The sequence below is a fragment of the Brevundimonas variabilis genome, from assembly GCF_014199945.1.
GTDB classification, from domain to species: domain Bacteria; phylum Pseudomonadota; class Alphaproteobacteria; order Caulobacterales; family Caulobacteraceae; genus Brevundimonas; species Brevundimonas variabilis.
Genome location: NZ_JACHOR010000002.1, coordinates 561689 through 616167, shown reverse-complemented (window position 1 = coordinate 616167; position 54479 = coordinate 561689). Strand labels below are relative to the sequence as shown.

Here is a 54479-nt window from a genome sequence, read left to right as displayed (position 1 = left end):
ACAGGTCGGTCAGATAGAGGTCGGCGGGCTTGTAGGTGACGGTGTCATCCGTGTCGGTGAAGGCCGCTAGCGGGAACGGATATCGACCAAAGGAGAACTGGTTTAGGACGCCATTGGAGGAGAACTCCTGACCCGATCCGTTGACCAGCGTCAGGAACGGTTCCCCGTCGACGCGCTCGAACCGGGCCTCAGCCGCATCCCAGGTCGTGACCTTCTCGCCGTCATCCAGATAGACGAAGATGTTCTTGAGCAGGCCGCTCTGTTCGATCTGCTGGACATAGACGGTCAGGCCGTCGGGGCCCTGGACGAACCGGCCTTCCTCGACCAGCAGGGCCGCGAGGTCCGTGCGGATCTCGAAGGCCTGGTCCCGCGCCGCCTGCTGGGCCCAGGGCTGGACAAGCGCGGTCGTGAACAGCGCCACGACCGCCACGATGGTCGCCAGCCAGGCCATGGGGGAGATCACCGACCAGCGGGCCATGCCGCTGGCAAAGGTCGCGGTCAGCTCCTGTTCCCGCTGCAGCCGGGTCAGGGCGATCAGGGCCCCCACGAACAGGCCGATCGGCAGGATGACAGCGAGTAACTGCGGCACGGCCAGCAGGGTCAGCCGGACCATGACCCAGACGCTCTGGCCGCGTTCCACGATCACCTCGAGCTGGTCGAGGCTCTGGCTCAGCAGACCGATTCCCGCCAGCGCGGCGCATGCCGCGAGGATGGGGAGGCCGACCTGCCGAAAAAGATAGCCTTGGATCAGGGTCATGGACGGAATGAAGGTGGCCCGGTTGCGGGCAGCGCCCTAGAAGCGCATCTAATACACATCCGGGCGCGCCGGGGACAACCGCGTGCCTTCTGCCCTCACCACCAACGACCGGGGACCACCCGGCGGAGCTCCTAGTCCATGAAAATCGAATTCGTCGCCCAGTCGGGTCCTGCCGAGATCCTGGCGGTCCTGGTCCATGAAGACCGCGTTCTGGCCGGAACGGGCAGCGACCACGATGCAGCGACTTCGGGCGCCCTGACCCGCGCCATGGGCAAGAGCCGCTTCAAGGGCGCGGCCATGTCGAGCCACCTGGTGGCGGCACCGGTGGGGGTCGAGGCAGATTCGATCCTGCTGGTCGGCGCAGGTGATGCGGCCAAGCTGGATGACCTGGCCATCGAGGCCGCCGCGGGCACGGCCTTCCAGGCGGTCCGTCTGTCGGGTGCCGAAACCCTGACGCTGGAGCTGGGCCACCTGACGCCCGAGCAGGCGGCGCGGGCCGGCTTTGCCGTCCGGCTGGCGGCCTACCGGTTCGACAAATATCTGACCAAGCAGAAGCCGGACAAGATCGCGTCGGTCACCACGACCCGGATCGTGACCTCCGACATTCGCGCAGCCCAGGCGGCATTCGAGCCGATGTCGGCCGTCGCCGACGCCGTCTATTTCTCGCGTGATCTGGTCGCCGAGCCCGCCAACGTCCTGTATCCCGCTGAGTTTGCCCGTCGGGTGAAAGAGCTGGAGCGGCTCGGCCTCAAGGTCGAGATCCTCGGCGAGGCCGAGATGGCCAAGCTTGGCATGAACATGCTGCTGGGCGTCGGTCAGGGCTCCGTGCGCGAAAGCCAGCTGGCGGTGATACAGTGGAATGGCGGAAACCCCGGCGACCAGCCGATCGCCTTCGTCGGCAAGGGCGTCTGCTTCGACACGGGCGGCATCTCGATCAAGCCGGCCCAGGGCATGGAAGACATGATCTGGGACATGGGCGGTGCTGCCGCCGTCGCCGGCCTGATGCATGCGCTCGCGGGTCGCAAGGCCAAAGTCAATGCCGTCGGCGTGCTGGGTCTGGTCGAGAACATGCCGGACGGCAATGCCCAGCGTCCCGGCGACATCGTCACGTCGATGTCGGGCCAGACCTGCGAGATCATCAACACCGACGCCGAGGGTCGCCTCGTTCTGGGTGACGCCCTCTGGTACACCCAGGACCGGTTCAAGCCGAAGTTCATGATCGATCTGGCCACCCTGACCGGTGCCATGATCGTGGCCCTCGGGCTGGACTACGCGGGCGTGTTCTCGAACAGCGACGAGGTCGCCGGCAATATCCTGGCCGCCGCTCCCAAGGTCGGCGACAACGTCTGGCGGATGCCGATGCCGGCCCAGTACGACCGGATCATGGATTCCAAACAGGCGGACATGCGCAACTCGGCCGGTCGCGACGCCGGTTCGATCACGGCGGCCCTGTTCCTGCAGCGCTTCGTCAACGACGTGCCATGGGCCCATATCGACATCGCGCCGACCGCCTGGGTGAATGACTCCAAGCGTCCGACGGTCCCCAATGGCCCCGTCGGCTATGGCGTGCGGATGCTGGACCGGATGGTGGCGGACTCGTACGAGGGCTGATGTCCGGGGGCGGCACCGAAATCTGGTTCTACCATCTCGAGCGGTCGACGCTGGACCAGGTGCTGCCCGAACTTCTGGACAAGACCCTGCAGCGGGGGTGGCGGGCGCTGGTGCGCATCGCAGATCCTGCCCGTTTGGACGAGATCGACGAGCATCTCTGGACCTGGCGCGATGACAGCTTTCTGGCCCATGGCCGGGCGGGGCAGGATCACGCGGAGCGCCAGCCGATCCTGTTGAGCCAGACGGGTGAGAACCCGAACGGCGCTCAGGCGCTGTTCATGGTGGATCAGTCTGACATGGGGCCTGTGGAAGGATACGAGCGATGTTTCATCATTTTCGACGGTCGGGACGACACGGCGCTGAATCACGCACGCGAACGCTGGAAGGCGCTGAAGGGGCAGGGGGCCCATCTCGCCTACTGGAAACAGTCGGACGCGGGGCGCTGGGAAAAGGCAGCCTGATCGCCAGCCTTCTGCTCGCGGCCTGTTCAACCCCTGCGGCCGAGGCCCCGGCCCCGGTCGCGGTGGCAGAAGCGGAGGCCAACCAGCCGGTCGGTACCCGGATGCCGGACACTGAAGCCGATCTGTGCAAGGCCGGTGAGCACCAGTATCTGGTCGGCAAGCCAAAATCCGAGATCCCCGTGCCGGTCGAGGTGGTGAACCGGCGCGTTGTCTGCACGACCTGCCCGGTCACAATGGACTTTTCGCCCTATCGCCTGAACATCTTCTTCAATGCCGAGACGAACCTAGTGGAACAGGTGCGCTGTGGCTGATCGACCGGGAGCCATCCGAATGAAACGACATTCTGCAAGTCTTGCCGTGGCCGGGACGATTGTTGCCGTCCTCTCGGGATGCGCTGCGCCGCAGGAAAGCCTGCCCCTGCCTTCGCCGGGTCCGCAGGCCTGCAACGCGGCGGCGTCGCAAAGCCTGATCGGTAGCCAGGTTGGCGCTGTCAGCTTTGCGGCGGATGCCAATGTCCGGGTGGTCTGCACGACCTGTCCGACGACCCGGGACTATCGCCCGGACCGCCTGAACGTCCGCTTTGATCAGGCGACGGGACGGATCGAGAAGGTCGATTGCGGCTGAGCTTCAGGGTGCCGGATTGACGGCCAGAAGCTCCACCTGGAATTTCAGGACGGAGTTGGGCGGGATGTCCTGCCCGACCCAGCGCGCGCCATAGGCCAGATCGGCCGGGATCACGAACTGATAGGTCTCGCCTTCGCGCATCAGGGCGACGCCTTCGGTCCAGCCCTTGATGACCCGGTTCAACGGAAAGCTGGCGGGTTCGCCCCGGCTGTAGGAGCTGTCGAACTCGCGGTTGTCGATGAAGGTCCCCGCATAGTGGACGCGGACCGTGTCGGTGGCGACCGGCTGGGCTCCGTTCGGCGCGGCCTTGCCGACCCGCCGGTATTGCAGGCCCGACGCCGTAGTGGTCCAGCCCTTGCGTGCTCCGTTCCACGCCAGATAGGCGGCCTGGCCGGCTTCCCAGTTTTCCTGCGTCGCGGGTCCCACCGAGGGGATGATGACCGGGGCGACTGGTACGCTGGCGCAGGCAGACAGGGCCGTCGTGGCGACGAGGGCAACGAGAAGGCGTTTCATGGGCAACCGTCAGCTTCTATGTTCAATCCGTTGAGCGGCGGCCCCGAAAGAGCCACCGCCCGGGTCTTGGCCTAGCGTCCGAACTTCTGGAACTTGATCCGGTGCGGGATCAGGGCATCGGTGCCCAGACGACGCTTCTTGTCTTCTTCATAGGCCTCGAAATTCCCTTCGAACCATTCGACATGGCTGTCGCCCTCGAAGGCCAGGATGTGGGTCGCGAGCCGGTCGAGGAACCAGCGGTCGTGGGAGATGACCACGGCGCAGCCCGCGAACTCCTCGAGGGCCTCCTCGAGATTCTGCAGCGTCTCGATGTCCAGATCGTTCGTGGGCTCATCGAGCAGGATCAGATTGCCGCCGGTGGCCAGGGTCTTGGCCAAGTGGACGCGGTTGCGCTCACCGCCGGACAGCTGGCCGACCTTCTTCTGCTGGTCGCCACCCTTGAAGTTGAAGCTGCCGACATAGGCGCGGGTGTTGATCTCGCGCTTGCCGACCATCATCACATCGGTGCCGCCGCTGATCGCCTGCCAGATGGTCTCGTCGGGCTTCAGGTCGTCGCGCGACTGGTCGACATAGGCCAGTTTGACGGTCTCGCCGACGCGGATCGTGCCGCCGTCCGGTGTTTCCTGTCCGGTGATCATGCGGAACAGGGTCGACTTGCCGGCACCGTTCGGACCGATGACGCCGACAATGCCGTTGGGCGGCAGCTTGAAGGTCAGACCGTCGAACAGCAGCTTTTCGCCATAGGACTTGTTGAGGTTCTCGACCTCCAGCACGACATTGCCGAGGCGCGGGCCGGGCGGGATCTGGATCACCGCGTGGGTCTGGGCCCCACGCATGCCTTCCTGCTCGGCGACCATCCGCTCATAGGCAGCCAGACGAGCCTTGGACTTGGCCTGACGAGCCTTGGCTCCGCTGCGAACCCATTCCAGCTCGCGGGTAAGGGCGCGCTGTCGGGCCTCGGACTCCGAGTTTTCCTGAACGACGCGCTTCTGCTTGGCTTCCAGCCAGGACGAATAATTGCCCTCGTGCGGGTGGCCCTTGCCGCGGTCCAGTTCCAGCGTCCATTTGGTCACGAGGTCGAGGAAGTAGCGGTCGTGGGTCACCAGAATCACGCAGCCCGGGAAGGCCTCGAGGTGATGCTGCAGCCAGGCGACGCTTTCGGCGTCCAGGTGGTTGGTGGGCTCGTCGAGCAGCAGCATGTCGGGCTTGGACAGCAGCAGACGGGCCAAGGCGACACGGCGCTTTTCACCCCCCGACAGGTTCTCGGTCGACCAGTCGTCCGGCGGGCAGCGCAGGGCGTCCATGGCCATCTCGATCCGGCTGTCGATGTCCCAGACGTCGCCGGCGTCGATCTTTTCCTGCAGGGCCGTCATCTCGGCCATCAGCTCGTCTGTGTATTCCTCGGCCATTTCCATCGCGATGGCGTTGAAGCGGGTGACCCACTGCTTTTCCTCGCACCAGGCCTCGACGTTCTCGCGGACGTTCAGGCTGTCATCGAGGTGCGGTTCCTGCTCGAGGTAGCCACGCTTGACGCCGTCAGCAGCCTTGGCCTCTCCGGTGAACTCCTTGTCCAGACCGGCCATGATCTTGAGCAGGGTGGACTTGCCAGAGCCGTTGACCCCGACCACGCCGATCTTTGCGTCGTTGTAGAAGCTCAGCCAGATGTTCTCGAAGATCTTCTTGCCGCCAGGAAAGGCCTTGGTCAGGCCCTGCATCTGGAAAATATACTGCTGCGCCATGAGATGCGTCGCCCTGTCGTGATGTCGTGGGGAGGTTGGCGCGGGATGTAGCGGGCCGCACGCCGGGTGGCAAACGTCTAGCGGGCGGGCAGGGCAGTTTGAAGGCGGGCAGCTACCAGCGGAAGACGAGCCGCCCGATCGCCGCACCCGCGGCGACGGCCAGACTGATGCCGATCATGTACCATACCGCCACGAAGCTGGCCGTGTATTCTGGACAATGCAGGCCGTACAGGGTGGTGGCGACGCCCGCCGTCAGAAGCCCGGCGGCAGCGCCTGCCAGAGTCGGGCGGGTGGGCGCGAAAGCCTTGGCTGACCAGAAGACAAAGGGTGCGGCCAGGGCACTGAGCAACAGGATGTTGGGTGCACACGCACGCGCGCTGTCGCCCATCAGAGCCGGCATCCGTTCGGGCATCGGCATCGAGGTGAGCTCGTGAATGGCGAGGCCGGCAACCCCCAGCAACAGGGCGGCGAGGACGAGCAACGGTGCAAGGGCGCTGGCTCCGGGTCGACCGAGCCGTGCCAGCAGCCAGAAACCCGACGCCGCCAGCCCTGTGGTGAAAGCCGCCTTGGCCCAGAAGGTCGGTCCCAGCATCGCGTCCGACAGATCGCTGCGGAACCCCAGCCAAAGGCCGACCCCCGCCAGAACGAGCAGGCCCGCGGGGATCAGGGTCAGCAGCAATCGGCGCTCAATCCGCCCCTTTCCACGGGCAGGCAGGTCGACGGCAAGCGCCTGGATCAGGTCATCAGTCTTCATCGGACGCATTTCCAGCCATGTCGGCGTTGGCGGTATGTGAGGCAAAGCGGGCATTGAGGGATTTCATTGAGCGGTGGATGCTGACCTTGGCTGCGGTCACGGTGTAACCGTGGTTTGCGGCGGCCTCGGCGACGGTAAGGCCCCGCAGGCGCACATCCTCGATCAGTCGACGCTGGCGGGCGGGCAGGAGGGCCAGACAGCGGCTCAGGTCGGCCTGGGTCGCGCCGTCCTCGACGGTGTGTTCCGCGAACAGGTCAGAGGCTTCGTCGATCGGATGGGTTGGACGACGACCCTGGCGGCGCAGATGGTCGATAAGCTTGTGCCGGGCGATGGCGAAAGCCCAGGCCGTGAAGGCCTGGTTGCGGTCCCACGTGGCACGCTTGGCATGAATCGCGATGAGGGTTTCCTGCACCAGATCCTCGGCATCGGCACCGCCGTTGAACAGCCTTCGGGCGAAGAAGGGCCGAAGATGCGCGCCCATGTCTGTCAGCAGCACGCGCCAGGAACCCGCGTCACCATCGAGGCCGCGCAGCATCAGGGCTTTCAGTTGAGTTTCACGATCTGTCACAGCGTCCCGCCTACGATACTGCGTGGAGAAGGTTACGCCCGGATGGGGTGAGGCGGACAAAATAATCCGGTGTCGACAGCTGTAACCGGCTGGCAGGGCGTCGCGAAGTTCGAGGCACGGGGCCGATGGCGGCTCCCGACACCTCCGACAAGGATCATCCTCATGAACCGCACCCAAGTCTCCATCGCTGGCCTGACCGCCGTCGCTCTTTTTGCAGGGGCCGGCATCGCCAGCGCTCAGTCCCGGACCCAGGGCGACGCGCCCCGGGTTGAGAAATGCTATGGCATCTCGCTGGCCGGCAAGAACGATTGCGCGGCGGGTCCGGGCACGACCTGCGCCGGAACCTCGGTCCGCGACTATCAGGGCAACGCCTGGAAGAACGTCGCCGCCGGCACGTGCACCACGATCCGTACGCCCAAGGGCAACGGATCGCTGACCCCCGTCACGCGCTGATCGTCCCCCCGATCACGCGATGACCCATGGATCGACCGCCGGGCCTGGTTTGCGAGGGCCCACCGCCGGCCTGGGCCTCAAGGCCCAGCATTACGAGCAGGCCCTCGCCTGTCCGGCGGTCGGTCTGTGGTTTGAAGTGCATCCTGAAAACTACATGGTCGACGGTGGGCCGCGGCTGGCCTGGCTGGAGGCCATCCGGGCCGAAAAGCCCCTGTCTTTGCATGGCATTGGCCTTTCCTTGGCTGGCGACGCGCTCCCCGACCCTGAACATCTTGCGCGGTTCAAGGCGCTGGCTGATCGTTATGAGCCGTTCGCGATCTCCGAACATCTGGCCTGGTCGCGACGGGGCCAGGTGTATCATCCGGATCTGCTGCCCTTTCCTCGCACTCGCCGGATGCTGTCGCGCGTCTGCGACAACGTCTCGCGGGCGCAGGATGTCCTCGGACGTCCGCTCCTGATCGAAAACCCGTCGCTCTATCTGGCCTTGAACGGCCATGAGATGAGCGAGCCGGAATTTTTGAGCGAAATTGTTCTGGCGACCGGGTGCGGACTGCTTCTCGACATCAACAATGTCTACGTCAGCGCCAACAATCTGGGCGAAAGCGCCACCGCTTATCTGGACGCTCTGCCTGCGCATGCGATCGGAGAGATCCATCTGGCCGGCCATGATCCGGACCCGGAACTGGGCCCTGGACTGCTGATCGACAGCCATGCGGCACCCGTCTCGGACACGGTCTGGAGCCTTTACCAGCGCACCATCCGTCGGATCGGGCCGCGCCCCACCCTGATCGAGCGTGATGACGCCATTCCAGCCTTCGAAATACTGATGGGCGAACGCAACCGGGCAGATGCCATTCTGTCGGCCGGTGACGAGGCACTCCGTGCCTGAGCCCTTTCACGACGCGATGGACGCCGTGCTGGCGGGGGATGCGGCGGCGCTGGACCCCTGGCTTCGCGACGGCGCAGCGGGGCGGGCGGGGTTGGCGGTTTATCAGAACACGGTGGCCAAGGCCCGCGCCGACGCCCTGACCGGCCTCTTTCCCACAGTGATGAGGCTGGTCGGCCCCGACTGGTTCCGCGAGGCGGCGCTGCTGTTCGGTCGTCATTCGCCGCCATCATCCCCTGTGCTGGACGACTATGGCGTCGGCTTTGCTGACTGGCTGGAAATGTTCCCGCCGGCCCGTGAACTCCCGTTCCTTGCGCCTGTCGCGCGGGTCGACCGGGCATGGAGCGAGGCGCATCGCGCGGTCGAGGCGCCGGTACTGTCTGCGTCAGACCTTGTGCAACTGGGGCCCGACGTCCTGTTCGCGGCGCGGGCTGTCATCCATCCCGCCGCGCGGATTTTCTGGTTCGACTGGACCGTACCGACAGTCTGGTTGGCCAACCGAGCCGAGTCTGATCCGAGCAAGCCCGTGTACTGGGACGAGAAGGCCGAGGGCCTGTTGCTGGTCAGACCGCAGGGTGCCGTCGAGACCCATGCGATCGATAGAAACCAATGGCTTTTCCTCGATTCCTGTCGTCGGGGCCTGCCACTGGGCCGCGCCGCCGCCAGCGTCATGGTCACGCAACCGCTTGCCGATCTGTCGCGCCTGTTTGCCGGACTGCTGAGGTTCGGCGTGTTTACCCGCCTGAATCTGGAGCCGTCCCCCCAATGACCGAGACCCTGAGCCGTCCTCTGCCTCCGACGTCGCGCAACGCCGTGGTTCAACCGGCCGTGACGTTGATTGAAAGGCTGTTGCCGGCCGATGCCATAAGCCTGACCGTCCGGGTGGCGGTAGCCGCTGTCTTTTTCCTGTCGGGCCGGACAAAGGTCGAGGGTGTCCTGACCATCACCGACGGGACCTATTTCCTCTTCGCGGAGGAGTACAAGGTGCCACTGATCACAAGCGAACTGGCGGCGCATCTGGCCACCTATGCCGAACACCTTTTCCCGGCGCTGATCGTTCTGGGGCTGCTTACCCGGGTGTCTGCGCTGGCGCTTCTCGCGATGACACTGGTGATCCAGATTTTCGTCTATCCCACCGGCTGGCCGACCCATCTTCTCTGGGCGGCATGCCTGTTGTTTCTCGTGCGGTTCGGGGCCGGGCGATTGAGCCTGGATCGCCTGTTCCGATGGCCCTGATTGCGCCGACGGTGCCGTATTCTCAGGCGTAGTTGAAGCTGATCGAGATCCGCTCGGACTTTGCCGCATTGGGCGGCACTTCGTGCCGCAGCCAGCTTTCCCACATCAAAACCGTGCCCGGCTGAGGGGCCAGATAGACGAAGGGGCGTTCGGCGACAGGCGCTTCGGGCAGTATGCCAGGCCGGGCCATCATCATGGGCAGGCGCGGGTCTTCCAGCTTCAGGGCCGAGGCCCCGTCGGGGACCTCGACATAGACGGTGCCGCTGAGGAAGGCGTGGGGATGGATGTGGCCCGAATGCGCCCCGCCCGGCTTGAGGATGTTGACCCACAGATTGTCGAGCCGGGGCTTGCGCGCGAGGTCGAACTTCAGGGCTCGGGCATAGGCAAGAGCGTGGCGGTCCAGATGACGTTTCAGCTCGCCGAACTCGGGCATGCGCTGGGGCAGGTCGTTCAGCGATCCGTAGGAGGTGTAGCCGCGATAGCCATGGGCCCGGCACCAGGCGCGCCCGGCACTGTCCTCGACCGACAGGGACCGCACGGCCTCGGCGAGCGAGGCGTTGAAATCCTCGAACCCAGGGGTGGCCGCCAGGCTGGCCTCATAGACCTGGGTCACGAACAGGGGGCGCAGGGTGGGGGTGGTCACGGACATGCGGGCCTTCTAGCGACATTCGGCCCGCGAGGCGACGGTTGCGCCGCTGATCCTCCATGCCCACAACAGTGCCCATGAACGCGCCCTTCAAAGCCCCGACCCCATCCGCTGCTCCGACCGAGCCCCCGCTGTGGGACCTGACCGACCTTTACCGGTCCCGCGAGGACCGACAGATCGCGACCGATCTGGAGGCCGGGCGCAGGGCTGTGGCGGAGCTGAATGCGCTGCAGGGCCGGATGCTGACCCAGCGGACAGACCCGGTGGCCCTCGGCGCAACGCTGGCCCTGGCAATCGATCTGTATGAGCGGGCCAGCAACACCCTGGGTGGACTGGGAGCCTACGCGTTTCTGGCGGCGTCTACCGCACGCGATGATGCAGCGGCCCAGGGTTTCGAGGCTGACATCCGCGAGAAGACCACCGCCATCGTGACCCCGACCGTCTGGCTGACGCTGGAGATCAACCAGCTTGAGGACGCCGAGATCGAGGCTGCGCTGGCGGCAGATACCGGAGCGGCGCGTTTCCGGCCTTGGCTGCGGCGGGTCCGGGCCGGCAAGCCGCACGAACTGTCCGAACAGATGGAAACCTTCATCGCCGAGCGGATGCCGATCTCGGCCCAGTGGCCACGGCTGTTCGACGAGACGCTCACCAGCCTGCGTGTCGAGGCGGGAAAGTCCAGCCTGACGCTGGCAGAGGCCCTGAACCAGCTCAGTGATCCGAAGCCGGACGCGCGCAAGGCCGCCGCCGAAGGGTTGAACGCGGCTCTGGCGGCCCGGGTGCCGACGCTGGCGCTCGTGCTGAACACGGTGGTCGCCGAAAAGCAGCTCGAGGACAAATGGCGCGGCTTTGCCCGTCCGGCCGATGCCCGCCACCTGATGAACGAGGTCGATGGTGAGTCCGTCGATGCGATGGCCGAGGCCGTCGCTGCCGCCTATCCGAAGCTGTCGCACCGCTATTATGCGCTGAAGGCCCGGGCGCTGGGCAAGCCGAAGCTGGACCAGTGGGACCGCAATGCACCGCTGGAGACCACGCGCCCCCGCACCTACGACTGGCAGCAGGGCCGGACCCTGGTGCTGGACAGTTTCCGGGACCTCGGCGGTGAGTTCGCCGACCTTGCCGGGCAGTTCTTCGACAATCCCTGGATCGACGGACGGGCTGGACCGGGCAAGCAATCCGGTGCCTATGCCCATCCGGTGACGGCCAACCGGCACCCCTATGTCTTCCTGAACTGGATGGGCGAGCGGCGTGACGTCCTGACCCTGGCTCACGAACTGGGGCACGGCGTTCACCAGACGCTGGCGGCCGGGCAGGGGACGCTGCTGGCCGACACGCCGCTGACCCTTGCCGAGACCGCCTCGATCTTTGCGGAGGGGCTGACCTTCGACCGGCTGCTGGCCAACGCGCCGCAGGCCGAGCAACGCGGGCTGCTGGCCGGACGGATCGAGGACGGCTTGAACACGGTCGTCCGTCAGATCGCCTTCCACCGCTTCGAGGTCCGGTTCCACGACGAACGCGCCGCCGGCGAGGTCCCGGCCGAGCGGATCGGGCAGCTGTTCCTTGAGGAGATGGGCGCGTCCCTGGGCCCGGCGGTCACGCTTAACTCCGGCTATGAGGCCTGGTGGAGCTATGTAGGCCATTTCGTCCACTCGCCCTTCTACGTCTATGCCTATGCCTTCGGGGACCTGCTGGTCGCCGCCCTGATGGAACATCGGGCAAAGGACCCCGAGGCCTTTACCCCCCTGTATCGCCAGTTACTGGCCGGTGGCGGGACCAAAACCTACGTCGAGGCGCTGGCGCCGTTCGGGCTGAACCCGCGCGACCCGGCCTTCTGGACCATCGGCACACGGCGTCTCGAGCGCCTGATCGACCAGTTCGAGGCCATCGTCTGACGTGATGACATCGCCGGGGGCATTGACCCCCGTCGTGACCTGCCCCAGCGTCGGGGCATGCGTATTGCCCTGTCTCTGTTCCTGCTGCTGGGTGCGGCCCAGCCCGTCCTGGCCCAGACGGTACCGGCCGTGCCCAGGCCGCCCTCGGCCGAGGTCCGGGCCATGGCCGCGGGTTACAAGGCGCTGACAGTCTGCAGTGCGGTCCACAATGCGCGCGAAGCCGGCGTGACCCGCAGCCTCGAAAGCATCGAGGCCCATGAGCTCACCGGAATCTATCCGGAACTGGAGCCGCTGGTGCGAACCCTGCCGGTCGAGGTGACGGCGGGCGGTGCGCAGGTGTCGTGGGACGAGGTCATGCCGCCGCGCTTCGCCGTCCATTCGGCGGGGGCCGGCTGTGCGATCCTGCCGGTCGGGACGCCGGAGCCCCGAGCGGGTCGACCCGTCCTGCGCCGTCCGGATACCACCGCCATGCCGACGAGCGAGCTTCGGGGAGACCGGCCCGCGATCGACCGGCTTCTGGGCGAGGCAATCGGGGAAACCTACGGGCCCGGCAGCAACACGACGGCGGTCGTCATCGTGCAAGGGGGCCGGATCGTCGCCGAGACCTATGCGGACGGATTCGGGCCCGACGTGCCGCAACGCACCTGGTCGGTGGCCAAGAGCCTTGCCGCAACTGTGGTCGGGGCCGCCGTGCTTCGCGGCGATGCTGATGTGAACGCCCCCGCCGACATCACCAACTGGCAGGTCGCCGGTGATCCCCGGGCGGCGATCACTCTGGATCATCTGCTCCGGATGGCCTCGGGCCTGACCAGTGATACGGCCGGCAACCGCACCGACGCCCTCTATTTCGGCGGGGTCACGGTTGCCGAACAGGCTCCGGCCTGGCCCCTGATCGCGCGTCCGGGGTCGCGCTTCCGCTATGCCAACAACGACACGTTGCTGGCGACCCTGAGCCTCGCCCCGACCTATGACCGGCATTCTCCCCATGCCCTGTTCGACCAGCTGGGCATGGGTCACACGACGGCCGAGACGGACTGGCGCGGCCACTACATCCTGTCGAGCCAGGTCTGGACGACGGCCCGGGATCTCGCCCGGTTCGGGCAGCTTTATGTGAACGACGGCGTGTGGAACGGCCGACGCATCCTGCCCGAGGGATGGCTGGCCTACGTATCGCGAGCTTCAGGGCCTCAACCGCTGAACGGTGCCTTTGGTTACGGGGCCGGATTCTGGCTGCTGAACCGGTCGGAGGGCGTTCCGGGAGATACCATCGGTGCCTTCGGCAATCGGGGCCAGTATGTGATCATCGTGCCCTCGCGCCGGATCGTGATCGTGCGCCGCGCTGAAGATCCGGCGGGCAGCCCTTTCGACATCGCGGCCTTCACGCGCGACGTTCTGGCGGCGCTGGACCGCGACGCATAATGTCGCCCGGAGCTTGAGCCCAGCGCCATGGGCTCTATAAGGCAGGGCAGAATCCTCCCTGTATTTTCCGGACACCGCTCCCATGGTCGACCCGCACCACCCTCATCACGCTTCTGACAATGCCGATGCGGACGCCAACGCCTATCTGCGCGGCAGCATGGAAATCAACGAACAGGCCGCGACCTGGGCTCTGGTGATGAACCTCATGAAATGGGGTGCACTGGTGATCTCCTCCGTTCTCCTGATGCTGGTCCTGTGGTTCCAGCCCGGCGGCAGCTTCATCACCGGGGCAATCGCGGCCGGCGTTCTCCTTGTGGGCGGAGTCCTCTTCCTGCGGAGCGGCGCCAAGGCGCACTGAGCGACCCGGTCGCAGCGCGCGGCAAGCCTTTACGACGACTTCCGGTTTGGCCTAACGTCGCTCCATCCGTTCTGGATGGGGAGAATCGATTGGCCTTTGCCATTGCCGTGACCCGCGAACGCCGCGAAGGCGAGACGCGCTGTGCCGTAACCCCGGAAACCGTCAAGAAGCTCGTCGCCATGGGGGCGACCGTATCGGTCGAGGCCGGGACCGGTCACGGTTCGTCGTTTCCCGATGCCGACTATATCGCCGCCGGAGCGGTGGTTCAGCCCGATACCCATGCTGTCCTGACAGGGGCCGACCTCGTGCTGAAGGTCCGGGGCCCGACGGCGCAGGAAATCAGCGCCCTGAAACCCGGCGCGGTCGTTGTTGCCCTGCTGGATGCCTGGCGCGAGAAGGACACGGTCACGGCGATGGCCGCGGCCAGTGTCACAGCCTTTGCCATGGAGTTCGTCCCCCGCATCACCCGGGCCCAGGTGATGGACGCCCTGTCGTCCCAGGCCAACCTCGCCGGATACCGCGCCGTGATCGAGGCCGCAGCGGCCTATGGGCGGGGTTTCCCGATGATGATGACGGCTGCAGGCACGGTCGCCCCAGCCAAGGTCTTTGTCATGGGCGTGGGCGTGGCCGGACTTCAGGCTATTGCCACGGCCCGGCGTCTCGGTGCTGTGGTCACGGCCACGGACGTGCGTCCGGCGACCAAGGAACAGGTCGAGAGCCTCGGGGCCAAATTTCTCGCCGTCGAGGACGAGGAGTTCAAGAACGCGCAGACGGCCGGCGGCTATGCCAAGCCAATGAGCCCGGAGTATCAGGCCAAACAGGCGATCCTGACCGGCGAGCATATCAAGAAACAAGACATCGTCATCACGACGGCCCTGATCCCCGGCCGGGCCGCGCCCGTGCTGGTGACGGCCGACCAGGTTGCGACGATGAAGCCCGGCTCCGTTCTGATCGACCTCGCGGTCGAGGCCGGCGGCAATGTCGAGGGGGCCCGCTCCGGCGAGGTCGTGGTGACCCCGAACGGCGCCTCGATCGTCGGGATCGCCAACCTTCCGGGCCGGATCGCCTCGGATGCGTCGAGCCTTTACGCCAAGAACCTGGTCGCCTTTGCGGGCCTGCTGGTGAAGGACGGGGTCGTCAACATTGATCTGGAAGATGAGATCCTGAAGGCGGCCGTGGTCACCCATGGCGGGGCGGTGGTGCACGAGGGGCTGAAAGGATGAGCAAGGCCCTGAAGTCGTTGTTGCGGGCCACTGCAGCAATCTGCATCTGGGGCGGACCTCTTCTGGGGGTGATCGCCCTTCTGGGATCGATAACGACGGGTTTTGATCCTGTGCGTTCCGGCGTGATGGCGATTGCCGCTGGCTATGTCGCGATCGGAGGCCTGATGATCGGTGCTGTCTTGCGAATGCTGCTGAGTATCGAAGTCCGGCTCGAAAGATTGAAAGGAACACGCTGATGGAACACGTTGACCCAACCATCTTTCGTCTGGCCATCTTCGTGCTGGCGATCTTCGTCGGCTATTATGTTGTCTGGTCGGTGACGCCGGCGCTGCACACGCCCCTGATGGCGGTGACCAATGCCATCTCCAGCGTGATCATCGTCGGGGGCCTGATCGCGGCTGCGGCGGTGTCGGGGGAGGCAACCGGACCCAACGCCTGGATCGCCAAGGGAGCCGGCGTGCTGGCCGTGACCCTGGCCAGCGTCAACATCTTCGGGGGCTTCATGGTCACCCGGCGCATGCTGGCCATGTACAAGAAGAAGGAACGACCCGCGAAATGATGCCGGTGATCATTTTCATGATCGGCACGCCGGTCGCGATTGCCGCCGTCCTGGCCGTCGTGGCTTTGAGTGGCCGGATGCCGCCAGCCCAACGTGAAGCCATCGTGCGGGGTGCAGCGCTTGTGTTCTACCCCGTCTGCGTGTTCGCCGCCGCCTATGGCGTGTGGACTGCCTTTGTCGCAGGGGACGGGCTCAGTCTTGTCCTGTCTGCCGTCACGGCCGTCGCAATGGCCGTTGCCGGCATACAGATTTGGCGGAATCCGTCGCTCCGGCGCGATGGCGGCAAGGACGCCGGATGATCGTCGACCAGATTCTCGGGTGGGCCTGTCTGGCGGCGGCGCTGTCGGCTGTGGGCGTCTATGTCTTCCTGATCGCAAGCCGGGTGCGGATGATCCGGCTGATGACCTGTCTCGGACTGTTCCTGACGGGTCTGGCCCTGTTTCAAGGGCCCAGCATCCTGGCGCAGACCGAGGGCGATCTGAACGTGCGGCTGGCGCTCGGGGTGCTGATCCTCGCCGTTGGCGTCCAGATCGTCGCGGCGCTGAGGACCCGGCCGGCCTGGACCGGCGTGGACCGGCGTGCCGGCAGGATCGCCTCGGCATGACCGTGGATCCGGTAAGCCTGTCCTGGGCGGCCTCATGGATCGCGACCGGTCTGGGCGTCGCCCTCTGGCTCTGGAGCTGGCTGGGAGAAAAGAACGCAATCCAGAAGCTTCGTTATCGCGATTGCGGCGTCGTGCTCGTGTTTTCGGGAGTCATCCTGCGGGTACTGGTGCCGGCGCGCGAGATGACGCCCTTCGACTGGGCCATGCTGATCCTGGGGCCGCTGTTCATCGCCGCTGCGCTCTGGCGGCTGGCGCGGACTGGCGCGCAGGTGATGCCATGAGACGGATCGCACGGCTGTCCCCGATCGTCCTCGTCCTGACGGCGTCCAGTGCCGTTGCGCAGGGCTCCAACACCGACGCCTACGACGGACTGCATTTCCACGTCGCCGCGCCACAGGGCGCGAACTGGTCGCTGGAGTGCCGTTTCCGGCCCATGCAGATTACCATCAACCAGTACGAACGCCGTTTCACCAACCAGCTTCGCTATTCAGGGTCCGGTCCGCGTGCGGGTCGGTTGCCGGGGGACAACGGACGCTGTGTCCTGACGAAGACGGGAGGTGCCGGTCCGGTCGGACTGGCGCTGGTGAAGAACGGGGTGCCCAGGGCAGCGGGTACCCTGGATCCGGCCCGACCGGCTGCCATCGACGTATTCTGAGACGGGGAGCGAAACGACGCCATGAACGCATCCATCGCGGCGCTGGCCTATCTGGTCTCGGGCGTCCTTTTCATCCTGTCGCTGCGCGGGCTTTCCAGCCCCGAGACCAGCCGTCAGGGCAATACCTTCGGCATGGTCGGCATGGCGCTTGCGGTCGGCGTGACCCTGCTGACGCTGGGCAGCACCAATGCCCTCGACTGGACGACGCTGGCGCTGATCGCGGGCGGCGTGGTGGTCGGCGGAGGTGCGGGGGCCCTGATTGCCAAGCGGGTGGCCATGACGGACATGCCGCAACTGGTCGCGGCCTTCCACAGCCTTGTGGGCATGGCCGCCTGTCTGGTGGCGATCGGTGCGGTCTATGCGCCAGAGGCCTTCGGCATCCTGAATTCCGCCGGAACCGGCATCAAGACGCTGTCGATCGTCGAGCTGAGCCTCGGTGTCGCCATCGGCGCGATCACCTTCACCGGCTCGGTCATCGCCTTCGCCAAGCTGAACGGCAATATGAGCGGCGCGCCGATCATCCTGCCCGCCCGGCACCTGATCAACATCGGCCTGGCGCTGGCGCTGATCTTCCTGATCGGGATCATGATCGGCTCGGGCGGTACAGCCATCTGGGCCTTCTGGGGGGTGTTCCTGATCGCCTTGGTCCTCGGGGCCACCCTGATCATCCCGATCGGCGGGGCCGACATGCCCGTCGTTGTATCGATGCTGAACTCCTATTCGGGCTGGGCTGCAGCCGCGCTGGGCTTCACGCTCGAGAACATCGCCCTGATCATAACCGGGGCCCTCGTCGGGTCCTCGGGCGCGATCCTGAGTTACATCATGTGCAAGGGCATGAACCGGTCGTTCGTTTCGGTGATCCTGGGCGGCTTCGGTGGCGACTCCGGCCCGGCCGGCGAGGCCCGGGTCGAGACCCGTCCGGTCAAGCAGGGCAGTGCCGAGGATGCGGCCTTCATCATGAAGAACGCGTCCAAGGTCATCATCGTCCCCGGCTACGGCATGGCCGTCGCCCAGGCCCAGCATGCCCTTCGGGAAATGGCCGACAAGCTGAAGGAGGAGGGGGTCGAGGTGAAATACGCCATCCACCCCGTCGCCGGTCGCATGCCCGGCCACATGAACGTGCTGCTGGCCGAGGCCAACGTCCCCTATGACGAGGTCTTCGAGCTGGAAGACATCAATGCCGAGTTCGCCTCGGCCGATGTGGCCTTCGTCATCGGGGCCAATGACGTGACCAACCCGGCCGCCAAGACTGACCCGACCTCGGCGATCTACGGCATGCCAATCCTCGACGTCGAAAAGGCCGGCACGGTCCTGTTCATCAAGCGCGGCATGGCGGCGGGCTACGCCGGGGTCGAGAACGAGCTGTTCTTCCGCGACAACACGATGATGCTGTTCAGTGACGCCAAGAAGATGGTCGAGGGAATCGTGAAGGGGCTCTGATTCTCCAACACGCGCTCATCCCGGCGAAGCCCGGACCCAGTCCTGTGGCGAAGTTGGTGCCCTGGATGGGTGGCCGGTTTTCTGTCCAGGTAACCGTATCCCAAAGCTCTGGGTCCCGGCTTTCGCCGGGATGAGCGGATGCGTTAGGATCAGGAGGGAGGAAGCCATGGCAGAACCGAAGACCCAGCCCACGCCTGCGTCCGTCGACGCCTTCATCGAGGCCGTCGACCACCCCGGGCGTCGCGACGACGCCCGCGCGGCCCTGGCCCTGTTGACCGAGGTCACGGGCGAGCCGCCGGTCATGTGGGGGTCATCGATCATCGGCTTCGGCCGCTATCACTACCGTTATGCCTCCGGGCACGAGGGAGACGCGCCCCTGATCGGCTTCTCCCCGCGCAAGGCGAAGCTGGTCTTCTACATGGCCGCCTATGACGACGAACGTGGCGATTTCCTGAACCGGTTGGGCAAGCACAAATCCGGTCAGAGCTGTGTCTATGTGAATCGTCTTGCGGACATCGATCAGGCCGTTCTGGCCGAGATGGCGCGCTGGAGCGTCGAGGCCCTGAAGGCGCGCTATCCCGCCGACCGATGAGCCAGCAGGGCCGCCCGCTCGTCGGGCGTCAGGTGCCGCCACTTTCCTTCGGGAAGATCAGCCATCTGCAGCGGGCCGATCCGCACCCGCTTCAGGTCCGTGACCCGCAGGCCGACCATCTCGCACATCCGCCGGATCTGACGGTTCCGGCCCTCGCGCAGCACGACCTTCAGCCGGTCCTTGTCCAGCTGCACGATCTCGGCCCGCTTCAGGACCCGCCCGTCCAGCATCAGGCCATGCCGGAGCATCTTCAGCGCCCGGTCGGTCAGCTCGCCCGCGACCCGGATGCGGTATTCCTTGTCCAGCTCCGACGTCGGCCCGATCACGGCCTTGGCCACCACGCCGTCCGATGACAGCAGCAACAGGCCCCGCGAATCCTCGTCCAGACGCCCGATCGGGGGCAGGGAGGCGTCCGCTGCCGGGACCGGCCCGTCACCGATGCGATTTTCGGCGGTCAGCAGCCGCACCGCCGGGATCTTGCCCGGCTCCGGCTGGCCGGACACCAGTCCGACCGGCTTGTGGATCATGATCGTGACGCCCTCCGACAGGGCCTCGGAAGCCGCCTCGGACAGGGTCAGGGTCTGGCCCGGCTCGATCTTCCGCCCCGCGTCGGTGACCGTCTCGCCCTCGATCGAGACCAGCCCGGCCGCGATCAGGGCATCGGCCTCGCGCCGTGAGCACAGCCCGGCCTGGCCCATGACCTTGTTCAGGCGAGCGGCTTCGGGACCGGGGTGGGTATGGCTGACAGGCATGGTCCCGGCCGAACCTCAGACCTAGCCGTTCGACCGGGGCTTGCCCTTGAATGGGGGCTTTGCGCCAGCCGGCTTGCCACGCGAATCCTTGGCGGCCCAGGGACGGTCGCCGCCCTTGGGCTTGCCCTTCCAGGGCTTGTCACCCGGCGTGGCCGGCGCTGCATCCGACGATGGAGCCCAAGGCTTCTTCTCGGGAGCCGAGGTCTCCTTCTTCACCCAAGGCTTCTTGCCCGGAGCGCCGGTCTCGACCTTGCCGGCCCCGTCCTGACGCGCCGGTGCCGCGCGATCGGAGGAGGCCGAATCCTCGCGCTTGACCCAGGGCTTCTTGTCGCCGGCCGGGGCCTCGCGCTTGACCCAGGGTTTCTTCTCGCCGGTCGAGGCCTCGTCGCGCTTGACCCATGGCTTCTTCTCGCCATCGCCGTCGCGCGGCTTCCAGGCCGGCTTGTCGGCGCGGGCGGGGCGTTCGGTCTTGTCGGCCCAGGGCTTGCGCTCGGGGCGATCGCCGGCGTCGCCGACCGGCTTCTTGTCCCAGCGGCTCGGCGGCTTTTCCTTGGGACCGGGGGCCACGGCGGTCTCGACCTTGACGCCGTCCTCGGTCGAGGCGGCGACGGCGGCGAGGAATTTGGCCTCGGCCTCCTTGGTGATCTCGAACTTGGTCTCGCGATCGAAGATCTTGATCGAGCCGATGTCGCGCTTGGTCACATGGCCGATGCGGCAGATGGTCGGCAGCAGCCATTTCGGATCGGCGTTCTTGTCGCGACCGATGTTGATACGGAACCAGGCCATGTCACCGCCACGGGCGAAGTCCGTATAGGGGACGTCCGGCTGGCCGCGATCGTTCTTGCCCGTATCCTGCTGCCGCTTCATCCGGTCGTCGTCATAGACGTCCTCGGGTGCGGGCATCTTCTGGCGATACAGGCGGATCAGGGCGGCCGCGATCTGTTCCGGCGTGGATTTCTCCAGCAGCTGACGGCCCAGCTCCAGCGTCTCGGCGTCCTCGGTCGGGGCGATCAGGACCGGATCGGCCAGCAGACGGGCGCGGTCCTGTTCCAGGATCATCTCGGCACTGGGCGGGCCTGACCATTCGGCGACGATCGAGGCCGACGACAGCATGATCTCGACCTTGCGGCGGCGGGTATAGCTGACCAGCAGGACGGACACGCCCTTCTTGCCCGCCCGGCCGGTCCGGCCAGAACGGTGCAGCAGCCCGGCCTTGTTGACCGGGATCTCGGCGTGGATCACCAGGCCCAGGTCCGGAAGGTCCAGACCGCGCGCCGCGACGTCGGTGGCGACGCAGACGCGGGCATGACCGTCGCGCAGGGCCTGCAGGGCCTCGGACCGCTGGCTCTGGGTCAGTTCGCCCGACAGGCCGACAACCGAGAAGCCGCGCTCGCGCAAGCTGGCGGTCAGATGCTTGACCCGCTCGCGGGTGTTGGCGAACACCAGCGCCCCGGGGGCCTCGAAATAGCGCAGCACATTGACGACGGCCAGTTCGACCTCGTTGGGGGCCACCCGGATGGCCTTGTATTCGATGTCGCCGTGCGGGGCATTCTTGGAGGTGGTGTCGATGCGCAGCGCATCGTTCTGATAGGTCCGGGCCAGCTGGACGATGTCCTTGGCCAGAGTCGCCGAGAACAGCAGGGTCCGGCGCTCGGCCGGGGCGGCCTCGAGGATGAAGGTCAGGTCTTCCTGGAAGCCCATGTCCAGCATCTCGTCGGCCTCATCCAGCACGACGGCGCGGGCGCTTGACAGGTCCAGCGCACCGCGCTCGACGTGGTCACGCAGACGGCCGGGCGTCCCGACGACGATATGACAGCCCCGGTCCAGCGCGCGGCGCTCGACCTTGGGGTCCATGCCGCCGACGCAGGACACGATCCGCGCGCCAGTCTGGGCATAGAGCCATTGCAGTTCACTGGAGACCTGCAGGGCCAGTTCGCGGGTCGGGGCGATCACCAGGGCGACAGGGGCCCCGAAGTCGCTGAATTTCTCGGCATCGCCGAGCAGGGTGTGCGCGAGCGCCAGGCCGAAGGCGACGGTCTTGCCCGACCCGGTCTGGGCCGAGACCAGCAGATCGCGTCCGGCCTCTGCGTCGAGAACGGCCTCCTGGACGGGGGTCGGCTCGGCATAGCCGCGATCGGAAAGCGCGCGATCGAGCGCGGGATGACTGGCAGGAAAAGGCATGATGTGTCCGTACGGCGCTTGTGGCGCTGGCGCCAGAGGGGCGTACGACGCGCGAGGCGGGCATAAGCGCCAAAAACGGGGCAGAAAGGTGTCCGGTTCGGCAAAAGACCGCATTGACCGGGCTCGAGGACCGCGCAAAGTCGGCAAAGGAGGCCATCCATGATCTATATCGTGCAAAATCTGCTCCCGATCCTCGTGGCTTCCCTGCTGGGTCTGATCGCCGGCCTGGTCGTCCAGCGGCTCCGGCCGGCCAAACTGACCCCCGGCCAGCTGGTCGTGGCGGCTGTGGCCCAGACCTGGCTGTGCTGCATCCTGGCGGGCGCGTTGATTCTGGCCCCGCCCGAGGCCGGACGCTGGACCATGTCGCTGGGTAGCGCCGTCGTGATCTGGATCGGCTTCGTGGTGCCCACCACCGTGGTCGGCTATGCGGCCCGTGGCGTTCCGGGCCGGGCGACGGCTGTGGACTGCGCGCAATGGCTCGTCACGATGCTGGTCCAGGCCACGACCCTGACCCTGATCGGCCTGACACCGCCGACGTCCTGATTGGCATGGGAATGGGGGGAAATGGTGGATGCGACAGGGATTGAACCTGTGACCCCCTCGGTGTGAACGAGGTGCTCTCCCGCTGAGCTACGCATCCGGCCTTTTCAGGAGGCGGGGACATAGCCCGGTCGGCGGGTGGGTGCAAGCGGCCGATGCATGCGTAGCGGTTGGCTTGTTTGACTGCGCGGGCTAAACCGCGCGTTCGTTCCTCCCCCCTGCGCCACGAAGGCCCCGCCATGACCGACATCGCCGACATCGTCGCCCGCCAGATCCTCGACAGCCGGGGCAATCCGACCGTCGAGGTGGATGTGACGCTGGACGACGGTTCGTTCGGCCGGGCGGCCGTGCCGTCGGGGGCCTCGACCGGGGCTCATGAGGCCGTCGAACTGCGCGACGGCGACAAGAGCCTGTGGGGCGGCAAGGGCGTCCAGAATGCCGTCGACGCCGTCAATGGCGAGATCTTCGACGCCCTGTCCGGCATGGACGCCGAGGACCAGCGCCGCATCGACGAGGCCCTGATCACCCTCGACGGCACCGAGAACAAGGGCCGTCTCGGGGCCAATGCGATTCTCGGCGTCTCCCTGGCTTGCGCCAAGGCCAGCGCCATCTCGGCGGGCCTGCCGCTGCACCGCTATATCGGCGGCGTGTCCGCCCGCGTCCTGCCGACGCCGATGATGAATATCATCAATGGCGGGGCCCATGCCGACAATCCGATCGACATCCAGGAGTTCATGATCCTGCCGACCGGGGCCGAAAGCTTCTCCGAAGCGCTGCGGATGGGGTCGGAGATCTTCCATGCCCTGAAGAAGGCGCTGAAGGATGCGGGTCACAATACCAATGTCGGCGACGAGGGCGGCTTTGCCCCCAACCTGGCCTCGGCCGAGGAGGCGCTCAGCTTCATCACCAAGGCCGGTCAGGCCGCCGGCTATCTGGCCGGGGAGGATTTCCAGCTGGGTCTCGACGTCGCCGCGACCGAATTCTTCAAGAACGGCAGGTACGAGATGACCGGCGAGGGCAAGTCGTTCGAGGCCGAGGCCATGGTCGGCTACCTCGCCGACCTGTGCGAGCGGTTCCCGATCGTCTCGATCGAGGACGGCTGTTCCGAGGATGATTTCGACGGCTGGCGTCTGCTGACCGAGCGTCTGGGCGACCGGATCCAGATCGTCGGCGACGACCTGTTCGTCACCAATCCGGCCCGTCTGGCGGCCGGCATCGGCGAGGGTCTGGCCAACTCCATCCTGATCAAGGTCAACCAGATCGGGACCCTGTCCGAGACCCTGGACGCGGTCGATATGGCCAATCGCGCCGGCTACACCTCGGTGATGAGCCACCGCTCGGGCGAGACCGAGGACTCGACCATCGCCGACCTCGCCGTCGCCACCAACTGCGGACAGATCAAGACCGGCTCGCTGGCCCGCTCGGACCGCACGGCCAAGTACAACCAGCTGCTCCGCATCGAGGAAATGCTGGGCGACCAGGGCGTCTACTACGGCGACGGCATGCTGCTGAAATAGGGCCGGGGCCCGTCCACCGCTTCGCGGTCCCCCTCCCCATCGCCGCGCGATGGGGAGGAAAGGCATGTCCTCCCCACGCAGTGGGGAGGGGGACCACGCGGAGCGTGGTGGAGGGGCCACCCCACCCCTCAAAGACCTCGACCCACCGCCTCCCGTATCCCCGCCAGCACCCCGTCCAGCTCATCCCGGATGGTGATCGCCGGATACCGCAGCACCCGTATCCCCTGCGCCTCCAGCCCCGCCGTCCTTCGCCGGTCGTGCAGAATCTTCTCCGGGATCGCGTGCACCGCCCCGTCCACCTCGACGGCCAGTTTCGCGGCCGGACAGTAGAAGTCGAGGATGTAGACCCCGACCGGATGCTGCCGCCAGAATTTCGCCCCGCCGAGGTTGCCGCCCTTGAGATACCGCCACAACCGCGCCTCCGGCGGCGTCAGATTGCGCCGCATCCGGGCGGCCCGCTGGTAGGTGAGGGGGACGGCGGCATGAAACGGGTATATCAAAATCATACAGCTATGACGAGTATGGCAGCCCCTCCACCCCTTCGGGGTCCCCCTCCCCACTGCGTGGGGAGGAGAAAGTCACTTTCCTCCCCATCGCGCAGCGATGGGGAGGGGGACCGCGAAGCGGTGGAGGGGCTGCTCACCCGTTCACCGTTGCGTCCTGTCGCTCCGGGGCGGTAAGGCTCGCGGCGATTCCCGACTGAAGAGCCCTGCCATGCACGACATCAAAGCCATCCGCGAAAATCCCGCCCTCTGGGTGGCCGGGTGGTCGTCGGGCGGGGTCGAGGATGCGCAAGCGCTGGTCGACCGGATGCTGGATCTGGACCGTGAGCTGCGCGCCGCCCAGACCGCCGGTCAGGACGCCCTGTCCAGGCGCAATGCGGCGTCGAAACTGATCGGCGCGGCCATGGGGCGCAAGGACATGGCCGAGGCCGACCGGCTGAAGGCCGAGGTCGAGCACCTGAAGGGCGAGATCGCGGGGCAGGGCGACATCGAAGCCGCAAAGGCCCGCGAGCTGCGCGACCTGCTGGCGGCCCAGAAGAACCTTGCGGCCGACGATGTGCCGGACGGCGAGGACGAGGCCGGCAATGTCGCGGTCTCGACCTGGGGCGAACCGCGCCGGTCTGGCCCGGCCAGGGATCATGCCGATCTCGGCGAGGCCCTGGGCCTGCTGGACTTCGAGGCGGCGGCGCGGATGTCGGGGGCCCGGTTTGCGGTGCTGAAGGGCGGGCTGGCGCGGCTGGAACGGGCGATCGGCCAGTTCATGCTGGACGTCCAGACGACCGAGCACGGCTATCTGGAAGTGAACCCGCCCTATCTGGTGCGTGATGAGGCGATGTTCGGGACTGGGCAGTTGCCGAAGTTTGCCGAGGATTTATTCGCTGCAGCTCAAATGGTGACTACAGAAAAGCTTCTAGCACAGGGTGCGAGTGGTTTTGGCACATTCGTGACGCCTGGTGCACATCGGGGGGTCAAGATTGTCGGAGCGATCAAGCAATCATTGGACGATGGTGAATCGCACGAGATCGCTTGGGCTCGCGGCTTTGCCGAAATGCAGATGGAGGGCACCGCTTCGATAATAAAGTCGCACTGGCTCATCCCCACCGCCGAAGTTTCCCTCACCAACCTTGTCCGCGAACAGATCACGCCGGAGGAAGAGCTCCCCCTGCGCCTCACCGCCCTGACACCCTGTTTCCGGGCCGAGGCGGGGTCGGCGGGGCGGGATACGCGCGGGCTGATCCGCCAGCACCAGTTCCACAAGGTTGAGCTGGTCTCGATCACCACCCCGGACCAGTCGGACGCCGAGCATGAGCGGATGACGACCTGTGCCGAGGCCGTGCTGCAGAAGCTGAACCTGCCTTACCGCCGCATGCTGCTGTGCAGAGGCGACATGGGCTTTTCGGCGCGGAAGACCTTTGACCTCGAGGTCTGGCTGCCCAGCCAGGGGACCTATCGCGAGATCAGTTCGGTCTCCAACTGCGGGGACTTCCAGGCCCGGCGCATGGATGCCCGGTTCAAGCGCAAGGAAGGCAAGCCCGAGTTCGTCCACACCCTGAACGGCTCCGGCCTCGCGGTCGGCCGCACCCTGGTGGCGATTATGGAGAATTATCAGGACGAGAACGGCCGGATCGCCGTGCCCGATGCCCTGCTGCCCTATATGGGCGGCCTGACCCATGTGGGGTGACCTCAATACTGTCGTCATTCCGGGCGAAGGCGCCCTTGCGCTGGAGACCCGGAACCCGGCGGCGCGCGTGAGCGCGAAACTGTCACCGACACCGGCCTTGATGATTGTGCGCGACAAGATCACCTTCGGTGTCGCTGGCTTCCGGGTCTCCGCTGCGCTGCGCCCGGAATGACGAAAGAAAAAATGCGGATTCTCCTGACGAATGACGACGGTATCGATGCCGAGGGCCTGGCCTGTCTCGAGCGCATCGCCCGCACCCTGTCCGACGACATCTGGATCGTCGCCCCGCAGGAGGAACAGTCCGGCAAGGGGCGGGGCATCACCCTGACCGAGCCCCTGCGGGTCAACCGGCAGGGCGAGCGGCGGTTCGCCGTGACGGGCACGCCGACCGACTGTGTCGTCATCGCCGTCAACGACCTGATGCCCGAGCGACCCGATCTGGTGCTGTCAGGGGTCAATCGGGGCCACAATGTCGGTGAGGACTGTTCCTATTCCGGGACCGTCGCCGGGGCGCTGCAGGGCATGGCCTTCGGCATCCGGTCGATCGCCCTCAGCCAGTCAATGGTGCGGTTCCATGACGAGGTCCAGCCCCACTGGGACACGGCCGAAGCCTATGCCCCGCCCATCATCAGCCGGCTGCTGAAGCATCAGTGGCAGGACGGGGTGGTGATGAACCTGAACTTCCCCGCCCGCGCCATCGAGGCCGTGACCGAGGTCGAGGTCACCCGGCAGGGCTTCCGCGGAATCGGCGAGATGCACGCCGTCAAGCGCACCGACCTGCGGGGCCGCGACTACTACTGGATGAGTTTCCGCGGCGAGAAACAGGACCACCTGCCGGGCACAGACCTGCGGGCCATGGACGACGGGAAGATCTCGGTCACCCCGCTGCACATCGACCTGACCCACCGCGAGAGCGTCCACGACCTGAAGGGCTTGCTGGGCGGGGTGCCACCGAAGGGGATGGCGTGAAGACAGGACGTCTCCTGCCGGTCCTCGGTGCGGCACTGGCGATGGCCGGCTGTTTCGGTTCCCCGACGCCGTTTGACCGGCCATGGGTCGATTTTGGCTGCAGCGAACCTGGCGTCTGCCGGGTTCGGGGCACGCTGGCAATCAACGACGGCGGCGTCTGGCCCCGTGGTCGGCTCGCGCTGGACGATGGGCAGTGCCTGCCAGTCGATCTTTCCAGTGAGTTCGTCCGGAACCGGCAATCGTGGGACGGACGTCTGGTCGCGATTCGCGGGCGAGCCGTGTCACGGGTCGTCGACGGCGCGTGTGCGGACAAGGCGCTTCTGCTCTATGCGGAGCGCGTGTCCCTGAGGCCGAGCCTATGAAGCTGAATGACGAGCGTGCCGGACGGCTGATCCTGTCCCTGCGCCAGCAGGGGGTCACGGACCCGCGCGTGCTGGGGGCCATGGAATCGATCGACCGCGCCGTCTTCGTGCACGAGAAATTCCTTGACCAGGCCTGGGAGGATCAGGCCCTGCCGATCGACTGCGCCCAGACCATCAGCCAGCCCTATATCGTCGGCCTGATGACCCAGGCCCTGATGGTCGAGCCCCGCCACCGGGTCCTTGAGATCGGCACCGGCAGCGGCTACCAGTGCGCGGTGCTCAGCCGGCTGGCGCGCTATGTCTATTCGGTCGAACGCTACAAGTCGCTGCTGACCGAGGCCGAGGCGCGGCTGAAGGCGCTGCAGATCGACAATGTCATCACCCGCCACTCCGACGGCGGCCTCGGCTGGCCCGAACAGGCCCCGTTCGACCGGATCATGGTCACGGCGGCGTCGCCGCACGAGCCGAACGAACTGCTGAAGCAGCTGAAGCCGGGCGGCGTGCTGGTCTGTCCGGTCGGGCGGACGTCGGTGCAAATGCTGCACCGCTATACGGGCCAGGCCGACGGCTCCTTCCGCCGCGAGAGCCTGTGCGAGGTCCGCTTCGTGCCTCTGGTCGAGGGTACGGCGAAGGAAATATAGGCTTTCCTCCCCATTCTGCGAATGGGGAGGAAAGGGAGGGCATTAACCCTTATGCCCAACTTTCGTGCCCTTTGACGGGTTGGCTGATCCGTACGGGCAAGGCACATCGGGGCCACGATTCCCGAACCACCAAGAGGGCTTTGCATGAGCGGATTCAGGAACGGGGTGATCCGGGCGATCGTCCTCGGCGCGGCGATGAGTGTCCTCGGGGCCTGCGTCAGCTATCCCGATGCTCCGCGCTATGCCACGCGCGCCACGCCCGGAGCGACTCCGGCCTTTCCGCAGGGCGCGAACCCCGCCTATCCGGTTCAGCCGCCGGTCGTGAACGAGGCTCCACCGCCGACACCGGTCCCTTACGAGACGATCGAGGGCGGGGCCCTGCCGCCGCCGTCCGGCGCACCGGCCACCCCGCCTGCCTATGGTCCGCCGCCAGCGACGCCAGCCGCGACGGTGCGTGCCGGAGCGGCCTATGTGATCCAGCCTGGTGACACGATCTCCGGCGTCGGACGACGCTTCCAGACCCCGGTCCAGTCGCTGATCGACCTGAATGGTTTGGGCCCGCGTGCCGCGATCACCGTCGGGCAGAACCTCATCCTGCCCGACAGCGCGGTCGATACGGGTCGCGATCCCTATGCCACTGGCCCGGCCCCCGTCGGAGTCGTGGTGCCCAGGAACGGAGCCGTGCCACCGCCGCCGCCGCCGCCTTCGGGCAACGCCGCCCTGCCGCCCCCGCCACGCCAGCCGGCCGCGACGGCCCCGACAGCCGCTCCCCAGGCCCCTACCAGCGTGCGGATGCAGTGGCCGGTGCGCGGAGAGATCGTGCGGCCCTTCGGACCGGTGGGCCTGGGCGAGCGCAACAACGGGATCAACATCGGAGCCGCTGCCGGTGCGCCGGTGCTGGCAGCCGCGGCCGGCAGCGTGGCCTACGTCGGGGATCTGGTGGGGCAGGGCCTCACCGTCCTGATCGTCCATCCGGAGGGCTGGCGGACGGTCTATGGCCATCTGGGCTCGGCGACTGTCGACGACGGATCCGAAGTCCGCGCAGGCCAGCAGATCGGCACCGTGGGCCTGACCGCAGGCGACGGCCGACCCTCCATCCATTTCGAGACCCGCCGGATGCAGGGCGACAATCCCGTGGCCATCGACCCGTTGACAGTGTTGCCGCGCTGACGCGGTCAGGGCCTGCGAGGCAAAGCCTGCGTTGCATCTTGCAACGACCGGCCCTAGGTATCGCGCCTCGATTTTACCAAGGGGCGCCGGACCGGCTGCCTCCAGTCAGGATGGATTGATGACCGCTCCCGCTGCTGAAGGTGGCATGATCGCGATGATCGTGCAGTTCCTGCCATTCGTCGCGATTTTCGTACTGTTCTACTTCCTGCTGATCCGTCCGCAGCAGAAGCGCGCCAAGGAACATCTGGCCATGGTCTCCGGCGTGAAGCGCGGCGACACCGTGGTCCTGTCCAGCGGCATGATCGGCAAGGTCACGCGCGTCGAGGATTCCGAGGCCATGGTCGAGGTCGCCCAGGGTGTGAACGTCCGCGTGGTCAAGAGCATGATCTCCGATGTCCGCAATCGCACGGCGATTGCCGCCAACGATACCAAGGCCTGACGCTTACCCCGCTGCTGAACCGGAACTCGTTTGATGATTCAGCTCTCGCGCTGGAAGGTTATCCTCGTCGCTGCGGCCCTGTTCTTCGGGGTCCTGCTGGCCCTGCCGAACCTGCTGACCCCGGCCCAGCGTGAATCCCTGCCGGGCTTCATGCCCAGCAGTGCCCTGAATCTGGGGCTCGACCTGCAGGGCGGATCGTATCTGCTGCTTGAGGTCGATGTGGCCCAGATGCAGACCAAGCGGATCGATAACCTGGTCGAGGATGTCCGCCAGACCCTGCGCGAGGACAATATCGCCTTCAGCGGCCTTCAGCGGGAAGCCGCCGGGGTCGTGGTGACCGTGGCCAACCCGGCGCAACTGGATGCCGCCTTCCAGACCCTGCGCAATCTGGGCGGGGCCGCAGGCCCGACCGGCGCGGTGGAGCGCGCGGCCACCCGCCTGTCCGACAACCGCATCCGCTTCGCCTATACCCAGGCCGCACTCGACGCCATGGGCCCGACCGCCGTCGACCAGTCGATCGAGGTCGTGCGCAAGCGGATCGACAGCCTTGGCACCCGCGAACCCTCCATCACCCGCCAGGGTGCCAACCGCATCGTCGTCCAGGCACCGGGCGAGAGCGATCCCGAGGCGCTGGAACGCGTCATCGGCCAGACGGCCCAGCTGACCTTCCAGATGGTGGACGTCGAGAATTCGATCGCCGATGCCCAGGCCGGACGGGTTCCGCCTGACTCGGAGTTGCTGCAGGATGCGGATGGCAATTTCTATCTGGTCAAGCGCCGCATCCTGGTCTCCGGCGAGAACCTCACCCGGGCCGGCGTCGGTACCGACCAGAATGGCCGTCCCGCCATCGATTTCCGATTCGATACGCAAGGCGCGCGTCGCTTTGGCGAGGCAACCACAGCCAATGTCGGCCGGCCTTTCGCCATCATTCTCGATGGCCGGGTCATCTCCGCACCGAACATCCAGGTGCCCATCCTGACGGGGTCGGGCCAGATCACGGGCGGCTTCACGATCGAGGCGGCTTCGGAACTGGTGAACCTGCTGAACGGGGGAGCCTTGCCGGCGCCTCTGAACGTCGAGGAACGTCGCACGGTGACCGCAGAGCTCGGCGCGGATGCTGTGACGGCCGGTGCCGTCTCGACCGGGATCGGGGCCGTCATCATCGTGGCCTTCATGATCCTGACCTATGGCTTCCTGTTCGGCGGCATTTCGGTCCTCGGTCTGGTCCTCAACGGGATCCTGATCGTTGCGGCCATGTCCCTCACCCAGGCGACCCTGACCCTTCCGGGGATCGCCGGCCTGATCCTGACGTTCGCGGTGGCCGTGGACGCCAATGTGCTCATCTATGAGCGGATGCGTGACGAGGCACGGGCAGGGCGGTCTGTCATCGCCTCGATGGATGCCGGCTTCAACAAGGCCTGGGGGACTATCCTGGACGCCAACCTGACAACCCTGGTGGCGGCCATGATCATGTTCGCCTTCGGCGCCGGTCCGGTGCGCGGTTTCGCCTGGACCCTCACGATCGGGGTGTTCACCTCGGTCTTCTCGGCGGTTCTGGTGGCGCAGATCCTGCTGGCGTACTGGCTCAAGGTAGCCAGACCCAAGAAACTGCCGATCGCGGAGTGATGGCGATGAGCTGGTGGCCCCTGATCAAGATCGTCCCGACCAAGACGAACCTGCAGTTTGTGAAATTCGCGCGGTTCTTTGCCGTACTTTCTGTCGTCCTGTGTCTCGGGTCGATCGTCAGCCTGTTCTATCCGGGCATGAACCTCGGGATCGACTTCCGTGGCGGCGCCGCGATGGAATTGACGCGCGGGGGCGGGCAGACGCTTGATCTTGAGCAGGTGCGTGGCGCGGTCGAGGGCCTGTCCGTCGGCGATGTTCAGGTGCAGGGTATCGACGACGACTCCAGCGCCATTCTTCGCTTCCAGGTGCCCGAAGGCCAGGCCCAGTCTGCCGTCGTGCAGGAAGTGCAGACGGCGATCACCCAGGCCGTCGGCCCGGTGACCTATTCGGGCGTCAGTGTCGTGGGATCAAAGGTTTCAGGCGAACTCTTTACGTCTGGCCTGATGGCTCTGGGTGCCGCGATCGTCCTGATGTTCGCCTATATCTGGTTCCGTTTCGAGCCGCAGTTCGGCTTTGGCGCCGTCGCCGGCCTGATCCACGATGTGATCCTGGTCTTCGGCCTGATCGTTCTCTTCCGCCTCGAGTTCAATCTCAACATGGTCGCGGCGATCCTGACCGTCATCGGCTATTCGATGAATGACACCGTCGTGGTGTTCGACCGACTTCGCGAGAATCTTCGCAAGTACAAGACCATGCCGCTGCGTGATGTGATCGATCTTTCGATCAACGAGACGCTTTCTCGCACCATCATCACCGGTATCACCGCCATCATGGTGCTGGGTGCGCTGGCGTTGTTCGGTGGCGTGGCCCTGTTCGGTTTCTCGGTCGCACTGATGTGCGGGATCATCATCGGCACCTATTCGTCGGTCTATGTCGGTGCCCCCATCATCCTGCTGTGGGGCGTCAAGCGCGGCGAGTTCGCAGAAGACGCCAAGCCGATCAAGCTGGGCATGGCCAGCCGGCCCTAGGTCTACCCTTACCGCTCATCCCCACTCCGCTCATCCCGGCAAAAGCCGGGACCCAGTCCTTTGGGCTGAAGAGCGCGAGCGTTGAGGCAGGACCTGAAATCCCGCGAACCCGCCTCGTGAAAGCTCTGGGTCCCGGCTTTCGCCGGGATGACTGGAAGCGGACCGCTGGCGGCTGTGTTTCGTCATTTCCGCCCCGCGCCGGGCTCCGCAAGGCTCCCGGCGGATGATCCGGCAAGGCCCGAGGAGGGCCGCCAGCCGGAGGGCGTTTGGAAAACGGCTGCGCGGGGCGTCGCTCTGATCGATGCTGGAACTGCGGATGGAGGAACTGTGTGAAGCGGGGGATACGGGCGACACCGGGCCATGATTTCCTGCCTTCCCGGCGAAACTCGAGGGCTTGAGCGGGCAGGTGGCGTCTGGCTGAGAACCCGGGCGGTCATGGCAAGCCCGCCACGATTAGTCATGCTTGCGCGCCATGCGCGATCGTAACGCTTGAACCCATCGCCATAGGGACCACATACTGATCCGAACACCGTCGGAATCGACGGGTCGCTCCTGACTCAGTCCGGTCTCTTTCCGGCGCGGCGGAGCGGCGGGCCGGAGATGAGCAATGGCCCAGGAGTGCATCATGTCTGAAGTGAAAATCCTGCCCGTCCTGCCGCTGCGGGACATCGTCGTGTTCCCGCACATGGTCGTGCCGCTGTTCGTCGGCCGCGAGAAATCCGTCCGTGCGCTGGACGAAATCATGAAGGGCGAAAAGCAGATCCTGCTGGCCACGCAGAAGAACTCCGTGGATGACGACCCGACGCCGGACACCATCTATCCGATCGGTGTGCTGGCCACGGTGCTGCAGCTGCTGAAACTGCCCGACGGAACCGTAAAGGTGCTGGTCGAGGGCAAGGGCCGCGCCCGACTGACCCGTTTCACCGACCGCGAGGAGTTCTTCGAGGCCGAGGCGGTTGAAATCGCTGATGAGGCCGGTGAACCCGCCCAGTCCGAGGCCCTGCTGCGCGCCGTCGTCGAACAGTTCGAAGGCTATGTGAAGCTGAACAAGAAGGTGCCCCCCGAGGCCCTGAGCTCGATCCCGCAGATCACCGAGCCGTCGAAGCTGGCTGACAGCGTTGCCGCCCATCTGTCGGTCAAGATCGCCGACAAACAGGCCCTGCTCGAAACCATCGACGTGCCCAAGCGGCTCGAGAAGGTCTACGGCATGATGGAAGGGGAAATCTCCGTCCTCCAGGTCGAGAAGAAGATCCGCTCGCGCGTGAAGCGCCAGATGGAGAAGACTCAGCGCGAATATTACCTGAACGAGCAGATGAAGGCGATCCAGCGCGAGCTGGGAGAAACCGACGACGCCCGCGACGAGGTGATGGAACTCGAGAAGCGCATCCGCAAGACGCGCCTGTCGAAGGAAGCGCGCACCAAGGCCGAGGCCGAGGTCAAGAAGCTGCGCAACATGAGCCCGATGTCGGCTGAATCGACCGTTGTCCGGAACTACCTCGACTGGCTGCTGGCCATTCCGTGGGGCAAGGCCAAGTCCAAGCCGATCGACCTCGACAAGGCCGAAGCCATTCTCGAGGAAGACCACTATGGCCTCGAGAAGGTCAAGGAGCGGATCATCGAGTATCTGGCGGTGCAGGCGCGCACCAACAGCCTCAAGGGCCCGATCCTGTGCCTCGTCGGACCTCCGGGTGTCGGCAAGACCTCGCTGGCCAAGTCGATCGCCAAGGCGACCGGTCGCGAATACGTCCGCATGTCGCTGGGTGGCGTTCGTGACGAGGCCGAAATCCGCGGTCACCGCCGGACCTATATCGGCTCCATGCCGGGCAAGATCATCCAGTCGATGAAGAAGGCCAAGACAACCAACGCCTTCATCCTGCTGGACGAGATCGACAAACTGGGTGCCGACTGGCGTGGCGATCCATCGTCGGCCCTGCTCGAAGTGCTCGATCCGGCGCAGAACAACAGCTTTGGCGACCACTATCTCGAGGTCGACTACGACCTGTCCAATGTCATGTTCGTCACGACGGCCAACAGCCTGAACATGCCCCAGCCCCTGATGGACCGGATGGAAATCATCCGGGTCAGTGGTTACACCGAGGACGAGAAGGTCGAGATCGCTCGTCGCCACGTCCTGCCCAAGGTGACCAAGGACAATGGCCTGAAGCCGGCCGAGTTCGTGGTGCCCGACGACAGCATCCGCGACCTGATCCGCTTCTACACGCGTGAGGCGGGCGTGCGTTCGCTCGAACGCGCACTGGGCGGGCTGGCCCGCAAGGCTGTGCGCGAGATGGCGCGCGAGAAGACCTTGTCGATCACGGTCGATGCGGAAAAACTGGCCCTCTACGCCGGGGTCCGGAAATTCCGTTATGGCGAAACCGACGAGGAGGATCAGGTCGGCATCGTCACAGGCCTGGCCTGGACCGAGTTTGGCGGCGAGATTCTGACAATCGAAGCCATCAAGATGCCGGGCCGCGGACGCATGACCGTGACCGGCAACCTAAAGGAGGTCATGAAGGAGTCGATCTCTGCGGCGGCCTCCTACGTCCGGGCGCGCGCGCTCAGCATCGGGGTCAAGCCCCCGGTGTTCGAGAAGACCGACATCCACGTCCACGTGCCGGACGGTGCGACCCCCAAGGACGGTCCGTCTGCCGGGGTCGCCATGACCGTGGCCATGGTTTCGGTCCTGACCGGCATCCCCATCCGCAAGGACATCGCCATGACCGGCGAGATCACCCTGCGCGGACGCGTGACGGCCATCGGCGGTCTGAAGGAGAAACTGCTGGCGGCCCTTCGAAGCGGCATCAAGACCGTGCTGATCCCGCAGGAGAACGAAAAGGACCTGGCCGACGTGCCGGACAATGTGAAATCTGCGCTCGAGATCGTGCCGATTTCCACGGCCGACGAGGCTCTCAAATGGGCACTCGTGGGCACATTGACCCCTGTCGAGTGGGATGAGGCGGCGGACCCCCTGCCGTCCGCACCCCCGGTCTCGGGCGATGGATCGGCCGTCGTTAGTCACTGATTAAGAACGTATGACGCGGTCCGGACCCCTCCGGACCGCGTTTCTGTTTTGACGTGCCGCCCCGGACGTTCTTTAGTTGCACCGGGCAGGGTCGTTCGTCGCAGGCGAGCACCTGGGTAGGGGAGTGCACGGGAATGACGACAAAGGCTGAATTGATCGCCGCCATGGCGGACGCGGCCCAGATCACGCGGGATCAGGCCAGGCGCGCCTTCGAGGCCTATACGGACACGGTCACATCGGCCCTGAAACGCGGTCAGGACGTCCGGATGGTGGGTTTTGGTGCGTTCGTGTGCGTTGACCGCAAGGCCGGGACAGCCCGCAATCCGCAGACGGGCGAGATCATTGCCAAGGCAGCGTCGCGAACAGCCCGCTTCCGTCCGGGCGAAGGTTTGAAAAGCGCCTTGAACGGCTGACGCCTCCGGGGCAAAAGAGCCCCACGGTCAGGGCGGCTAGCTCAGCTGGTCAGAGCATCTCGTTTACACCGAGAGGGTCGGCGGTTCGAACCCGTCGCCGCCTACCACCGTCCACGAAAAAGGCCGCCGGATCGCTCCGGCGGCCTTTTGTGGCTCTGAACGGCTCGATCAGAACCGGAAGCTGGCCCGCAGGAGCAGGGTGTAACGCACGTAATCCTCGAGCATTTCGGCATCGGCCGCGATCGACAGAAGGCCCAGTTCATTGCCTACGCCAAGGCGGAAGCCCGCGATCGGTCCGCCGCCTTCGATCGAGTTCGGGGTCAAACGGAAATCCGGTCCGCCGGATGCGAAACGGCCGATCGTCTCACCCGGATCGACCGAGATATTCTGCCGCCAGCCCAGCCGGACCTCCGGACGGATCCAGCCATCCTTGCCGAAGCCGTAGCCGACGTTGACGGCGGCAACAGCCGCAAACATATGGCCGTCACGTTCGTCGATCTCGAGGTCGAAACCGTCGCCCACGCCTTCCTCGACGCGATCCTCCTCGTTCAGGCCGAAATACTCGACATAACCCTCGGGCCGGATGTTCAGGCGTCCGAAGTTGCGCTCGTACGACGCGCCAGCTGCGGCGGCGAGGGTGAACCCATGCCATTCCGAATTGTTCGAAAGGTTCAGACCCTCACCGACAAAGGCCCGGTTGGCCTCGAACGACGCATAGCCCCCGGCAGCGCGGGCCCAGGTCGTCCAGTTCCGGCCCTGTGCACGCCAGTAAAGCCCGAGCTCGATCAGGCTGGCCGACAGCACCTCTTCGGCTTCGGCCTCTGGGTCCTCGAGGTCGGAGGAGGTAAAGGCCAGCGACACGCCGACGGCACCCAGCCCGGTCCCACGCTCCACACCCCCCGCGATCCCGAACCCTTCCGAACGGAAGCCGTAGGTGTCGGTCTTGTCCTTGTCGGCGTAGAAATTGATCTCCTGCAGCCACGCGCTGGTCTCGCCCGGTGCAGCTGACGCGTTCCGGCCCGTCAGGGCGCGGGTGACGGCGTCCACGCCGGACGCCAGCGAGAGCAGGGGACCGCCCGAGTGATCCGGTAGCGTCTGCTCGAACAGGTTGATGAAGCCTTCGCGGTCCGTCTGGTTCAGGAAGACATTGAGCAGGGCGTCGTTGTCGTCCAGGGCGGCATAGAAGGCATCAAAGGCCTGACGCTCCACGGCGATCAGATTGGCTTCATCCGCCGTCCTGCGGCGAACGTCCACGAAGACGTCGCCCGCCGCGACATCGGCACCAGCATTCACGACAAACAAATAGGGCGAGTTTGCCTGTACGCCGGCTGTATCGATCGCGCTGAAGTTCAGCGTGTTGGCATCGATGATGGTGAACCGTCGGGGGGCGTTGATCAGGGAGGCAAAGCGAACGCCCAGGCCGGCTCCTGAAGCCAGGGTGGCCGTCCCGTTCACACGAAACCCTGTCGCCAGAGCGGATGACGCGTCGAGGGTCACCAGCAGGTCGGCTTGCGCGCCGACGTTCAGGCTTGTCAGGTTCAGTTGCCCGGTCTGCCTGGCCTCGAGTGTGCCGTTGGCCACATCGATCGCCAGCAGGCCGTCCGTGTCGGAAATAGCCCCCCGGACAAGGGCACCCCCGGTGATCGACAGCCGGTCCGCCCCGTTTCCGAAAGCAATGTCGCCCAGGATGCTGCCGTTCTGGACATTGACCGTATCAGCTCCGGAACCGAGCAGGATTCGCCCCGCGATGAGGGGTTCCGTGGCGTCGGACACCCCGTCGCCATCGGTGTCGACGATCGCGGGTTGGCCCGTCGCCGGAGCCGGAGTGAGCACACCGGACTGAGTGATGGTGACGCCACTGGTATTGGCGCGGACGTCGATGGCGGTTGCCACGCCCGTGATGGGGTCATTCGCGGCATTCGCAACGACGTTGGACTGGAACGATCCGGTATTGGTGATCGTCCTCAGGGTGCCGCTGAGGTCCCGCAGGACCGTGGCATTGGCGACACCGCCACCCGTCGTCGACAGCAAGGATCCACTGTTCGAAAAGGCCGGCAGACTGGCCCCGGTGTCGATCTGCACGGCGGTCACTTCGCCGGCTACGGCCGTGGCAGACCCGGCGGTAATCGTGCCGTTGTTGTCGAAGCGGGGCGTCGTGACGCCGGACCCGAATCGGAACGCCGTGGCATTTGCACCGGAGGCCAGGGCGGCCACGGTGCCCGTGTTCAGGACACCGCCGTTGATGGTTACCGCCCGACCGCCGTCGACGCCGAAGCGCACTGCGTTTCCGGCAACGCCGTCATAGACGCCCTGTCCGTTGATCTGGCCCCGATTGATGAAGCCATAGGCGTTGGCGTCCGGTCCAACCACGCCCAGGGTGATTGCACGTGTGGCGGAGCCGACGCTGACTGCCGGAGCCGCCCCGAAACTGTTGATCGTGGCATTGCCTTCCTGCGCGTCGGGACGGCCATCGGCATCCTCGTCGGCATTGGCCGTATCGCGATCTGCAGGAGGGGTGTCGAAGACCACGCCGCCTGCAACATTGCCGGCGATCACGACGGCCGAGCCGCCCTGTAGCAGGTCGTCCGCATCCAGCCGCCCGATGAAGGTATCGGAGCCACGGGTCGTGTAGCGATATCCGGTCGCGCTGATCTCGCCCTGAAGGGTCAGTCGGCCCGAGACATCGCCGCCGATTACGGCTCCCGAGGCATTTGCACCGACGCCGGAGACCGCTCCAGCCACCGTCACATTGCCTGTCACTGCGCCCGTTGTTCGCACCGCGACGCTGTTGTCGCCCACAGCCCGGATCGTACCGAAGTTGTTCAGGTTCCCGATCAGGCCCGTCTCAAGCGACAGCCCATAGGAGTTGTTGCCCTCGACGAGGATCGTGCTCCCGGTTTCGGCGATGATGTTGCCGGTGACGGGTGCCGTGCCGACCACGCGCACCCCATAACGGCCGTTACCTGTCGCGAAGGGGCCGTCAAGGTCGCCATCGTTGTCTGTGTCCGGATAGTCGCCAATGCTGTCCGTGACCGAAATCTGCCCTGCCAAGGTGAGGTTGGCCGTGTTGCCGCCATTGACCAGAATCCCGGTCGCACCGTCCGCCGAATTGTTGAGACTGATGACACTGCCGGTCTCGGTCGTGACGCTGTGGCTCGAATCAATCGTCACCGCCGTCCCGGAGGTAATGGCCACGCCACCGCCGCTGGCAAAGCGGATGCTGTCAGCTGCGGTTCCGGTCGCATTGGACGTCAGAATGGGCGTCGTCCGTTGAGTCGAGATCACGACCTGGGCCTGGGCACCGGCAGCAGCCAGGAGCGGAGCGAGCGCCACCGCAGTCGCGAGCAGAATACGCATGCTTGAAGAAACCCTTGTGGACACGGCGCGCACGGATGCTTGAGACCCTCTAACAGGGCTCGCCCGAGCCTGCCTCAAGTTTCTCGAATTTGAGGCGATTGCAAGGCCAGTTCCCTCGTGGCGATGACCGGTGGCCCAGAGATGTCCGGCATATGGCCCTTCACCGGGGATTGCACTTGAGCTTGATGAGAACCGGCGCTAGGGCCGTCTCATGGTCAGCCGCAAATCGTCCGCACGCAGCCGAACATCCGCCCTGTCGGCGACGGCTGCCGGGGCGAGCGAAATGTCCCTCCCTGTAACCTCTGGGCTTGACGTTCACGAAGGGGAATTGCGCTTGTTTCCGGGTCTGGACGAGGAGGTCGCCGAAACCCTGCGAATCCTGAGGTCGGCCAGTCTGGATCCGCGGCCGCGCATGATCGATACGACGATGCTGTATGCGCCTCGTTCGGGCGGCGTGAAGCGTTATCTGCTGTCCAAGAAGAGCTGGCTGGAAAGCCACCGTCCCGGTATCGCCCACTCGCTGGTCGTGCCCGGAGCCCGCCACCAGGCGGGGCCGGACGGGATCGTAAAACTGCACGCGTCCAAACTGCCATTCGGTGATGGCTATCGATGGCCGTCCTCGGTCAAGCGATGGGGGGCCTGGCTGGCTTCGATGAAGCCATCGCTGATCGAGGCGGGCGACCCCTACACGCCGGGGCAGGGTGCCCTGGAGGCCGGACAGCGGGTTGGATGCCCGGTCGTCGGCTTCTGTCATTCGGACCCGGCAGGGCTCGCCGCTCTGCATTTCGGGGAATGGGCCAAGAAGCCGGTCGAAAAGCGATGGGCTCGCCTGTTCGGCCAGTTCGATCGTGTCATTTCACCCAGCCAATTCATTGCCCAGCGACTGATCGAGGCCGGGGTCGGCAATATCGTCGTTCGCCCGCTCGGGGTCGAGATCGATACGTTCCACCCGGACCGTGGGGACCGGCCCTGGTTGCTCAAGCGCCTGGGGCTTGGGGCTGACGCTCGCTTGCTGTGCTTCGCGGGGCGGCCAGCCAAGGAGAAGAACATCGATGTGCTGATCGAGGCCGTCCAGAAACTGGGAGCGCCCTATCATCTGATCCTGGTCGGTGCTGGCACCGGCATGCCACCAGAGGACCGGGTTATCGCCTTGCCCTACGAGCGTGATCCCAAGGCGGTGGCACGGATCATCGCCAGTTGCGACGCCTTCGTGCATGCCAACGACAAGGAGCCCTTTGGCCTGATCGTGCTTGAAGCCATGGCCTGTGGCGTTCCCGTTGTCGGCGTGAACTCGGGCGGCGTCGCCGAGACCGTTGATTCTTCGGTGGGTCAGCTTTCGGTCTCTGCTGACCCCGATGACTATGCACAAGCGATCGAGGCTCTCTTCGATCGGGATGTCCAGGCTCTGGGACAGGCGGCGCGGCTGCACACTGTCGAGAAATTCGCGTGGAACCGGGTCTTTGAGGATCTCTGCATGATCTATGCAGATGTGAGCGGCAAGCCAGCGTTCGTTCAGCCACGCGATGACTGGGCTGTGCACTGAGGCTGACGGCCAGCGATGACGGCCAGGCGTCCTGGCCGGGCAAACCATTAAAATAGAAAAGAGGGGGCGGGGGCGCGCCATTTCCTCTCGCTTGAGAAGAAATGGCGCGAGTGACGGGACTCGAACCCGCGACCTCCGGCGTGACAGGCCGGCACTCTAACCAACTGAGCTACACCCGCGTTGCTCGCCGCGATGACAGTGCGTCGCGGCGAGGGGCGTCGTTTAGGCGGGGGGCGCTCATACTGTCAAGCGACCCTTCGTCATAAAAACGCGATCAGCGTTGTGCGGGCGCAGCAGTCGTGACTGCAGCGGGCTGCGGCGGGGTCTCGGTCCCGAGAATTCCACCGTCGGCCGGAGGCTGTGCCGCCACAACCGGATCAGGCAACACGTAATGAACCCCGACACCCGGTCCGAGCGGGAGGTCCAGCGCGACCCAGGCGGCGACCATGATCAGACCCGCGACGAGGAACGACCCGGCATAGGGCAGCATGGTGGCCATCAGGGAGCCCAGCCCGAACCTGGGGTCCCATCGCTGGGCGAAGGCCAGGATCAGGGGAAAGTAGCTCATCAGCGGTGTCGCGATGTTGGTGACCGAATCGCCCATGCGGTAGGCGGCAGTTGTCATTTCCGGGCTGATGCCCAGCAGCATGAACATCGGAACCACAATCGGAGCCAGGGCGGACCATTTTGCGGACGCCGAGCCGATGAAAAGGTCAAAGAAGCAGGACACCAGCACGACGGAAATCAGCAGCAGTGGCGTCGGCATGGCCAGGGTCTTGAGCCCCGCGGCCGCATTGACCGCCAGGATGGGGCCAAGCCCCGACCAGTTGAACATGGCCACGAAATGGGCAGCGAAGAAGGCGAGCACGATATAGGGGGCCAGAACCGAAATCCCTTCGCCCATCATCCGGACCAGGTCCCGATGGCTGCGGATCGTGCCGGCACCGCTTCCGAACGCGGCACCCGTGACGAAGAATGTCACCGCAAAGAAGGCCGCGAGTGACCGATAGAGGGGGTTGTGCCGCTGTGCGGGTTCTGCCTCGGGGTCGATGAAGGGCGAGCCTGGCAGGGCCGTGATGAGCGCCCAGAGCGCGACCATGCCGAGCAAGGCAAGACCCGCGTACATCAGGCCGCGTTTTTGTGTGGCCGTTAGGGGCTCGCGCTCCTCCCGGGCCGGCGGTGCCACGCCTGCAGGGGGCAGCCATTTGCCGAGACGAGGCTCGATGATCCGGTCGGTGATGAACCAGACGATTGGCGTGAAGACGATCACGACCCCGACAATGAAGAACCAGTTGCCAGCGATACTGACCTGATAGGACGGATCGATGAGATGGGCGGCGGGTTCGGTAATGCCCAGAATCAGGGCGTCTGACGCGCCAGGGAAGAGGTTGCCGGCATAGCCCCCGGAAACCGCCGCAAACCCGGCCGCCAGACCCGCCAGAGGATGCCGCCCCGCGGCGGCAAAGATCACGGCTGCCAGTGGAATGACCACGACGTAGGATGCATCCGAGGCATGGTGCGAGACCATGCCCACGATCACGACGACCGGCGTCAGTATGATCCTTGGCGCATTCAGCAGGGCCCCGCGAATGGCCGTGGTGAACAGGCCGGTGCGTTCGGCAACGGCGGCTCCGTAGATGATCGTGATGACGATCCCCAGCGGCGGAAAGTCCGCGAGTGTCCGGGGCATGCCGATGATCAGCTTCTCGAGGTTTTCCGACGACAGAAGGCTCTGAGCGATCAGGGTGTCTCCGGTGACGGGATTGACGGCCTGCCAGCCAAGGCTGGCCCCGACGATACTGAGAACAATCAGCCCGACGATGAGCCAGAGAAACAGGAAGACCGGGTCGGGCAGCCGATTTCCGGTACGTTCGACGAAGCCAAGGAAGCCCTTGTTGGGCGGAAGGGCGTCGGGGATCGTCTCGCTCATGGGCGTACTCACAGGTTGCTTGCCGAGGCGGCGGGGTGTCGTCGCAGGGGATCAGACGTCGTTGGTCGATGCTGAACGGGCGGTGAAGAGACTTGCAAGCGGCAAAGTTCGCCATTCCACGCCGGATCAGATTGTTTTTAACCACGACAGCCGCCGGAGCCAAAGCTCTGGCAGCCAGTCAGGCGCGACCCTGGGCAGGAAACGATGGCGATCGGATTTCCACGGCGGGACTGTGCATCCGCATTTTCGGCAGGATACGCCGATGGATGACGCCCAGATCACGACACTATCTCTGAGAATTGATCGCAATCAAAAGCCTTTTGCCGCATGGGTTTGAACCCCGGCAAGGTTGGGTCTAAGAAGCGCCGAATCCACCACCGCTGCCGACCTCCCCCCGGCGCGCGAGGCCCCCCGAATGAACGAATTCCTGCTAGAATATCTGCCGATCGTGATCTTCATCGGGATCGCGGCGGTGCTTGGTATCCTTTTCGTCGTGGCCGCCTGGCTGATGGCGCCGTCCAGTCCGGATTCGGAAAAGCTGTCCGCCTATGAGTGCGGGTTCAATGCTTTCGATGACGCGCGGATGAAGTTCGACGTCCGGTTCTATCTGGTGTCGATCCTGTTCATCATCTTCGACCTTGAAGTGGCGTTCCTGTTCCCCTGGGCCGTCTCGATCTTCGATCTGTCGAAAGGCGGCATGATTTTCGCCTTCTGGTCGATGATGGCGTTCCTGGGTGTGCTGACGGTGGGCTTTATCTACGAATGGAAGAAGGGCGCGCTCGAATGGGAGTGACCGACAACACCCTGCCGCTGATCGGAGCGGGCAATCAGGGGGCGTCCCCGGCGCTCAGCCCCTATGGTCTGGGCGCGCGCTCGACCGTCGAGGGCTACGATCCCAAGATCCACGACAAATTCTTCGAGGCCGTCAATGTCGAGCTGGGCGAGCAGGGCTTCCTGACCGCCTCTCTGGACGATGTCATCAACTGGGCTCGCACCGGGTCGCTGATGTGGATGACCTTTGGCCTTGCCTGCTGCGCCGTGGAGATGATCCAGGCCTCGATGCCGCGCTATGACCTCGAGCGGTTCGGCATGGCTCCGCGGGCCAGCCCGCGTCAGTCGGACCTGATGATCGTGGCCGGCACCTTGACCAACAAGATGGCTCCGGCCTTGCGCAAGGTCTACGACCAGATGCCGGACCCGCGCTATGTGCTGTCCATGGGTTCCTGCGCCAACGGCGGTGGCTACTACCACTACAGTTACAGTGTTGTTCGTGGCTGCGACCGTATCGTGCCGGTGGATGTCTATGTGCCGGGGTGCCCGCCGACGGCGGAGGCTTTGGTCTACGGGCTGCTGACCCTGCAGAAGAAGATCCGGCGGACGGGGACCATCGTGCGATGAGCGTCGTCGTGGGTCACAATGCCGTCGTGGCGAACAATGAGACGCTGCTGACGCCGCTGGGTGCCGAGATGGTCGGCGAGCTGGGCGTCGACGCCCATGTCGCGTTCGGCGAGCTGACGCTCGCCGCGCCGCGCGAGCGGATTGTCGAGGTGCTGACCGCGCTGCGGGACCGGTTCGGCTTCCAGCAGCTGATGGACCTGTGCGGGGCCGACTATCCCGACAGGGCCGAGAGGTTCGAGGTCGTCTACCACCTTCTCAGCCTGACGCGGAACATCCGGGTCCGGGTCAAGGTCTCGACCGACGAGGTGCAGCCCGTGCCCAGCGCCATTTCGGTCTGGCCGTCCGCGGAATGGTTCGAGCGCGAGGCCTTCGACATGTACGGCATGCTGTTCGAGGGCAATCCGGACATGCGCCGGTTGCTGACGGACTATGGCTTCCAGGGGCATCCGCTGCGCAAGGACTTCCCCATGACCGGCTATGTCGAGGTGCGCTACGACGAGGCCGAGAAGCGGGTGGTCTATGAACCCGTCAAACTGACCCAGGAATTCCGCCAGTTCGACTTCCTGTCGCCCTGGGAAGGCGCCGACTATCCGGACGCCGTCCTGCCCGGGGACGAGAAGGCGGCGCAGGCCGCTGCGGCCGGGGCCAATGCCCCTTCGGGAGGGAAAGCCTGATGGCCGACGACGCCGCCCTCAGGGCTCCGATCGGAGCCGACATCGACGTCTTCGAGGACATGCCGCACGATGGGCGCACCGCCCATGCGCGCGAGATGGACGACCGGAAATTCACGATCAATTTCGGGCCCCAGCACCCGGCGGCGCACGGCGTGCTGCGACTGGTGCTGGAGCTGGACGGCGAGATCGTTTCGCGGGTCGATCCGCATATCGGCCTACTGCATCGCGGCACCGAAAAGCTGATGGAGGCTCGGACCTACCTGCAGAACGTGCCCTATCTGGACCGGCTGGACTACGTCTCGCCGATGAACCAGGAGCACGCCTTCTGTCTGGCCATCGAGCGGCTGATGGGGATCGAGGTGCCCTATCGGGCTCAGCTGATCCGGGTCCTGTATTCCGAAATCGGCCGCGTGCTGTCGCACATGCTGAACGTGACGACCCAGGCTCTGGACGTGGGGGCCCTGACTCCTCCGCTCTGGGGCTTCGAGGAGCGCGAGAAGCTGATGGTGTTCTACGAGCGGGCCTGCGGCGCACGCCTGCATGCCAACTACTTCCGGCCGGGCGGGGTCCATCAGGACCTGCCGGGGGCCCTGATCGACGACATCGACCACTGGTGCAACGACTTCCCGGCAAAGCTGGCCCAGATCGAAAGCCTGGTCACCGAGAACCGCATCTTCAAGCAGCGCAATGTCGATATCGGCGTGGTGTCCAAGGAACAGGCCCTGGCCTGGGGCTTCTCCGGCGTGATGCTGCGTGGGTCGGACATTCCCTGGGATCTGCGCAAGTCGCAGCCCTATGAGTGCTATGCCGAGATGGAATTCGACATCGTCGTGGGCAAGAACGGCGACTGCTGGGACCGCTACCTCTGCCGCATCGAGGAGATGAAGCAGTCCGTCCGGATCATGCAGCAGTGCATTCACAAGCTGCGCAACTGCCCCGGCGAGCCGGTCATGATCGAGGACAATAAGATCGTGCCGCCCAAGCGCAGCGAGATGAAGCGGTCGATGGAAGCCCTGATCCATCACTTCAAACTGTATACCGAAGGCTTCAGGACGCCCGAGGGCGAGGTCTATGCCGCGGTCGAGGCTCCCAAGGGCGAGTTCGGCATCTATCTGGTCTCGGACGGCACCAACAAGCCGTACCGGGTCAAGATCTCGGCCCCCGGATTCCGGCACCTGCAGGCCATGGACTGGATGAACCGCGGCCACATGCTGGCTGACGTCTCGGCTATCCTGGGCTCGCTGGATATCGTGTTCGGGGAGGTTGACCGGTGACGGACAGGCCCCTGAGCGATGCTGTCGCTGCCGGCTGGGAGATCGTTTCCTATTCGGCGACGGACTACAGCGGCGAAACCTATCAACACAATATTCTGCTGCGCCGTCAGGGGCAGCATCGCATCCTCAACATCCGCAAGAAGATGCTGGGTGAGGGTGTGGTCGTCACCGAACTGGAAGTCTGATGTCGGTCCGTCGTCTCGCAAAGATCCAGCCTGACAGCTTTGCCTTCTCGAAAGAGACCAGGGCCAAATGCGACTGGTGGATCGCCAAGTATCCGGCTGACCGGCGTCAGTCGGCGGTTATCCCGATCCTGTGGCTGGTGCAGAAGCAGGAGGGCTGGTGCCCCGAGCCCGCGCTGAGGGCCATCGCTGAACTGCTCGGCATGCCCTATATTCGCGTGCTGGAAGTTGTGACCTTCTACACAATGTTCATGCTCGAACCCGTTGGATCGGCAGCGCTTATCCAGGTCTGCGGCACGACGCCCTGCATGCTGCGCGGCTCGGGCGATCTGATGAAGGTCTGCAAGTCCAAGATCGGACCGAAGGACACGCTGAGCGCCGACGGCCGGTTCACCTGGCAAGAGGTCGAATGCCTCGGGGCCTGCGTCAACGCGCCGATGGCCCAGATCAATGACTACTATTTCGAGGACCTGACGGCCGAAACGATGGGTCAGATCATCGACGATTTCGCCGCGGGCAAGAGGCCTGAGCCGGGCTCCTATGCTGGCCGGCACACGTCGGAACCAATGGGCGGGGCACTGACCCTGACGGACGCAGCCCTGTATGATGGCTCTGCGGCCAAGCCGATTAAGACGCTGCCGAACAGCGAGCCTGCCAAGGTTCCGGCATGACGCGCGGTTCCCTGTGATGTCGGATCTTGATCCAAGATCGAATGAGGCCCTGGCCACTTATCGGGCCGAAATTCGTGCGGTTGGACGACAGCAGCGTCTGGCCGGCTTTGGGCTCGTCCTGCTTGGCGCAATCATGGTCTATGCCTCGCAGAAGGCCGGTGCAGCGGCTGAAGCCGTGCTGTGGGGCGGCTATGCTGCCCTTGCGGCAGGCTGGGCCCTGATGCTGGTCGCCATCTTCCTTCGTACCCGATATCACCGCCGCCGCATGCGCGAGATGAACTGAACCATGGCCGGAATCCTGCAAGACAAGGATCGCATCTTCACCAACCTCTATGGCTTCCAGGACTGGACGCTGGAGGGGGCGAAGACCCGTGGCGCGTGGAACGCGACCAGGGACATGCTCGACCTCGGGCGCGACTGGATCATCACCAACGTCAAGAACTCGGGCCTGCGCGGCCGGGGCGGGGCAGGGTTCTCGACCGGCCTGAAGTGGTCATTCATGCCCAAGGAAGTGAAGGACCGTCCGCACTATCTGGTGGTCAATGCGGACGAGTCCGAGCCGGGCACCTGCAAGGACCGGGAGATCATGCGTCATGATCCCCACCTGCTGATCGAAGGGTGCCTGATTGCCTCCTTCGCGATGCAGGCGCACGCCTGTTACATCTATCTGCGCGGCGAATATGTACTCGAACGCGAGCGCATGGAGGCGGCGGTCAAGCAGGCCTATGAGGCCAAACTGATCGGCAAGAACAATGTCCACGGCTGGGACTTCGACGTCTACATCCACCACGGCGCAGGGGCCTATATCTGTGGCGAGGAAACAGCGCTGCTGGAGAGCCTCGAAGGCAAGAAGGGCCAGCCCCGGCTGAAGCCGCCGTTCCCGGCGGGCGCGGGCCTCTATGGCTGCCCCACCACGGTGAACAATGTCGAATCGATTGCGGTCGTGGGCACGATCCTGCGGCGCGGAGCGGAGTGGTTCGCGGGCTTTGGCCGGGCGAACAATACCGGCACCAAGCTGATGTGCATCAGCGGCCACGTGAACAAGCCCTGCAATGTCGAGGAGGCCATGAGCATCCCGCTGAAGCAGTTGCTGGAAGAGCATTGCGGTGGCGTTCGGGGCGGCTGGGACAATCTGAAGGCCGTGATCCCGGGTGGATCTTCGGTGCCGCTGATCACGCGCGAGATGTCGGAAACGGCCCTGATGGATTTCGACAGCCTGCGCGAGATGCGTTCGGGTCTGGGGACCGCCGCCGTCATCGTGATGGACAATTCCACCGACCTGGTGAAGGCGATCGCGCGGATCAGCTACTTCTACAAGCACGAGAGCTGCGGCCAGTGCACGCCTTGCCGCGAGGGCACAGGCTGGATGTGGCGAGTGCTGGAGCGGATGTCGATCGGCGAGGCGGATCCGTCCGAAATCGACATGCTGCTGGAGGTCTCGACCCAGATCGAGGGCCATACGATCTGCGCGCTCGGCGACGCAGCGGCCTGGCCGGTGCAGGGGCTGATCCGGCATTTCCGTCACGAGATCGAGGATCGCATCTCGCAATATCGCACCCGTCGGGCGAATTTCGCCGGGCACGCGATCGCTGCGGAGTGATCATGCGGGTTGTCGCTGTCATCGCGATCGGGGGACTGGTGCTTGGAGCCTGCGGTTCCGAGCCCGACTCTGCTGCGCCCGAGGCTCCCGTCCCGGCGATGACGCCCGCTGCCCCCACGCCTCCCGTTTCCGCCGTGGCCCTGACTGAAGCCAGTCTGATTTCGGTCTGCCGCGCAGGGCTGTCGTTCATGCACGACCAGCCCGTCGGCGAGATCCGGTCCGACGGCGTTGCGGACGGGATCATGACCGCATCCTGGCGCGCGCCGGTCGATGGCGGTCGCCGTTTTGCCGATTGCCGCGTCGAGAACGACACGATCCAGTGGCGCCCCGCTCGCCTGCCCGACGGCCAGACAGCCACGTGGTCGAACACCCCCACCGACCCGGTCGTCCGTTTTTCCTTCGAGGGCGACCAGATCGTCCTGAACCAGACCAATCCAGACGGAACAGCATCGCAAGCGATGTTGCCCGTTCCGGTGCAACAAGAGGCCGCTTCCTGATGCCTATCGCCAAGGTCAACGGCGTCGAGACCGAGTTCGAGCCCGGCATGACCGTGCTCCAGGTCGCCGAGCGCGCGGGTGCCGAGATTCCGCGCTTCTGCTACCATGAGCGGCTGTCGATCGCCGGCAACTGCCGCATGTGCCTGGTCGAGGTGAAGCCCGGACCGCCCAAGCCCCAGGCGTCCTGCGCCCTGCCAGCCGCTGAAGGTCAGGAGATCTTCACCGACACGGCGATGGTGAAGAAGGCGCGCGAAGGGGTGATGGAGTTCCTGCTCATCAACCATCCGCTGGACTGCCCGATCTGCGACCAGGGCGGCGAGTGCGACCTGCAGGACCAGGCCATGGGCTATGGCCGCGATGGCTCGCGCTATGCCGAGAACAAGCGCGCGGTCGAAGAAAAGAACATGGGTCCGACGGTCAAGACCTTCATGACCCGCTGCATCCAGTGCACCCGCTGCGTGCGGTTCGTGACCGAGGTCGCCGGCGTGCCGGACATCGGCATGATCAGCCGCGGCGAGGATGCCGAGATCACCACCTATCTTGAAAAGGCAGTCGATTCCGAACTGTCCGGCAACGTCAATGACCTTTGCCCCGTCGGGGCGCTGACGCACCGGCCCTGGCAGTTCCACTATCGCCCGTGGGAGCTGAAGCGCACCGAGACCATCGACGTCATGGACGCCCTGGGCTCCAACATCTCGGCCCAGGCCAAGGGTGCCGAAGTGATGCGGATCCTGCCGCGCGTGAACGAGGGCATCAACGAGGAGTGGCTGTCGGACAAGAGCCGCTACATCGTCGATGGTCTGCAGAAGCGTCGACTGGACCGGCCGTATGTGCGTGACAACGGACGCCTGCGAGCCGCGTCCTGGGACGAGGCGCTCGGCGTCGTGGCGGCCCGGCTGACGCAATCGCAACCAGACCGGATCGGTGTCATCGCGGGTGATCTGCAGGATGCCGAATCCATGAAGGCGACGCTGGACCTGTTCCGCGCGCTGGGCTCGGCCAACACGGATTGCCGCCAGGATGGATCGGCACTGGGCGTCGGTCCGCGCGAGGGCTGGCTGTTCAACTCGGGCATCGCAGGGATCGAACAGGCGGACGTCATCCTGCTGGTCGGGGTCAATCCCCGGACCGAGGCCCCGCTGCTGAATGCGCGTCTGCGCAAGGCCTGGCTGAGTGGCAAGACCGAGATTCTGGTGATCGGCGAGCAAGCCGATCTGACCTATGAATACAGTTATCTGGGCGCAGGATCGAAGACCCTGTCGAAGCTGCCCAAGCCAGCCGCGGATCTGCTGGCGAAGGCCGAGCGGCCGGCGATCATCGTCGGTGGCGGGGCGATTTCGGGCGAGGCCGGCCCGTCCGTGCTCAACGCACTCGGGGCGCTGGCCAAGAAGGTCGGCGTGATCGCCGAAGGTTGGAATGGCTTCAATGTCCTGCACACAGCGGCATCGCGTGTGGCGGGTCTGGACATGGGCTTTGTGCCCGCCGACGGCGGTCTGAGTGCGGTTCAGATGGTCCAGACCGGCGCGCTGGATGTGCTGTTCCTGCTGGGGGCCGACGAGATCGACGCCTCGGCATCGGACGCGTTCAAGGTCTATCTGGGCAGCCATGGCGACAACGGCGCCCATGGGGCCGATGTGATCCTGCCCGGCGCGGCCTATACCGAAAAGGCCGGCCTGTATGTGAACACCGAGGGCCGGGTGCAGATGGCCGAGCGGGTGGTCTTTCCCAAGGGTGAGGCCAAGGACGACTGGGCCATCGTTCGGGCCTTGTCGGAACGGGTCGGCCGGACGTTGCCCTATGACAGTCTCGACCAGCTTCGGACCCGGTTGATGGCGGATCATCCGACCTTCGGCCGGATCGACTATCTGGCTCCGGCGCAGGCGTTCGACGTTGCGTCGTTGGGCAAGAAGGGCGACCTGGGCGACACGGGCTTCGTATCCGCCGTGCCCGACCCCTATCTGAACAACCCGATCGCGCGAGCCAGTGCGACCATGGCCGAGTTGTCCGCCCTGCGGATCGCCCCGGTCGCCATGGCAGCGGAGTAGGTCATGGATCCCACCACTTCCTTCTGGACCACCCCTGTCGGCTGGACCCTGGCCACCACTGGCGCGATCGTGCTCGTCACCGTCGGCGTGCTGATCTCTGTCGCCTTTCTTCTGTTGGCCGATCGCAAGATCTGGGCGGCCGTCATGATGCGGAAGGGCCCCAATGTCGTAGGCCCGTTTGGACTGCTGCAGTCCTTTGCCGACATGATCAAATTCGTGCTGAAAGAGATCGTCGTCCCGGCCGGAGCCGACAAGGCTGTCTTCCTGCTGGCCCCGATCATCACCGTCATCACGGCCTTCATCGTCTGGGCGGTGATCCCGTTCGCGCCGGGCTGGGTCATCTCGGACCTGAACGTCGGCATCCTGTACGTTTTCGCGATCAGCTCGCTGGGCGTCTACGGGATCATCATGGGCGGCTGGGCGTCCAACTCGAAATATCCGTTCCTGGGGTCGCTTCGGTCTGCGGCGCAGATGGTGTCCTATGAGGTCTCGATCGGACTGGTGATCGTCAATGTCATCATCCTGGCCGGCACGATGAACCTGACGGCGATCGTCCTGCAGCAGCAGGGCTGGATCTGGAACTGGTTCGCCTTCGGGGGCGGGGCAGGGACCTGGCCGACGGTCCTCGTGATGTTCCCCATGGCGATCATCTTCTTCGTCTCGGCCCTGGCCGAGACGAACCGCCCGCCCTTCGACCTGCCAGAGGCCGAGTCCGAACTGGTGGCTGGCTATCAGGTCGAATACTCGTCGACGCCATACCTGCTGTTCATGATGGGTGAGTACGTCAACATCATCTTCATGTGCGCCATGATCAGCCTGCTGTTCTTTGGCGGCTGGAACCCCGGGTTCGACGTCTCGCTGATCGGGCTTGAGACCTGGCCGGAGTGGGCGGCCAATCTGTTCTATCTCGTGGTGCTGAGCCTCAAGATCGTCTTCTGGTTCTTCATGTTCGCGATGGTGAAGACCTTCGTGCCGCGTTACCGCTATGACCAGTTGATGCGGCTGGGCTGGAAGATCTTCCTGCCAACCTCGCTGGTCGCTGTGGTCGCCGTCTCGGCCTGGCGCGTGTTCGTGGTGGGGTCGTGATGCGCGTCCTTGCATCCATCCTGATCATTGGAACGCTGGCCGGCTGTGCGCCGGACCCTTCGACACCAACCTCGCCCCTGCAATGGCAGCGGCGGCAGGAGGCCATCGAGCAGCGCGAGGCCGAACGCCAGACCCAGTGCGCCCAACCTGCCAGAGCCGCAGACGCCCGGTGCGCTGCGCGTCCCGGAGCCCGATCATGATTGCCCGTATCCAACAGACCGTGAAGGGGGCGCTGCTTGTCGATCTGGTCGGCGCCCTGGGCCTGACCTTGCGTGAGTTCTTCCGACCCAAGCACACGGTGAACTATCCGTTCGAGCGCAATCCGCAGTCGCCCCGGTTCCGCGGTGAACACGCGCTGCGCCGCTATCCCAACGGCGAGGAACGCTGCATCGCCTGCAAGCTGTGCGAGGCCATCTGCCCTGCCCAGGCCATCACAATCGAAGCCGAGCCGCGCGCCGACGGCAGTCGCCGTACGACCCGCTACGACATCGACATGGTCAAATGCATCTACTGCGGCCTGTGTCAGGAGGCCTGTCCCGTCGATGCGATCGTCGAGGGACCGAACAGCGAGTTCGCGACCGAGACGCGCGAGGAGCTGTATTTCGACAAGGCCCGCCTGCTCGACAACGGCGACCGCTGGGAACGCCAGATCGCCAAGAACCTGGAGCTCGATGCGCCGTACAGGTGACGGCGTTTTGTGTGTAGCGCCCCATCCGAGGCGTGAAAGTCGCTTCTATTCGTAGCGATCGATGTCTAAGAGGTGCGGCGATTCCGCCGCACCAAATCCGAGTCTGAAAGGGCGAAAGCCTCCATGCTGCAAGGCATAGCCTTCTATCTGCTGGCGACGGTCGCCGTGGTCTCTGCCCTGCTGGTGGTGACCGCGCGCAATCCCGTGCACAGCGTGCTGTTTCTGATCCTGGCCTTCTTCTCGTCCGCCGGTCTGTTCGTGCTGCTTGGGGCCGAGTTCCTGGCGATGCTGCTGGTTGTCGTTTACGTCGGCGCAGTCGCGGTGCTGTTCCTGTTCGTCGTGATGATGCTCGATGTGGATTTCGTCCGGCTTCGCGAAGGGTTTGCGCGCTATCTCCCGTTCGCCCTCGTGATCGCTGCCGTGCTGCTGACCGAGATGATCCTGATATCCCTTGCTGTGGTGAACGGCGGAGCCGCGGCCGGACTGGATACGCTGACGCCAGCGACACCGGAGGCGTCCAACATCGAGGTCATCGGGCGGGTGCTCTACACCGACTATGTCTACATCTTCCAGGCGGCCGGGATCGTGCTGCTGATCGCCATGATCGGTGCCATCGTCCTGACCCTGCGGCACAAGCCCGGGGTCAAGCGCCAGAGCGTGGCGACCCAGGTCGGACGCGACGCGAAAACGGCGATCGAGATCAAGGCAGCCGTCACGGGTGCCGGCCTGAACCCCGAGGAGCTCCGCTGATGGTCGTTACCCTCGCGCACTATCTTGCCGTGGCGGCCATGCTGTTCACGATCGGGGTGTTCGGCATCTTCGTGAACCGCAAGAACGTCATCATCATCCTGATGTCGGTCGAGCTGATCCTGCTGGCGGTGAATATCAATTTCGTCGCCTTCTCGGCCTATCTGAACGACGTGCAGGGGCAGATCATGGCCATGTTCGTCCTGACGGTGGCGGCCGCAGAAGCCGCCGTCGGTCTGGCCATTCTGGTGACCTTCTTCCGCAATCGCGGCGACATCGCCGTCGATGACGCTTCGATGATGAAGGGCTGATCGTGAGTTTCGAACTGCTTGTCATCCTCGGCGTCTTCGCGCCGTTGCTCGGGGCCGCTGTCGTCGGCTTCTTCGGTCGCCGGCTGGGCGATATTCCGTCGCAGGCCATCACGACCGGTCTACTGTTCTTCTCCTGTGCTGTGGCCTGGATCGTGTTTTCCCAGTGGACCTGGGGCGGGCTCGAGGCCTTCACGATCAGACTGGCTCCGTTCATCAATGTCGGTGATTTCCAGTCGGCCTGGTCGATCCGGATCGATGCCCTGTCGGCGGTCATGCTGGTCGTCGTCACCAGCGTGTCCTCGCTCGTGCACCTGTATTCCTGGGGCTATATGGCCGAGGATGACAGCCGGCCGCGCTTCTTCGCCTATCTGTCGCTGTTCACCTTCGCCATGCTGGCCCTGGTCACGGCCGCCGACTTCATGCAGCTATTCTTCGGCTGGGAAGGCGTGGGTCTGGCGTCCTATCTGCTGATCGGCTTCTGGTACAAGAAGCCCACGGCCAGCGCCGCCGCGATCAAGGCCTTTGTCGTCAACCGGGTCGGTGATTTCGGTTTTGCGCTGGGTATCATCACTGTCTTCTGGATGTTCGGCACGATCGAGTTCGCCGAGCTGTTCCCGTTGATCGCCTCGCGCGAGAACACTGGCTGGGTCTTCCTGAACCACGATTGGTCCGCGCTCGATCTGGCCGGGGTGCTGCTGTTCATCG

Annotated in this window: 62 protein-coding genes and 3 tRNA genes (2 of these 65 running past the window's edge); 52 read left to right on the top strand and 13 right to left on the bottom strand. The window is 65.2% G+C overall.

Going from position 1 to position 54479, the window contains the following annotated elements:
• A protein-coding gene (locus tag GGR13_RS07740; RefSeq protein ID WP_183212903.1) for an LptF/LptG family permease crosses the window boundary here: on the bottom strand, window positions 1-757 show its 5' portion. The gene continues 374 nt to the left of window position 1, outside the view; 757 of the gene's 1131 nt are visible here — the first part of the coding sequence; its start codon is at window positions 755-757; its stop codon lies off the left edge, out of view.
• A gap of 138 nt (window positions 758-895) precedes the next feature.
• On the opposite strand from GGR13_RS07740, the gene GGR13_RS07735 reads away from it, so the two are divergent.
• The 4 genes from GGR13_RS07735 to GGR13_RS07720 all read left to right on the top strand — a co-directional run bounded on the left by GGR13_RS07735 (window position 896) and on the right by GGR13_RS07720 (window position 3453).
• Window positions 896-2368, top strand: a complete 1473-nt coding sequence (locus GGR13_RS07735) for a leucyl aminopeptidase (protein ID WP_183212902.1) — start codon at window positions 896-898, stop codon at window positions 2366-2368.
• The gene (locus tag GGR13_RS07730; protein ID WP_183212901.1) at window positions 2368-2829 is read left to right on the top strand and encodes a DNA polymerase III subunit chi; all 462 of its coding nucleotides are present in this window, start codon (window positions 2368-2370) and stop codon (window positions 2827-2829) included. The genes GGR13_RS07735 and GGR13_RS07730 overlap by 1 nt, the downstream gene beginning before the upstream one ends.
• 62 nt (window positions 2830-2891) lie before the next feature.
• Complete coding sequence (locus GGR13_RS07725; RefSeq protein ID WP_343060312.1) at window positions 2892-3140, top strand: hypothetical protein; 249 nt, start codon at window positions 2892-2894, stop codon at window positions 3138-3140.
• Window positions 3141-3159: 19 nt separating this feature from the next.
• Window positions 3160-3453 (top strand): hypothetical protein, encoded by a 294-nt coding sequence (locus GGR13_RS07720; RefSeq protein WP_183212900.1) that lies wholly within the window; start codon window positions 3160-3162, stop codon window positions 3451-3453.
• Between the two features lie 3 nt (window positions 3454-3456).
• Here GGR13_RS07720 and GGR13_RS07715 read toward each other — a convergent pair whose 3' ends face one another.
• The 4 genes from GGR13_RS07715 to GGR13_RS07700 form a co-directional block, all read right to left on the bottom strand.
• Window positions 3457-3966: an FKBP-type peptidyl-prolyl cis-trans isomerase gene (locus tag GGR13_RS07715; protein WP_183212899.1), complete on the bottom strand. Its 510-nt coding sequence runs from the start codon at window positions 3964-3966 to the stop codon at window positions 3457-3459.
• 71 nt (window positions 3967-4037) lie between these two features.
• Window positions 4038-5705, bottom strand: coding sequence for an energy-dependent translational throttle protein EttA (gene ettA, locus GGR13_RS07710; protein WP_183212897.1), 1668 nt, complete (start codon window positions 5703-5705; stop codon window positions 4038-4040).
• A gap of 112 nt (window positions 5706-5817) precedes the next feature.
• Complete coding sequence (locus GGR13_RS07705) at window positions 5818-6459, bottom strand: NrsF family protein (RefSeq protein ID WP_183212896.1); 642 nt, start codon at window positions 6457-6459, stop codon at window positions 5818-5820.
• Window positions 6449-7027 carry a sigma-70 family RNA polymerase sigma factor gene (locus tag GGR13_RS07700; RefSeq protein WP_183212895.1) on the bottom strand — a complete coding sequence of 193 codons (579 nt, stop codon included), beginning with the start codon at window positions 7025-7027 and terminating at the stop codon, window positions 6449-6451. Before GGR13_RS07700 ends, GGR13_RS07705 begins: the two co-directional genes overlap by 11 nt.
• Before the next feature lie 162 nt (window positions 7028-7189).
• On the opposite strand from GGR13_RS07700, the gene GGR13_RS07695 reads away from it, so the two are divergent.
• The 4 genes from GGR13_RS07695 to GGR13_RS07680 are packed head-to-tail and all read left to right on the top strand — an operon-like array spanning window position 7190 to window position 9602.
• Window positions 7190-7480, top strand: coding sequence for a BufA1 family periplasmic bufferin-type metallophore (locus GGR13_RS07695; RefSeq protein ID WP_183212894.1), 291 nt, complete (start codon window positions 7190-7192; stop codon window positions 7478-7480).
• A 19-nt stretch (window positions 7481-7499) separates the two neighbouring features.
• The gene (gene bufB, locus GGR13_RS07690) at window positions 7500-8369 is read left to right on the top strand and encodes an MNIO family bufferin maturase (RefSeq protein ID WP_183212893.1); all 870 of its coding nucleotides are present in this window, start codon (window positions 7500-7502) and stop codon (window positions 8367-8369) included.
• Window positions 8362-9135: an HvfC/BufC family peptide modification chaperone gene (locus tag GGR13_RS07685; protein ID WP_183212892.1), complete on the top strand. Its 774-nt coding sequence runs from the start codon at window positions 8362-8364 to the stop codon at window positions 9133-9135. Before bufB ends, GGR13_RS07685 begins: the two co-directional genes overlap by 8 nt.
• A complete protein-coding gene (locus tag GGR13_RS07680) occupies window positions 9132-9602 on the top strand; it encodes a DoxX family protein (RefSeq protein ID WP_183212891.1) in 471 nt (156 codons plus the stop codon). Before GGR13_RS07685 ends, GGR13_RS07680 begins: the two co-directional genes overlap by 4 nt.
• A gap of 22 nt (window positions 9603-9624) precedes the next feature.
• Here the strand turns inward: GGR13_RS07680 and GGR13_RS07675 are convergent, their stop codons facing one another.
• Entirely contained in the window at window positions 9625-10251 is a 627-nt protein-coding gene (locus GGR13_RS07675) for a TIGR02466 family protein (RefSeq protein WP_183212890.1), read from the bottom strand.
• Window positions 10252-10325: 74 nt separating this feature from the next.
• On the opposite strand from GGR13_RS07675, the gene GGR13_RS07670 reads away from it, so the two are divergent.
• The 12 genes from GGR13_RS07670 to GGR13_RS07615 all read left to right on the top strand — a co-directional run bounded on the left by GGR13_RS07670 (window position 10326) and on the right by GGR13_RS07615 (window position 18987).
• On the top strand, window positions 10326-12137 hold the full coding sequence (locus GGR13_RS07670; RefSeq protein ID WP_183212889.1) for a M3 family oligoendopeptidase: 1812 nt from the start codon (window positions 10326-10328) through the stop codon (window positions 12135-12137).
• Between the two features lie 57 nt (window positions 12138-12194).
• The gene (locus GGR13_RS07665; protein WP_183212888.1) at window positions 12195-13556 is read left to right on the top strand and encodes a serine hydrolase domain-containing protein; all 1362 of its coding nucleotides are present in this window, start codon (window positions 12195-12197) and stop codon (window positions 13554-13556) included.
• Between the two features lie 82 nt (window positions 13557-13638).
• Window positions 13639-13914: an aa3-type cytochrome c oxidase subunit IV gene (locus tag GGR13_RS07660; protein WP_183212887.1), complete on the top strand. Its 276-nt coding sequence runs from the start codon at window positions 13639-13641 to the stop codon at window positions 13912-13914.
• Window positions 13915-14003: 89 nt separating this feature from the next.
• Window positions 14004-15137, top strand: coding sequence for a Re/Si-specific NAD(P)(+) transhydrogenase subunit alpha (locus GGR13_RS07655; protein WP_183212886.1), 1134 nt, complete (start codon window positions 14004-14006; stop codon window positions 15135-15137).
• Window positions 15134-15373 carry a hypothetical protein gene (locus GGR13_RS07650; protein ID WP_183212885.1) on the top strand — a complete coding sequence of 80 codons (240 nt, stop codon included), beginning with the start codon at window positions 15134-15136 and terminating at the stop codon, window positions 15371-15373. The genes GGR13_RS07655 and GGR13_RS07650 overlap by 4 nt, the downstream gene beginning before the upstream one ends.
• The gene (locus tag GGR13_RS07645; RefSeq protein ID WP_183212884.1) at window positions 15373-15696 is read left to right on the top strand and encodes an NAD(P) transhydrogenase subunit alpha part 2; all 324 of its coding nucleotides are present in this window, start codon (window positions 15373-15375) and stop codon (window positions 15694-15696) included. The genes GGR13_RS07650 and GGR13_RS07645 overlap by 1 nt, the downstream gene beginning before the upstream one ends.
• Before the next feature lie 5 nt (window positions 15697-15701).
• Window positions 15702-15995 (top strand): hypothetical protein, encoded by a 294-nt coding sequence (locus GGR13_RS07640; RefSeq protein WP_183212883.1) that lies wholly within the window; start codon window positions 15702-15704, stop codon window positions 15993-15995.
• Window positions 15992-16300: a hypothetical protein gene (locus GGR13_RS07635; RefSeq protein ID WP_183212882.1), complete on the top strand. Its 309-nt coding sequence runs from the start codon at window positions 15992-15994 to the stop codon at window positions 16298-16300. The genes GGR13_RS07640 and GGR13_RS07635 overlap by 4 nt, the downstream gene beginning before the upstream one ends.
• Window positions 16297-16581 carry a hypothetical protein gene (locus GGR13_RS07630; RefSeq protein ID WP_183212881.1) on the top strand — a complete coding sequence of 95 codons (285 nt, stop codon included), beginning with the start codon at window positions 16297-16299 and terminating at the stop codon, window positions 16579-16581. Before GGR13_RS07635 ends, GGR13_RS07630 begins: the two co-directional genes overlap by 4 nt.
• On the top strand, window positions 16578-16955 hold the full coding sequence (locus tag GGR13_RS07625) for a hypothetical protein (RefSeq protein ID WP_183212880.1): 378 nt from the start codon (window positions 16578-16580) through the stop codon (window positions 16953-16955). The genes GGR13_RS07630 and GGR13_RS07625 overlap by 4 nt, the downstream gene beginning before the upstream one ends.
• Window positions 16956-16976: 21 nt before the next feature.
• On the top strand, window positions 16977-18395 hold the full coding sequence (locus tag GGR13_RS07620; RefSeq protein WP_183212879.1) for an NAD(P)(+) transhydrogenase (Re/Si-specific) subunit beta: 1419 nt from the start codon (window positions 16977-16979) through the stop codon (window positions 18393-18395).
• 166 nt (window positions 18396-18561) lie between these two features.
• On the top strand, window positions 18562-18987 hold the full coding sequence (locus GGR13_RS07615; protein ID WP_183212878.1) for a DUF1801 domain-containing protein: 426 nt from the start codon (window positions 18562-18564) through the stop codon (window positions 18985-18987).
• Here GGR13_RS07615 and GGR13_RS07610 read toward each other — a convergent pair.
• Together GGR13_RS07610 and GGR13_RS07605 are read right to left on the bottom strand one after the other, a co-directional pair.
• The gene (locus GGR13_RS07610; protein ID WP_183212877.1) at window positions 18969-19739 is read right to left on the bottom strand and encodes a pseudouridine synthase; all 771 of its coding nucleotides are present in this window, start codon (window positions 19737-19739) and stop codon (window positions 18969-18971) included. The two genes, GGR13_RS07615 and GGR13_RS07610, sit on opposite strands and share 19 nt — an antisense overlap.
• 21 nt (window positions 19740-19760) lie before the next feature.
• A complete protein-coding gene (locus tag GGR13_RS07605; protein WP_183212876.1) occupies window positions 19761-21920 on the bottom strand; it encodes a DEAD/DEAH box helicase in 2160 nt (719 codons plus the stop codon).
• Between the two features lie 159 nt (window positions 21921-22079).
• On the opposite strand from GGR13_RS07605, the gene GGR13_RS07600 reads away from it, so the two are divergent.
• Window positions 22080-22463 carry a DUF1761 domain-containing protein gene (locus GGR13_RS07600; RefSeq protein ID WP_183212875.1) on the top strand — a complete coding sequence of 128 codons (384 nt, stop codon included), beginning with the start codon at window positions 22080-22082 and terminating at the stop codon, window positions 22461-22463.
• A 22-nt stretch (window positions 22464-22485) separates the two neighbouring features.
• On the opposite strand, the gene GGR13_RS07595 is transcribed toward GGR13_RS07600, so the two are convergent.
• Window positions 22486-22560, bottom strand: a tRNA-Val gene (locus GGR13_RS07595).
• A 139-nt stretch (window positions 22561-22699) separates the two neighbouring features.
• On the opposite strand from GGR13_RS07595, the gene eno reads away from it, so the two are divergent.
• Window positions 22700-23977 carry a phosphopyruvate hydratase gene (gene eno / locus GGR13_RS07590; protein ID WP_183212874.1) on the top strand — a complete coding sequence of 426 codons (1278 nt, stop codon included), beginning with the start codon at window positions 22700-22702 and terminating at the stop codon, window positions 23975-23977.
• 128 nt (window positions 23978-24105) lie between these two features.
• Here eno and GGR13_RS07585 read toward each other — a convergent pair whose 3' ends face one another.
• Window positions 24106-24483 (bottom strand): endonuclease domain-containing protein, encoded by a 378-nt coding sequence (locus GGR13_RS07585; protein WP_183212873.1) that lies wholly within the window; start codon window positions 24481-24483, stop codon window positions 24106-24108.
• Between the two features lie 208 nt (window positions 24484-24691).
• Here GGR13_RS07585 and serS point away from each other — a divergent pair, with 208 nt between their 5' ends.
• From serS to GGR13_RS07525, 12 genes are all read left to right on the top strand, one after another.
• Window positions 24692-26161 (top strand): serine--tRNA ligase, encoded by a 1470-nt coding sequence (gene serS / locus GGR13_RS07580; protein ID WP_183212872.1) that lies wholly within the window; start codon window positions 24692-24694, stop codon window positions 26159-26161.
• On the top strand, window positions 26151-26333 hold the full coding sequence (locus GGR13_RS07575) for a hypothetical protein (RefSeq protein WP_183212871.1): 183 nt from the start codon (window positions 26151-26153) through the stop codon (window positions 26331-26333). The genes serS and GGR13_RS07575 overlap by 11 nt, the downstream gene beginning before the upstream one ends.
• 11 nt (window positions 26334-26344) lie before the next feature.
• Window positions 26345-27130, top strand: coding sequence for a 5'/3'-nucleotidase SurE (surE, locus tag GGR13_RS07570; protein WP_183212870.1), 786 nt, complete (start codon window positions 26345-26347; stop codon window positions 27128-27130).
• A complete protein-coding gene (locus GGR13_RS07565) occupies window positions 27127-27492 on the top strand; it encodes a hypothetical protein (RefSeq protein WP_183212869.1) in 366 nt (121 codons plus the stop codon). The genes surE and GGR13_RS07565 overlap by 4 nt, the downstream gene beginning before the upstream one ends.
• Window positions 27489-28133, top strand: a complete 645-nt coding sequence (locus GGR13_RS07560) for a protein-L-isoaspartate(D-aspartate) O-methyltransferase (protein WP_183212868.1) — start codon at window positions 27489-27491, stop codon at window positions 28131-28133. The genes GGR13_RS07565 and GGR13_RS07560 overlap by 4 nt, the downstream gene beginning before the upstream one ends.
• A gap of 144 nt (window positions 28134-28277) precedes the next feature.
• Complete coding sequence (locus tag GGR13_RS07555) at window positions 28278-29303, top strand: peptidoglycan DD-metalloendopeptidase family protein (RefSeq protein WP_183212867.1); 1026 nt, start codon at window positions 28278-28280, stop codon at window positions 29301-29303.
• Between the two features lie 118 nt (window positions 29304-29421).
• Window positions 29422-29742, top strand: coding sequence for a preprotein translocase subunit YajC (gene yajC, locus GGR13_RS07550; RefSeq protein ID WP_183212866.1), 321 nt, complete (start codon window positions 29422-29424; stop codon window positions 29740-29742).
• 33 nt (window positions 29743-29775) lie between these two features.
• Window positions 29776-31368, top strand: a complete 1593-nt coding sequence (gene secD / locus GGR13_RS07545) for a protein translocase subunit SecD (RefSeq protein ID WP_183212865.1) — start codon at window positions 29776-29778, stop codon at window positions 31366-31368.
• Window positions 31368-32336 (top strand): protein translocase subunit SecF, encoded by a 969-nt coding sequence (gene secF / locus GGR13_RS07540; RefSeq protein WP_183212864.1) that lies wholly within the window; start codon window positions 31368-31370, stop codon window positions 32334-32336. The genes secD and secF overlap by 1 nt, the downstream gene beginning before the upstream one ends.
• A 625-nt stretch (window positions 32337-32961) precedes the next feature.
• A complete protein-coding gene (lon, locus tag GGR13_RS07535) occupies window positions 32962-35358 on the top strand; it encodes an endopeptidase La (protein ID WP_183212863.1) in 2397 nt (798 codons plus the stop codon).
• Between the two features lie 134 nt (window positions 35359-35492).
• Window positions 35493-35771, top strand: a complete 279-nt coding sequence (locus GGR13_RS07530) for an HU family DNA-binding protein (protein WP_183212862.1) — start codon at window positions 35493-35495, stop codon at window positions 35769-35771.
• 30 nt (window positions 35772-35801) lie between these two features.
• Window positions 35802-35878 (top strand) — tRNA-Val (locus GGR13_RS07525).
• Between the two features lie 61 nt (window positions 35879-35939).
• Here the strand turns inward: GGR13_RS07525 and GGR13_RS07520 are convergent.
• Window positions 35940-39128 carry an autotransporter outer membrane beta-barrel domain-containing protein gene (locus tag GGR13_RS07520; RefSeq protein WP_183212861.1) on the bottom strand — a complete coding sequence of 1063 codons (3189 nt, stop codon included), beginning with the start codon at window positions 39126-39128 and terminating at the stop codon, window positions 35940-35942.
• Between the two features lie 334 nt (window positions 39129-39462).
• On the opposite strand from GGR13_RS07520, the gene GGR13_RS07515 reads away from it, so the two are divergent.
• Complete coding sequence (locus tag GGR13_RS07515) at window positions 39463-40671, top strand: glycosyltransferase (RefSeq protein ID WP_246347735.1); 1209 nt, start codon at window positions 39463-39465, stop codon at window positions 40669-40671.
• A 102-nt stretch (window positions 40672-40773) separates the two neighbouring features.
• On the opposite strand, the gene GGR13_RS07510 is transcribed toward GGR13_RS07515, so the two are convergent.
• Together GGR13_RS07510 and GGR13_RS07505 are read right to left on the bottom strand one after the other, a co-directional pair.
• Window positions 40774-40850 (bottom strand) — tRNA-Asp (locus tag GGR13_RS07510).
• A 95-nt stretch (window positions 40851-40945) separates the two neighbouring features.
• Complete coding sequence (locus GGR13_RS07505) at window positions 40946-42601, bottom strand: AbgT family transporter (RefSeq protein WP_183212859.1); 1656 nt, start codon at window positions 42599-42601, stop codon at window positions 40946-40948.
• Window positions 42602-42662: 61 nt separating this feature from the next.
• On the opposite strand from GGR13_RS07505, the gene GGR13_RS07500 reads away from it, so the two are divergent.
• The 17 genes from GGR13_RS07500 to nuoL all read left to right on the top strand — a co-directional run.
• Window positions 42663-42938: a hypothetical protein gene (locus tag GGR13_RS07500; protein WP_183212858.1), complete on the top strand. Its 276-nt coding sequence runs from the start codon at window positions 42663-42665 to the stop codon at window positions 42936-42938.
• A gap of 78 nt (window positions 42939-43016) precedes the next feature.
• Entirely contained in the window at window positions 43017-43394 is a 378-nt protein-coding gene (locus GGR13_RS07495; protein WP_183212857.1) for an NADH-quinone oxidoreductase subunit A, read from the top strand.
• Window positions 43364-43999 (top strand): NuoB/complex I 20 kDa subunit family protein, encoded by a 636-nt coding sequence (locus GGR13_RS07490; RefSeq protein ID WP_425486077.1) that lies wholly within the window; start codon window positions 43364-43366, stop codon window positions 43997-43999. The genes GGR13_RS07495 and GGR13_RS07490 overlap by 31 nt, the downstream gene beginning before the upstream one ends.
• Complete coding sequence (locus tag GGR13_RS07485; protein WP_183212856.1) at window positions 43996-44673, top strand: NADH-quinone oxidoreductase subunit C; 678 nt, start codon at window positions 43996-43998, stop codon at window positions 44671-44673. The genes GGR13_RS07490 and GGR13_RS07485 overlap by 4 nt, the downstream gene beginning before the upstream one ends.
• 59 nt (window positions 44674-44732) lie before the next feature.
• On the top strand, window positions 44733-45947 hold the full coding sequence (locus tag GGR13_RS07480) for an NADH-quinone oxidoreductase subunit D (protein ID WP_183213132.1): 1215 nt from the start codon (window positions 44733-44735) through the stop codon (window positions 45945-45947).
• Window positions 45944-46132 (top strand): hypothetical protein, encoded by a 189-nt coding sequence (locus GGR13_RS07475; RefSeq protein WP_183212855.1) that lies wholly within the window; start codon window positions 45944-45946, stop codon window positions 46130-46132. Before GGR13_RS07480 ends, GGR13_RS07475 begins: the two co-directional genes overlap by 4 nt.
• Complete coding sequence (gene nuoE, locus GGR13_RS07470) at window positions 46132-46800, top strand: NADH-quinone oxidoreductase subunit NuoE (protein ID WP_183212854.1); 669 nt, start codon at window positions 46132-46134, stop codon at window positions 46798-46800. The genes GGR13_RS07475 and nuoE overlap by 1 nt, the downstream gene beginning before the upstream one ends.
• Before the next feature lie 16 nt (window positions 46801-46816).
• Entirely contained in the window at window positions 46817-47083 is a 267-nt protein-coding gene (locus GGR13_RS07465; RefSeq protein ID WP_183212853.1) for a hypothetical protein, read from the top strand.
• A 3-nt stretch (window positions 47084-47086) separates the two neighbouring features.
• On the top strand, window positions 47087-48400 hold the full coding sequence (gene nuoF, locus GGR13_RS07460; RefSeq protein WP_183212852.1) for an NADH-quinone oxidoreductase subunit NuoF: 1314 nt from the start codon (window positions 47087-47089) through the stop codon (window positions 48398-48400).
• Window positions 48401-48402: 2 nt separating this feature from the next.
• Entirely contained in the window at window positions 48403-48897 is a 495-nt protein-coding gene (locus tag GGR13_RS07455; RefSeq protein ID WP_183212851.1) for a hypothetical protein, read from the top strand.
• Entirely contained in the window at window positions 48897-50942 is a 2046-nt protein-coding gene (nuoG, locus tag GGR13_RS07450) for an NADH-quinone oxidoreductase subunit NuoG (protein WP_183212850.1), read from the top strand. The genes GGR13_RS07455 and nuoG overlap by 1 nt, the downstream gene beginning before the upstream one ends.
• A 3-nt stretch (window positions 50943-50945) precedes the next feature.
• A complete protein-coding gene (gene nuoH, locus GGR13_RS07445; protein WP_183212849.1) occupies window positions 50946-52028 on the top strand; it encodes an NADH-quinone oxidoreductase subunit NuoH in 1083 nt (360 codons plus the stop codon).
• Window positions 52028-52228 (top strand): hypothetical protein, encoded by a 201-nt coding sequence (locus GGR13_RS07440; RefSeq protein WP_183212848.1) that lies wholly within the window; start codon window positions 52028-52030, stop codon window positions 52226-52228. Before nuoH ends, GGR13_RS07440 begins: the two co-directional genes overlap by 1 nt.
• Entirely contained in the window at window positions 52225-52716 is a 492-nt protein-coding gene (nuoI, locus tag GGR13_RS07435; protein WP_183212847.1) for an NADH-quinone oxidoreductase subunit NuoI, read from the top strand. The genes GGR13_RS07440 and nuoI overlap by 4 nt, the downstream gene beginning before the upstream one ends.
• Window positions 52717-52839: 123 nt before the next feature.
• Window positions 52840-53466 carry an NADH-quinone oxidoreductase subunit J gene (locus GGR13_RS07430; protein WP_183212846.1) on the top strand — a complete coding sequence of 209 codons (627 nt, stop codon included), beginning with the start codon at window positions 52840-52842 and terminating at the stop codon, window positions 53464-53466.
• Window positions 53466-53774 (top strand): NADH-quinone oxidoreductase subunit NuoK, encoded by a 309-nt coding sequence (nuoK, locus tag GGR13_RS07425; protein ID WP_183212845.1) that lies wholly within the window; start codon window positions 53466-53468, stop codon window positions 53772-53774. Before GGR13_RS07430 ends, nuoK begins: the two co-directional genes overlap by 1 nt.
• A gap of 2 nt (window positions 53775-53776) precedes the next feature.
• A protein-coding gene (nuoL, locus tag GGR13_RS07420; RefSeq protein WP_183212844.1) for an NADH-quinone oxidoreductase subunit L crosses the window boundary here: on the top strand, window positions 53777-54479 show its start. It continues 1397 nt past the right edge of the window; 703 of the gene's 2100 nt are visible here — the first part of the coding sequence; its start codon is at window positions 53777-53779; its stop codon lies beyond the right edge, outside the window.

Bases quoted from the DNA above. Each gene is read 5' to 3' on its own strand.
- GGR13_RS07735 (WP_183212902.1), top strand. From the start codon at position 896: ATGAAAATCGAATTCGTCGCCCAGTCGGGTCCTGCCGAGATCCTGGCG.
- GGR13_RS07730 (WP_183212901.1), top strand. From the start codon at position 2,368: ATGTCCGGGGGCGGCACCGAAATCTGGTTCTACCATCTCGAGCGGTCG.
- GGR13_RS07720 (WP_183212900.1), top strand. From the start codon at position 3,160: ATGAAACGACATTCTGCAAGTCTTGCCGTGGCCGGGACGATTGTTGCC.
- GGR13_RS07715 (WP_183212899.1), bottom strand. From the start codon at position 3,966: ATGAAACGCCTTCTCGTTGCCCTCGTCGCCACGACGGCCCTGTCTGCC.
- ettA (WP_183212897.1), bottom strand. From the start codon at position 5,705: ATGGCGCAGCAGTATATTTTCCAGATGCAGGGCCTGACCAAGGCCTTT.
- GGR13_RS07705 (WP_183212896.1), bottom strand. From the start codon at position 6,459: ATGAAGACTGATGACCTGATCCAGGCGCTTGCCGTCGACCTGCCTGCC.
- GGR13_RS07695 (WP_183212894.1), top strand. From the start codon at position 7,190: ATGAACCGCACCCAAGTCTCCATCGCTGGCCTGACCGCCGTCGCTCTT.
- bufB (WP_183212893.1), top strand. From the start codon at position 7,500: ATGACCCATGGATCGACCGCCGGGCCTGGTTTGCGAGGGCCCACCGCC.
- GGR13_RS07680 (WP_183212891.1), top strand. From the start codon at position 9,132: ATGACCGAGACCCTGAGCCGTCCTCTGCCTCCGACGTCGCGCAACGCC.
- GGR13_RS07675 (WP_183212890.1), bottom strand. From the start codon at position 10,251: ATGTCCGTGACCACCCCCACCCTGCGCCCCCTGTTCGTGACCCAGGTC.
- GGR13_RS07670 (WP_183212889.1), top strand. From the start codon at position 10,326: ATGAACGCGCCCTTCAAAGCCCCGACCCCATCCGCTGCTCCGACCGAG.
- GGR13_RS07665 (WP_183212888.1), top strand. From the start codon at position 12,195: ATGCGTATTGCCCTGTCTCTGTTCCTGCTGCTGGGTGCGGCCCAGCCC.
- GGR13_RS07660 (WP_183212887.1), top strand. From the start codon at position 13,639: ATGGTCGACCCGCACCACCCTCATCACGCTTCTGACAATGCCGATGCG.
- GGR13_RS07650 (WP_183212885.1), top strand. From the start codon at position 15,134: ATGAGCAAGGCCCTGAAGTCGTTGTTGCGGGCCACTGCAGCAATCTGC.
- GGR13_RS07645 (WP_183212884.1), top strand. From the start codon at position 15,373: ATGGAACACGTTGACCCAACCATCTTTCGTCTGGCCATCTTCGTGCTG.
- GGR13_RS07635 (WP_183212882.1), top strand. From the start codon at position 15,992: ATGATCGTCGACCAGATTCTCGGGTGGGCCTGTCTGGCGGCGGCGCTG.
- GGR13_RS07630 (WP_183212881.1), top strand. From the start codon at position 16,297: ATGACCGTGGATCCGGTAAGCCTGTCCTGGGCGGCCTCATGGATCGCG.
- GGR13_RS07625 (WP_183212880.1), top strand. From the start codon at position 16,578: ATGAGACGGATCGCACGGCTGTCCCCGATCGTCCTCGTCCTGACGGCG.
- GGR13_RS07620 (WP_183212879.1), top strand. From the start codon at position 16,977: ATGAACGCATCCATCGCGGCGCTGGCCTATCTGGTCTCGGGCGTCCTT.
- GGR13_RS07615 (WP_183212878.1), top strand. From the start codon at position 18,562: ATGGCAGAACCGAAGACCCAGCCCACGCCTGCGTCCGTCGACGCCTTC.
- GGR13_RS07610 (WP_183212877.1), bottom strand. From the start codon at position 19,739: ATGCCTGTCAGCCATACCCACCCCGGTCCCGAAGCCGCTCGCCTGAAC.
- GGR13_RS07605 (WP_183212876.1), bottom strand. From the start codon at position 21,920: ATGCCTTTTCCTGCCAGTCATCCCGCGCTCGATCGCGCGCTTTCCGAT.
- GGR13_RS07600 (WP_183212875.1), top strand. From the start codon at position 22,080: ATGATCTATATCGTGCAAAATCTGCTCCCGATCCTCGTGGCTTCCCTG.
- eno (WP_183212874.1), top strand. From the start codon at position 22,700: ATGACCGACATCGCCGACATCGTCGCCCGCCAGATCCTCGACAGCCGG.
- GGR13_RS07585 (WP_183212873.1), bottom strand. From the start codon at position 24,483: ATGATTTTGATATACCCGTTTCATGCCGCCGTCCCCCTCACCTACCAG.
- serS (WP_183212872.1), top strand. From the start codon at position 24,692: ATGCACGACATCAAAGCCATCCGCGAAAATCCCGCCCTCTGGGTGGCC.
- GGR13_RS07575 (WP_183212871.1), top strand. From the start codon at position 26,151: ATGTGGGGTGACCTCAATACTGTCGTCATTCCGGGCGAAGGCGCCCTT.
- surE (WP_183212870.1), top strand. From the start codon at position 26,345: ATGCGGATTCTCCTGACGAATGACGACGGTATCGATGCCGAGGGCCTG.
- GGR13_RS07560 (WP_183212868.1), top strand. From the start codon at position 27,489: ATGAAGCTGAATGACGAGCGTGCCGGACGGCTGATCCTGTCCCTGCGC.
- GGR13_RS07555 (WP_183212867.1), top strand. From the start codon at position 28,278: ATGAGCGGATTCAGGAACGGGGTGATCCGGGCGATCGTCCTCGGCGCG.
- yajC (WP_183212866.1), top strand. From the start codon at position 29,422: ATGACCGCTCCCGCTGCTGAAGGTGGCATGATCGCGATGATCGTGCAG.
- secD (WP_183212865.1), top strand. From the start codon at position 29,776: ATGATTCAGCTCTCGCGCTGGAAGGTTATCCTCGTCGCTGCGGCCCTG.
- secF (WP_183212864.1), top strand. From the start codon at position 31,368: ATGGCGATGAGCTGGTGGCCCCTGATCAAGATCGTCCCGACCAAGACG.
- lon (WP_183212863.1), top strand. From the start codon at position 32,962: ATGTCTGAAGTGAAAATCCTGCCCGTCCTGCCGCTGCGGGACATCGTC.
- GGR13_RS07530 (WP_183212862.1), top strand. From the start codon at position 35,493: ATGACGACAAAGGCTGAATTGATCGCCGCCATGGCGGACGCGGCCCAG.
- GGR13_RS07520 (WP_183212861.1), bottom strand. From the start codon at position 39,128: ATGCGTATTCTGCTCGCGACTGCGGTGGCGCTCGCTCCGCTCCTGGCT.
- GGR13_RS07505 (WP_183212859.1), bottom strand. From the start codon at position 42,601: ATGAGCGAGACGATCCCCGACGCCCTTCCGCCCAACAAGGGCTTCCTT.
- GGR13_RS07495 (WP_183212857.1), top strand. From the start codon at position 43,017: ATGAACGAATTCCTGCTAGAATATCTGCCGATCGTGATCTTCATCGGG.
- GGR13_RS07490 (WP_425486077.1), top strand. From the start codon at position 43,364: ATGGAAGAAGGGCGCGCTCGAATGGGAGTGACCGACAACACCCTGCCG.
- GGR13_RS07485 (WP_183212856.1), top strand. From the start codon at position 43,996: ATGAGCGTCGTCGTGGGTCACAATGCCGTCGTGGCGAACAATGAGACG.
- GGR13_RS07480 (WP_183213132.1), top strand. From the start codon at position 44,733: ATGCCGCACGATGGGCGCACCGCCCATGCGCGCGAGATGGACGACCGG.
- nuoE (WP_183212854.1), top strand. From the start codon at position 46,132: ATGTCGGTCCGTCGTCTCGCAAAGATCCAGCCTGACAGCTTTGCCTTC.
- GGR13_RS07465 (WP_183212853.1), top strand. From the start codon at position 46,817: ATGTCGGATCTTGATCCAAGATCGAATGAGGCCCTGGCCACTTATCGG.
- nuoF (WP_183212852.1), top strand. From the start codon at position 47,087: ATGGCCGGAATCCTGCAAGACAAGGATCGCATCTTCACCAACCTCTAT.
- GGR13_RS07455 (WP_183212851.1), top strand. From the start codon at position 48,403: ATGCGGGTTGTCGCTGTCATCGCGATCGGGGGACTGGTGCTTGGAGCC.
- nuoG (WP_183212850.1), top strand. From the start codon at position 48,897: ATGCCTATCGCCAAGGTCAACGGCGTCGAGACCGAGTTCGAGCCCGGC.
- nuoH (WP_183212849.1), top strand. From the start codon at position 50,946: ATGGATCCCACCACTTCCTTCTGGACCACCCCTGTCGGCTGGACCCTG.
- GGR13_RS07440 (WP_183212848.1), top strand. From the start codon at position 52,028: ATGCGCGTCCTTGCATCCATCCTGATCATTGGAACGCTGGCCGGCTGT.
- nuoI (WP_183212847.1), top strand. From the start codon at position 52,225: ATGATTGCCCGTATCCAACAGACCGTGAAGGGGGCGCTGCTTGTCGAT.
- GGR13_RS07430 (WP_183212846.1), top strand. From the start codon at position 52,840: ATGCTGCAAGGCATAGCCTTCTATCTGCTGGCGACGGTCGCCGTGGTC.
- nuoK (WP_183212845.1), top strand. From the start codon at position 53,466: ATGGTCGTTACCCTCGCGCACTATCTTGCCGTGGCGGCCATGCTGTTC.